The following is a 56797-nucleotide window of genomic DNA, read 5'->3' as shown; positions in this document are numbered from 1 at the left end:
TCCGGGGAGTTGCGCAGCATGATGCCGACGACGTCGCCGTGGCCCACCCCTCGGGCCGCGAGCACCGCGGCGTACCGGTTGACCGTCTCGTTGGCCTGCCGGTAGCTGATCTGCTGATCCTCGAACTTCAGGAAGACCCGGTCCCCGTACTGGGCGGCGCGTTCCTGGAAAACCTTGCCTATCGAGGTCTTGGCACTCGGGCGGGCGCCCACGCCAGTGACCACGCCCCGGACGATGGCCGGGACGTCGAACAGCAGACCTGGGATTTTGCCGGCGATGTCGAGCAGGCCGACGCTGGCGCGGGTGAAGTCCTCACTCATGCTGACCTAGCCTAGTGACTCGGGCCACATGCGCTGAGAGCCGTCTCAACATCGCTGACCAGTACCAACCGCTCCAGGGCCCGTTCGCCGACGTAGCCGGTGTCCACCAGGCTGCGCAACCAGTTCAACAGACCGTCGTAGTGACCGAACGGATCGAGCATGACGATCGGCTTGTCGTGCATCCCGAGGTAACCCGCGGTCCAGGCCTCGAAGAACTCCTCCAGGGTGCCGATGCCGCCGGGCAGCGCGATGAACGCATCGGCGCGCTCCTCCATCACCTGCTTGCGTTCCCGCATGGTGTCGGTGACCACGAGCTCGTCGGCTTCGACGTCGGCCAGTTCGCGGTGCACCAAAGCCTTGGGGATGACGCCGATGGTCCGGCCGTTACGTCGGCGGGCCCCTTCGGCGACCGCGCCCATCGCCGAGACGTTGCCACCGCCGGACACCAGGGTCCAGCCGCGGTCGGCGATGGCCGCGCCGACATCGGCGGCGAGTTGCAGCAATTCGGGGTGGGTCGGACCGGATGCGCAGTACACGCAAACGGCCCACGGGCGGGTTTGGGGCGCTTCGGGCACCGCCCAAACCTACCGTCGGTTTCCCTCTGGTCGCCCGGCCGACCGCCATACACTGCGACGGTGCCCATGCCGCAAAGTCCCGCGGGCGCGGCCGCCGATGCACTCGGTCGCGGGGACCTCGTGGCCGCCGAGGATCTGGCTCGCTCGGCGCTGCGCGAGGGTGAGTCGTTGTCGGCCCGGTTGACGCTGGCCCAGACGCTGGCTTGGCAGGGACGCGGCCGCGACGCCGATGCGGTCCTCGCCGCGGTCGACCCCGACACGCTGTCCGAGACGGATCTGGTCGCGTGGGCGCTGCCGCGGGCGGCAAATCAGTTCTGGATGCTCGACGAGCCGGAGCGGGCCACGGCATTCCTGCGGGCCGTCCGTGCGCGCCTGCGGTCCGCGACGACCGTGGATGCGTTGCTGAGCACCTTCGCGATGAACGCCGGCCAGCCGCGGCAGGCCTTCGAACTCGCCGAGGCGGTGTTGGCCGCACCAGACGCCGAGGACCGCGCCATCGGCTGGGCGGCGTCGGCGGCGGCGTTGTCGGCCGCCCGGATGGGCCGCTTCGCGCCGGTGGACACCCTGGCAACCCGCGCCAGCTCGACCGGGCACCCCGGACTGCTGCGGTTCACCTCCGCATTCGGGCAGACCACCGCGCTGGTGATGCGTGGCGAGTTGGACCGCGCCGAGTCCTTGGCGCGCCAACTCGCGGTGCCGGTCCAGCCCTCGCTGGCTATCGGGCAGGTACTGCTGGGAGAGATCCTGCTGACCCGGGGCGAGCTGGATGAGGCGGTGCCGCTGCTGCAGCAGGCGGCGGCCGCACTGTCGGTCACCGGGTACTCCTGGGGTCCGTTGGCGTGGATGTTGCTGGCTCAGGCACTGGGCAGACAGGGCCGGGCGGTGGACGCGGCCAAGGCGCTGTCCCGGGCCGAATCCCGGCACGGCCTGAAGTCGATGTTGTTCGCGCCCGAACTGGCGCTGGCCCGTGCCTGGACCTGCTCGGCGCGGCGAGACCGGATCGGTGCCATCGCGGCCGCCCGCGACGCGGCGCGCGCGGCGGCACGCGGCGGGCAGTCCGCAGTGGCCGTACGCGCACTGCACGACGCGGCGTGTCTCGGCGACAATCGGGCGGTCCAGAGCATCGCCGCGCTCGAAATCGACTGCGCATTCGCTGGTTTGGTCCTCGAACACGCGCGTGCCCTGGCTGACCGAGATGATGCTCGCATGGAATCCGTTGCCAGAAAACTCGTCGCGTTCGGAATATCGAGAACGACTTCGGACGGCGCGCGACACCCCAGCTAGAACGGCCCGTCGATCCTTGTCCCAACGTGCTGCGAACAACCCGGCAACGCCCTAATGTTGCGTCGTCAATTACGTGGGCACGACGGGGAGCAGCACCATCAACCAACCGGACACGAGCGCGGCCGTTCGGGAGAAGCGCCTCGACATCCAAGGCATGCGCGCCGTCGCGGTCATGCTCGTCGTGTTGTTCCACGCCGAGATCCCCGGGTTCGGTGGCGGCTACGTCGGCGTCGACGTCTTCTTCGTCATCTCCGGCTTCCTCATCAGCACCCATTTGCTGGAGGCGCTGCGGAATCGGGGCGGCGTCGGTTTCGCGGCGTTCTACGCGCGCCGTGCGCGCCGCCTGCTGCCCGCGGCCTTCCTGGTCATCGTGGCCACCGTGCTGGCGGCCCGGCTGCTGGTGTCGCCCATCCAGTTCGAACACGTGCTGAAGGACGCCGTCGCCGCCACCTTCTACGTCCCGAACCTCTGGTTCGCCCACAACGCGACCGACTATCTCGCCGAGAAAACCCCGTCGCTGTTCCTGCACTATTGGTCGCTGGGCGTGGAGGAACAGTTCTACCTGTTGTGGCCGCTGCTGCTCGCCCTGCTCTTCCGGTTCTTCAAGGCGCGCTGGACGATGGCGATCGCGATGTCGGCGATCGTGGTGCTGTCCTTCGCGGTGTGCCTGCATTTCACCAGCACGGCACAGCCGGCCGCGTTCTTCATGCTGCCGGCCCGGGTCTGGGAGTTCGGGCTCGGCGCCCTGGTGGCGCTGGCCCTGCTCGACCGGCGCAGCCTGTTCGCGCCGCGGGTGGCGGCGGTGCTGGGCTGGGTCGGCCTGATCGCGGTCCTCGGGGCCGGAATGCTGTTCAGCGTCAAGACCGTCTATCCGGGTTCGGCGGTGGCCATCCCGGTGCTGGGCGCGGCGCTGTTGATCGCGGCGGGCACCGCACCCGGCGGCCCGGCGGCGGTGCTCAGCGTGCGCCCGGCGACCTGGATCGGCGACATCTCCTACTCGCTGTACCTGGTGCACTGGCCGGTGCTGATGTTGCCCGTCGCGGCCGGCGCGTACATGGAGCAGCTGCCGATGTGGGCGCGCATCGCGCTGGCGCTGGCCTGTCTGCCGCTGGCCTGGCTGCTCTACACCTACGTCGAGGTGCCCGGCCAGCGCCTGGAGTGGCTGCGCGCTGCGCGCCCGCGCCGCACCTTCGGGGTGGCGGCCGGGGCGATGGCGACCATCGTGGCGATCACCGTGGCGGCGGGGCTGCTCCTGCACCCGAAGTTGGACACCGGTAAGCCCGCCCCCGCCATCGCGCTCGCCGCCAGCCCGGTCGGTACCGACTTCGTTCCGAGCAACCTCGTCCCGACGCTCGCCGACGTGGACGAGGACAAACCGGTGCTCTATGACAACGGGTGTCACCGCGAGATGGGCGACGCCAGTCCCGCCGATTGCGTCGTGGGAACGAATCCGGCGGCCCCGCGGGTGGTCCTGTTCGGCGACTCCCACGCCGCACAGTGGTTCCCGGCACTTCAACCACTCGCGCAGCGCGGGGCGGTCCGTCTGGAATCCCACACCAAGAGCGGTTGCCCCGCCGCACCGACGCCCCAGCTGCCCTACGCGAGCTGCCCGGCCTGGGTCGAGGCCGTGGCCGCGAAGCTGTCGGCCGACCCGCCGGCGCTGATCCTGCTCGGCAATTTCGGCAAGCGATACCTCGAAGACGAGCCGAATCCCGCCGAGCTCTGGCAACAGGCCCTGATCGCGACCATCGACCGGCTGCCCGTGCAATCGCGGATCGTGGTGCTCGCCGACACCCCCTCCATCGGGGTCACACCCTCGATTTGCCTGGCCCGCTTCTCCGAGGATGCCGACCACTGTGCCCTGCAACGCGCAACGGCTCTCGACGAGGAACTCCGTACCGTCGAGCGGGCCGTGGCGGCGCGGTTCGACAACGTCTCCTACGTCGACTTCACCGAACTGATCTGTAATGACGCCGAATGCCCCAGCATCATCGGCAACACGCTGGTCTACCGGGATGGCAGCCACATCACCACCGAATTCGCCCGGGTGCTCTCCGGTGCCGTGAGCTCGGCCGTGCAGAGTTATCTGCCCCTGACTGCGGAGCCGAGCGGGCGCCGCGAACCTCCGCAGGACATTCTCACCGTCGTAAAGGTGCCGAGCAGGCGATAGCGGAACTGTCGCGGCCTCAACGCAACTCGACCACCTCCGCGCCGGACGCTTTCAGCCGACCGTGCGGCAGGCCACAGCGCGGCGACAGCTTTCCGCCCTACGGTGACTTGGCAGAAGGAGTCATCGATGAGACGAATCTCCACGGCTGCAGCCGGTTTCGCCATCGCGGCCGGCGCGCTGCTGCACGCCGTACCGGCCCAGGCGGACGAACCCACCCCGGCGACTCCGCCGTCGGTGAGCCCCGACTCCGGACCGGCGCGCCACCCGTTGACGCTGCACTATCTGCACAACGAACCCCACATGGGGCCGCACGGGCTCTCGCACAGTGTCCGCAAAGCCCACCGACCCTCGCCCTAGCGGCGCATCCGAGTTGGCACAGCAAACTCTTTGACGTTTCCGAATTTGACCGATCAATATCGATTGCCGTCGACCATATTCGGACCATCGGCATTGCCATAACAGTACGAATGTTCTATTTATAGAGATAAGTCCGCCTAAGCACCGCTTCTAGCTGTGTGCTTCGAATGCCGAGCCGAGGCGTCGGCGAATTTCAGAATAGCGGCCTACCATGGGCAGCGGCTAATTCTCGAGAATCTCTCCGCAGATGGGGCCATGACATGAAAAACATCATCATCGGCGCTATTGCCGCGGCGATTGCCGCCGGCACACTCATTTCCGCACCGCTCGCCGGGGCCGCACCCACCACCGACCCGACCAGAGACGTCACGGAGGACGGCCCCTTCGCCGGACCGTTCACGTTTCCGGTCGAGTTCCCACGGTTGATGCGTGAGCCGACCTACGGGCCGAGAGGGACGAGCATCGGAGTCCGCTCGGTCCGCACGGTCCACTCGGCCTACTCCATCCCGGCGTCGAACCCGACCGCATAGGGTCGGCGGTTTCGTCCCGGGTGGCGTCGCCACCCGGGTGGCTGGTCGGCGGCCCGGACACCGGAAAACTGCCGCGCGGCCCGCACGCTTCCCCGCCATAGACTTGCCGGGAACGACGGGGGCGCGCACATGACCGATCCATTCTTCGTCCAGCCCGACGGTGTGCTGGACAAGTCCACACTGCATTCCCGCGTGGGCTCCGGGCTGTCCGACGTGACCGATACCCACGGCAACGATGTGCAGCGCAGCCACGGCGCCATCGCTTCGTCGGTCGACTCCGCCCTGCACTCCGCGCTCGCCGCACGCACCGCCACCGTGGGCACGGCGTCGACCTCGGCGTCCACCATCTCGGATCTCCTGCAGAAGGCGGCCAACGCATACGCCGCCGGCGACGAGGAGGGCGCGTCCCGGCTGCGCGCGGCCGCCGCAGTGCTGGAGGGCGGAGGCACGCCGACGGGTTCCGGCGTGAGCGGTGGCGCCGGCGCGTGGACGGCCGACGGTGCGGTCGGCTCCCCCGCCGCCGATGCCGTGGGCCCGCTGGGACAGATCCTGGGTTCGGTCGGTCAGCAGATCGGGCAGTTGACGCAACTGATCACCGCGCCGCTGCAGGGCTTGGCGCAGGGCCTGCAACAGGTGCCCCAGCAGATCATGCAGGCAGCCCAGGCGGCCCAGTCCGCCGGTGGGGACGACGTCGACCTCACCGCGGCAGAGACCACGGCCGAGGAGCGCGAGACCGAAGCCGCGCCCGAGGATCCTGCCGGGCGGCGCGAGCAGGCCGAGACGGCACCGGCGGACGACGCGCGGGCCGGCGGTGAGATTCCGCCGGGGCGTGCCCCCGCGGAGACGGCCGAACCCGTCCAGCCGGCCCCGACGCGTCCGCAGGTCGACTAGGCCGCCAGTAGCGATCCGTCGGCCAGCACCAGCCGGCGGCTCACCCCGATATTGGCCAGGAAGCTCTCGTCGTGACTAACCACCACGAAGGCGCCCCGGTAGGCATTGAGCGCCGCTTCCAGTTGAGCCACGCTGGCCAGGTCGAGATTGTTGGTGGGTTCGTCGAGCAGCAGCAGCTGGGGGGCCGGTTCGGCGAACAACACGCACGCCAGGGTCGCCCGCAACCGTTCACCACCGGACAGCGCCGAGACCGGCAGATCGATCCGGTCACCCCGGAACAGAAACTGCGCCAACAGATGTCGACGTCGGGTCACCGAGAGGGCCGGCGCGAATGCCGCCAGATTGTCGGCCACCGAGGCGCGCTCGTCGAGCAGATCCAGTCGCTGTGACAGGTAGGCGATGCGGCCCTCTCCCCGCTGCACCGTCGCCGGCCCCGGCTCCAGATCTCCGGAGATGATCCGCAACAGGGTGGATTTTCCGGCCCCGTTCCCGCCGGTCAGCGCGATCCGTTCCGGCCCGCGGATATCGAGCTCCACCTCATCGAAAACCGGCGAGCTCAAACCGCTTCCACTGAACACCACCCGACCGGCGGGCACCTCGGTGTCCGGCAGATCCAGGACGATCACCGCATCGTCGCGGACAGCCCGTTCGGCCTCGTCGAGGCGTGCCCGGGCCTCGCCGATACGGCGGGCATGCACGTCGTCGGCTTTGGCGGCCGACACCTGCGCATCCCGTTTCAGCTTTCCGGCAATGATTTTCGGCAGCCCGGCGTCCTTGAGATTGCGGGCGGCGGTCGAGGCCCTGCGGTCGGCACGTTCCCGAGCCTGCTGCATCTGCTGCTTCTGCCGCTTGAGTTGCTGCTCGGCGTTGCGCATCTCACTCTCGGCGAGTTCCTGGGCGGCCCGCACGGCTGTCTGATAGGCACTGAATCCGCCGCCGTAGAACTCGACGTCGCCGGCCCGCAACTCCGCGATCGAATCCATCCGGTCCAGCAGTACCCGATCGTGACTGACCACCACCAGGCAGCCACCGAAATCCTCGAGTGCATCGTAGAGCCGTTGGCGCGCAGCCGCATCGAGATTGTTGGTGGGCTCGTCGAGCAACAGCACATCGGGTCGGCGGAGCAATTGGGCGGTCAGGCCGAGCGACACCACCTGCCCGCCGGACAGCGTCGACAGGCACCGGTCCAGGTCCAGCTCGTCGAGGCCGAGCCGGTCCAGCTGTGCGCGCGAACGCTCCTCGATGTCCCAGTCGTCGCCGATGGCGGTGAAGACCGCCTCACTGGCATCGCCGGCGGCCAGCGCGTCCAGCGCGGCAAGCACCGGAGTCACCCCGAGCACGTCGGCGACGGTGTGCTCGGCCAGGAACGGCAGGTTCTGCGGGAGATAGCCCAGCACACCGTCCACCGATACCGCGCCGGATGTCGGCGTCAGATCACCGGCGATGAGGCGCAGCAGCGTGCTCTTGCCGGCACCGTTGGGCGCCACCAGACCGGTGCGGCGCCGGCCGAAGGAGCAGGACAGGTCCGTGAACACGGGGGTGTCATCGGGCCAACTGAACGAAAGATGGGAACAGACAATGGACATGCGGGAACTCCAGACAGACGGAGAGTGAGTGACGACGTGAGAGATCTCGGGGTGTTACCCGGAGATGTCGTCGATTCCCAGCACGAAATCCATACTACGGACTGCGTCAAGCGGTTAAGTACGCACGCAAGGTCTCGGTGGTCGCGGTGATGGCTGCGGTGTCGACGTTCTCGTCGACCTTGTGCGCCAGGTTGGGATCACCGGGGCCGTAGTTGACCGCGGCGATACCCAGCGCGGCGAACCGGGCGACGTCGGTCCAGCCGTACTTGGCACGCACCTGGCCGCCGGCCGCTGCCACCAGTGCCGCGGCGGCAGGGTTGGCCAGCCCGGGTAGCGCGCCGGCAGCGGCGTCGGTGACCTCACACGACACCTCCAGCCCGGTCAGCACCTCGTGTACGTGGGCGATGGCCTGCTCGACGGTACGGTCGGGCGCGAACCGGAAGTTGACGGTCACCGAGGCGGCATCGGGAATCACGTTGCCCGCGATACCGCCGTCGATCCGCACCGCCGACAGCCCCTCCCGGTAGACACAGCCGTCGATGTCGACGCTGCGTGCCCGGTACCCAGACAGCCGGTCGAGCACCGCACCGAGTTTGTGAATGGCGTTGTCGCCCAACCAGGATCGCGCCGAATGCGCCCGGGTACCGGCCGCGCTGACGACCACTCGGATGGTGCCCTGGCAGCCGGCCTCGATGAACCCGCCGGACGGCTCACCCAGGATCGCGACGTCGGCGGACAGCCAGTCCGGCAGTTCACGTTCGATACGGCCCAGCCCGTTGGCGCTGGACTCGATCTCCTCGCAGTCGTACATCACCAGGGTGAGGTCGTGCGCGGGTTCGGCGATGGTGGCGGCCAGGTGCAGGAACACCGCGTCACCGGATTTCATGTCCGAGGTGCCGCAGCCGTACATCAGGCCCCCCTCGATCCGGCTGGGCAGATTGTCCGCAGCAGGCACCGTATCGGTGTGCCCGGCCAGCAGTACCCGCGACGGACGGCCGAAATGGGTGCGGGCCAGCACGGCATCACCGTTGCGGACGACCTCGAAGTGCGGGGCCTGGGCCCGCAGGGCGTTCTCGATCTCGTCGGCGATGCGTTGTTCGTGCCGGGACTCGCTGGGGATGTCCACCAGTGCGGCGGTCAGTGCGATCGGATCGGCGCGCAGGTCTAGGCCCATGACCCTCGAGGCTAGTCCGGTGGCAACCAACCGCGGAATCAACTCCAGTAACCTAAACCAACGTGACTGCTGCATCTGGTATCGGCCTGGCCACCATCGCCGCCGACGGAACCGTCCTGGACACCTGGTTTCCCGACCCCGAACTCACCGGTGACGGCGTGGCCGGCACCACCCGGTTGTCGGTGGCCGAGGTACCCGAGTCGCTGGCCGTCCTGACCGGACCGGACAGCGACCGTGACGTCGAGGTCGTGGCGGTGCGCACCACCATCGCGTCGCTGGACGACAAGCCGGTCGATACCTACGACGCCTACCTGCGCCTGCATCTGCTGTCGCACCGGCTTACCAAGCCGCACGAGGCCAACCTGGACGGGATCTTCGGGCTGCTGGCCAATGTGGTCTGGACCAGTTTCGGTCCCGCCGCGGTCGAGGGTTTCGAACTGGTGCGCGCAAAGCTGCGCCGCCGCGGCGCGGTCGCGGTGTACGGCATCGACAAGTTCCCCCGGATGGTCGACTACGTGATGCCGGCCGGCGTGCGTATCGCCGACGCCGACCGGGTCCGCCTCGGCGCGCACCTCGCCAGCGGCACCACCGTGATGCACGAGGGCTTCGTCAACTTCAATGCCGGCACCCTGGGCACGTCGATGGTGGAGGGCCGGATCTCTGCCGGCGTGGTGGTCGACGACGGGTCCGACATCGGCGGTGGCGCGTCGATCATGGGCACCCTGTCCGGTGGCGGCAAAGAGGTCATCAAGATCGGCAAGCGCTGCCTGCTGGGCGCGAATGCCGGCGTGGGTATTTCGCTGGGTGACGACTGTGTCGTGGAGGCGGGCCTGTACGTCACCGGCGGCACCAAGCTGAGCACGGCCGACGGTCAGACGGTAAAGGCGGCCGAACTGTCCGGATCGAACAACCTGCTGTTCCGCCGCAATTCGCTCTCGGGCGCGGTCGAGGTCGTCAAGCGCGACGGCACCGGCATCACACTCAACGAGGCCCTGCACGCCAACTAGCGGTCGGCCGCGAAACGCCGCGCGGCGGTGATTCTCGCAATGCGGCCCGGGGCGGCGGATCGCTCTGTGACGTACCCTTCCCGCACTCCTGCGCAGCCCTGGCAAATTGTTTGCCAGGGCTGACGCATTTCCGGGTCCGTCGACCCGGACGCCGTCTGGCCGACGTGCACGCTGCTCGACGTCCGAGGCGACTGCAACCAGGTCCGGTGACCTGGGCCGGCCGGCTCAGTCGGGGGCCAGGACGCAGAACTCGTTGCCCTCGGGATCGGCCAGCACCACCCAGCTCTGCTTCCCCTGGCCGATGTCGACGTGGGTGGCGCCCAGACCGATCAGCCGGGCCACCTCGGCCTGCTGATCGTCCGGGGTGAAGTCCAGGTGCAGCCGGTTCTTGCAGGTCTTGGTGTCCGGCACCGTCATGAACAGCCACGGCGGCCCGTGACCCGACGGCGGGGTCAGCAGCAGGTCCCCGTCCTCGACGATCTCACTGCGCCACCCGAGCGCCTCCGCCCACCAGGTGCCCAACGCCATCGCGTCACCGGCGTCGATGCATATCTCGTTGAGCCTCAGCGTCATAGGTCGACTCCCTCACTCGCGCCCGTCTCCGGCGTCATCGGTCGACTCCCGCACTCGCGCCCGTCTCCGGCGTCATCCGTCCCCCCAGTTCGCCAGCTGTTTCTTGAGCAGCTTGCCCATCGCGTTACGCGGCAGACTGTCCACGATGCGCACCTCACGTGGCCGTTTGTGCGCCGAAAGTTGTTCGGCGACAAAGTCGATGAGCTGCTGCGGCGCCGCATCGCCCACCACGAACGCGACGATCCGCTGCCCCAGGTCCGCATCGGGTGCCCCCACCACCGCGACCTCTTGCACTCCCGGATGGCCGAGCAGCACGGTCTCGATCTCCCCGGCACCGATCCGGTAGCCGCCGGACTTGATCAGATCCACCGACTCCCGGCCGACGATGCGATGCATTCCGTCGGCGTCGATCACCGCGACATCCCCGGTCCGGAACCACCCGTCGGGATCGAACGCCTCGGCGGTGGCGTCCGGCCGGTTCAGGTAGCCGCTGAAGTTGGTCGGGCTCTTGATCTGAAGTTGCCCAATGGATTCCCCATCGTGGGGCACCAGCGCCCCGTCGTCGTCGACCAGCCGGGTCTGCACACCCGACAGCGGCAGACCCACCCAACCCGGGCGGCGTTCCCCGTCGATGCGGGTACTGATGGTGATCAGCGTCTCGGTGCTGCCGTACCGCTCCACCGGTGCGTGCCCGGTCAGCCGGACCAGGTCCTCGAACACCGGTGTCGGCAGCGCCGCGCTTCCCGACACCAGCAGCCGGGCCGAAGACAAGGCGCCCGCCGCTTCGGCGTCCGCGGCGATACGCGACCACACCGTGGGCACACCGAAATACAGCGTGCCGCGGGCCTGCGCGTACGCCTGCGGTGTGGGTTTGCCGGTGTGCACGAACCGGTTTCCGATCCGCAGTGACCCGAGCAGCCCGAGCACCAGGCCGTGCACGTGGAACAGGGGCAGGCCGTGCACCAGGGTGTCGGCGTCGGTCCACTGCCAGGCCTGAGCCAACGCATCGATATCGGCCGCGATCGCGCGACGGCTGATCGTCACGCCCTTGGGTAGGCCGGTGGTTCCCGAGGTGTACATGATCATTGCCGCCGACTCCGGGTTGGGTTCGGCGTACCGATGCCAGGACCGGGCGTGCATCCGCACCGGGATGTGCGGCAGCCCTTCGCTTTCGGCCGGCAACTCGCCCAGCCACGCCTGGGCGCCGGAATCGCTGAGCAGGTGCGCACGTTCGGTCGCGCCGACGTCGGCCGGCACCGGCACGAATGGGACACCGGCGATCAGGCAGCCGGTGACCGCGAGCACCGTCGTCGCGGTGGGAGTGGCCAGGATCGCGACGCGACGCGCCCGCGCGACACGTTCGGCGACCGACGTCCCCGCCCCCACCAGATCGCTTCGGCTCAGCGTCACGCCGTCGATGCGCACCGCGTCGGCCAGGTCGTGGCCGGCGGCCACCGCGGCCGGGTCCAGCGAGGTCAGCAACGCCTTCAACACCCCTGCGAGGCTACTCTTACGCCATGGCCCCGATCGAGCGGATGTCCAGTCGCGAGGTGTACCGCAACAACTGGATGACGGTGCGCGAGGACGCCATCCGCCGCCCCGACGGCAGCCACGGCATCTACGGGGTGATCGACAAACCCACCTACGCACTGGTGATCGCGCGGGACGGGGACCGCTTTCACCTGGTGGAGCAGTATCGGTATCCGATCGGGTTGCGGCGCTGGGAGTTCCCGCAGGGCACCGCGCCGGGCCTGGCAGACATCGATCCGCTCGAGTTGGCCGCCCAGGAACTGCGGGAGGAGACCGGCCTGCGCGCGGAGTCACTGGTGCGGCTCGGGCAGCTCGACGTGGCACCGGGGATGAGCAGTCAGCGTGGCTGGGTGTTCCTGGCGACCGGGTTGACCGAGGGTGAGCACGACCGCGAACTCGAAGAGCAGGACATGCACAGCGCCTGGTTCACCGGATCGCAGATCGAACAGATGATCCGCGAGGGCGCCATCACCGATGCCCAGACGATCGCCGCGTGGGCGATGGTATTGCTCGCCGAACGGGACTGAACCGCCGCCCGCGTCACAATGTGGTCTCTAAGTGACGGAGCTGCCATGACGATCCGGAGTTTTGTCATACTCCGCCGCTACCGTTGTGACAGCTGATCTTGTGACTGAATAGGGAAAGGGATGTTGGTCCGTCGACTGTGTTTTGCGCTGGCAGCCGTCCTGGTCGCCGGTCTCGCTCCCATGCCCACCGCCGCCGCGGTCGGGCAGGTGTGGAACGGCCGCTACCACGTGGTGAGCTACGCATCGCAGAAAAACGGCACCAGTGTGGCCGCCCGCCAGCCCGAGGGTGATCTGAGCGCGGTGTACACCTTCTCCACTGCGTGCGCCGGGAGTAACTGCGTGGCCACCGTCCTCGACGGGCCCGCCCCGTCGAATCCCACCATCCCGCAGCCCCAGCGCTACAAGTGGACCGGCAGCAAGTGGACCTTCGCCTACAACTGGCAGTGGGAGTGCTTCCGCGGCGACGGTGTGCCCCGGGTGTTCAGCCCGGCCGAATCCTGGGTCAGCTACACCCCCCAGCCCGACGGTTCACTGGTGGGCAGCTGGTACACCGATATTCTCAGCGGTCCCTGCCGCGGCAATGTGCTGATGCCGGCCGCGGCGTTCCCGGTGCCGTAACCGTATTCACCCGGTCCGGCCGTCAGCCGAGGACGCGCACCGGAAGATGCAGCCAGCCCGAGACCGTCGGCGTGTCGACGCGCTGAGGCTGATCCCAGAGCACTTCGTAGCGAGGCATGAACTGCACCACGGCCGGGCCTTCCAGGACCAGCATGCCCGCGTCATAACCGGTCAGGCGATTGCGCGGTGGCTCGACCCCCCGAGCGCCCGAAGCTTCTGGCACCGCGCGAGCCTAACAACGCCGGCTCGGCGAACCGGCCAGTCCGACGACGTGCAGCTATCGCACGCATTGCGATGACTTCCGGTGCCGGACCCGGTCCATACCGATGACGAAAGGAGCGCATCGTGAGCGCAGAAGCCGATATCCGCGCCCTCATCACCGGCTGGGTGGACGGCATCAGAACCTGCGACCTCGAATCCGTGACGGCCGCGCACGCCCAGGACATCGTGATGTTCGACGTCCCGCCACCGTATTCGGGTGTCCGCGACATCGCGGCCTATCGCGACAGTTGGCCGCCGTTCTTCGACTTCATCCGCGGCGGTGCGACCTTCGAGCTGGTCGATCTGGACGTGGTGGCCGGTGACGACGTCGCCTTCGCGTATGCGTTGGCCCGGTGTGGCACCGAGCAGGACTTCGCGGACAACCCCGACAACCTGCTGCGGTTGTCGATCGGGTTACGCAAGACCCCCGACGGGTGGCAGGTTGTGCACGAACATCATTCGTTCTGCGACGGCAGCTAGCTCAGTCCAGCAGTGCACGCAGGAAGAACGTCAGGTTGGCCGGGCGTTCGGCGAGCCGGCGTACGAAGTAGCCGTACCACTGCGTGCCGAACGGGACGTACACCCGCACGTGGTTTCCGTCACCGGCCAGCCGCCGCTGCTCGTCGTCGCGGATGCCGTAGAGCATCTGATATTCGAAATCATCGACCCCGCGGCCGAATTCGGCGGCCAGCGCGGGCACCGCGTCGATGATCGCCGGGTCGTGCGACGCGACCATCGGATAGCCCGAGCCACCCATCAGAGTGCCCAGGCAGCGCAGATAGGCTTCGGTCACCTCGTCGGCATCCCGGTAGGCCACCGACGCCGGTTCGTCGTAGGCGCCCTTGCAGAGCCGGATCCGGGCCCCGGCGAACTCCACGCAGTCGGCCGCGGTCCGTTTCAGGTAGGCCTGCAGCACCGTGCCCAGCCAACCGAAGTCCGCGCGCAGGTCCCGCACGATCGACAGCGTCGAATCGGTGGTGGTGTGATCCTCGGCGTCGACGGTCACCCATATCCCGGCCCGCTGGGCCCGCTCGCAGATGGCCCGCGCATTCTCCAGCGCGATCTTCTCCCCGTCCCGGGGAAGCGCCTGTCCGAGCGCGGACAACTTGAGGGACACCTCCAGCGGGTGCACGGCCGTCACCGCCTCGGTGCGCGTGGACAGCGCGTCGAGTAGTCCGAGGTAGGCCTGTACGGTGGCGTCCGCCGCATCCACATCGACGACGTCCTCGCCCAGGTAGTCGATGGATACCAGCCGCCTTGTGTTGCGCAGTTGGACAACCGAATTCATCACATCGGCGGTGCTCTCCCCCGGCACGAAGCGGTGCACCACCTCCCGGGTCAGCGGTAGCCGCTCCGCGGTGCGGCGCAGCCCGTCGCGTTTGGCCGCGGCCAGGATCGCCGGCCGCGCCACCTTCTGGAAGACACCCATCGCTCAGGCCTCCATGTGCGGGTACTCGTGGCTGGTGGGCGGCACGAACGTCTCCTTGATGGAGCGGGCCGAGGTCCAGCGCAGCAGGTTCAGCAGGGAGCCGGCCTTGTCGTTGGTGCCCGAGGCGCGGGAACCGCCGAAGGGCTGTTGCCCGACGACGGCGCCGGTCGGTTTGTCGTTGACGTAGAAGTTGCCTGCGGTGTCACGCAACCGGTGCTGCGCGGTCGCCACCGCGGCCCGGTCGTCGGCGATCACCGCGCCGGTCAGGGCATATGCGGCGGTGCTGTCGACGACGCTGAGAATGTCGTCGAACTGGTCGTCGGGGTAGACGTGCACGGCCAGGATCGGGCCGAAGTACTCGGTCGAGAACGCCTCATCGGTCGGGTCGTCGGACAGCAGGACCGTGGGTCGAACGAAATATCCTTCGCTGTCGTCGTATTCGCCGCCTGCGGCGACCGTGACACCCGCGGCCCCCTTGGCTCTCTCGATCGCCGCGACGTTCTTGGCGAAGGCGCGCTCGTCGATCAGTGCACCGCCGTAGTTGGTCAGGTCGGTGACATCGCCGTAGCGCAGCGCCGCGGTCTCCGACAGGAAGTCATCACCCATCCGCTGCCAGACCGACCGCGGGATGTAGGCGCGTGAAGCCGCCGAACATTTCTGGCCCTGATAGTCGAAGGCGCCGCGGATCATGGCCGTGCGCAAGACATCCGGGTGGGCCGAGGGGTGCGCGAGGATGAAGTCCTTGCCACCGGTCTCACCCACCAGACGCGGGTAGGTGTGGTACCGGTCGATGTGGTTTCCGACCTCCCGCCACAAATGCTGGAAGGTGGCCGTCGATCCGGTGAAATGGATGCCGGCCAGCCGAGGATCGGCCAGGGCCACTTCCGAGACGGCCCGCCCGTCCCCGGTGAGCAGGTTGATCACCCCGGGCGGGAGCCCGGCCTCCTCGAGCAGGGCCATGGTGAGGTGGGCGGCGAAAGTCTGGGTGGGCGAGGGTTTCCACACCACCGTGTTGCCCATCAGCGCGGGCGCAGTGGGCAGGTTCCCGGCGATGGCGGTGAAGTTGAACGGGGTGATGGCATAGACGAAGCCCTCCAGGGGGCGGTAATCGGTGCGGTTCCATACGCCGGGGCTGCTCACCGGCTGCTGGGCCAGGATCTGCCGGGCGAACGCGACGTTGAACCGCCAGAAGTCGATGAGTTCGCAGGGGGCATCGATCTCGGCCTGATAGGCGGACTTGGATTGGCCGAGCATGGTGGCGGCGGCGATCTTCTCCCGCCACGGCCCGGCCAGCAGATCGGCGGCGCGCAGGAACACCGCGGCCCGTTCGTCGAAGGGCAGCGCCGCCCAGTCATTCTTCGCCCGCAGGGCAGCCTCGATGGCGGCGGTGGCTTCGGGCTGCTCGGCGTTGGTCAGCGTGCCCAGCACCTGGCCGTGCCGGTGCGGCGCAACGACGTCGATGCGTTCCCCGGCGCCCATCCGGTGGACCCCGCCGATGACGTGGGGCAACTCGACGGTGTCGGCGGACAGCGCGTCGAGGGCGTCGCGCAGGCGGGTGCGTTCGGCGGAACCGGGGCGGTAGTCGTGGACGGGCTCGTTGTGCGGCAACGGCACCTGGGTGATTCCGGTCAGGGCATCCATGATTGAAGGGTCCCTGTTCACGGCCCGCCAAGGATTGGCCGATCAGACAGACATCACCACACCGCTTAGTAGAATCAGCCAACATGGCGGGTGTCGGGCTGGGCCGGCTGCTCCTGGCGCTGGACGCGACGATGGTGCGGCTGATCGAGGCGCCGCGCGGCCTCGACCTGCCGGTGGCCTCGGCCGCCCTGATCGACGCCGACGACGCCCGTCTGGGGCTGGCAATCAGCGCCGGGGCCGCCGACATCTTCTTCCTGCTCGGCATCCCCGACCCCGATGCGCTGCACTGGTTCGACGGGCAGGTGCGCACCCGCGCACCCGCGGCGATCTTCGTCAAGGAACCGTCCGCGACGGTGATCGACCGCGCCACCGAGGCCGGCACCGCCGTCGTCGCGGTGGAACCGGCAGCCCGCTGGGAGCGGGTGTACCGCCTGGTCAACTACGTTCTGGAACATCACGGGGATCGCGCCGACCCACTGCACGACCCGAGCACCGACCTGTTCGGGCTGGCGCAGTCCATCGCCGACCGCACCCGCGGCATGGTGAGCATCGAGGACGCCGAATCACATGTGCTGGCGTATTCGGCGTCCAGCGATGAGGCCGACGAGCTGCGCCGGCTGTCGATCCTGGGCCGGGCCGGGCCACCCGAACACCTGCAGTGGCTGTCCCGGTGGGGCATCTTCGATGCATTGCGCGCCGGCCCGGCGGTGGTGCGGGTCGCCGAGCGCCCGGAACTCGGATTGCGGCCGCGGCTCGCGGCAGGGATCCATCGCGACGGTCAGGACCGGCACTCCCCCGGATTCGCCGGCACCATCTGGTTACAGCAGGGCTCCCAGCCGCTGGCCGACGACGCCGAGGAGGTGTTGCGGGGCGGGGCGGTGCTGGCGGCGCGCATCCTGGCCCGGTTGGCCGCGATCCCGTCGGCGCATGCCGTACTGGTCGCCGAGGCTCTCGGTCTGAGCGACGGTGCCCGGGACGTCGGCGAGCTCGCCCGCGAACTCGGGGTTCCCGTCGACGGCAAACCCACGGTCATCGGGTTCACCGGTGACTATCCCGACCCTGCGCACCTGGCCGACGTTCTGGCGTTGAGCGCCACCGCGTTTCGCTCCGACGCCCAGGTGATCGCGCACGGCTCACGGGTGTACGTGCTGTTCGCCCGGCCGGGACGCGCATCGGTGCCGTCCTGGGTGCGCGGGACCATCGCCGCCTTGCGGACCCAGCTGGGCGTCGACCTGCAAGCGGTCATCGCCTCGGCCCCGGGCGGAATGACCGCGGCCGCCGAGGCCCGCGCGGAGGTGGACCGGGTACTCGACAGCGCGGGCCGCCACCCCGGGACGCTCGCCGCAGTGACCTCGCTGGCCGAGGCCCGCACCACGGTGCTGCTCGATGAGATCCTCACCGGGATCGGCGCCGATGACCGGTTGATCGATCCCCGGGTGCGGACGCTGCGCGCCGAGGAACCGGCTCTGGCCCATACGCTGAGCGTCTTCCTGGACCGGTTCGGCGACGTCACCGCCACCGCCGAAGATCTGCATGTCCACCCCAACACGGTGCGTTACCGGGTGCGCCGCGCCGAGGCGGTGCTGGAGATCTCGTTGAGCGATCCCGACGCGCGACTGCTGCTGGCGCTCAGCCTGCGCGCCACGGCCTGAGCCGTCCACCATTCGGTTGACCCCGGAATCGACCGAGCAGTCGTCGCGCCCGGACCCCCAACGCCCGCACCATCAAGTACATGAACCAGCCCGCCGTGACCGAGCCCGCCGTCTCCGCAGCACCGCTGAGGCCGTCGTCCAACCCGTTCCTGGCCGGCAACTACGCGCCGGTACACGAGGAACTCACCGTCGCCGACCTGGACGTCACCGGGACCATCCCCGACTATCTCGACGGCCGCTATCTGCGCGTCGGGCCCAACCCGCTCAACGATCCGGACCCGGCCACGCATCACTGGTTCCTCGGGGACGGGATGGCGCACGGCCTGCGGCTGGCCGACGGCACCGCGTACTGGTACCGCAATCGCTGGGTGCGATCGGCCGTGGTGGCCCGCGCCCTCGGCGAGACCTGGAAGCCCGGCGCCCGCGGCGCGGGACTCGATTTCGCCGGTAACACCAACATCATCGGGCACGCCGGGCGGACCCTGGTGCTCACCGAAGCGGGCGCACGCCCCTACGAACTGACCGAGGACCTCGAGACTGTGGGCGGCTCGGACTTCTGCGGCACCCTCGTCGACGGCTACAGCGCGCACCCCAAGCACGACCCGGACACCGGTGAGTTGCATGCGGTGTCCTATCACCCCTTGCGCGGCAACAAGGTTCGCTATACCGTCACCGGCGTGGACGGTCGGGTCCGCCGGACCGTCGACATCGAACTCGCCGAGCAGACCATGATGCACGACTTCTCGCTGACCGAGCACTACGTGGTGCTCTACGACATGCCGGTCGTGCTGGATTTCGGCGCCGGCGCCCTCAGGCGGGCCGTGAGCCGTTTCGTCGCAACGCATTCGGCGCCCGACGCGGTGGTGCGGGCGGTGATGCGGGGATCGGAACGCACTCGGGGTGGCCTCAACGGCATGCCGTACCGGTGGGCCCCCGACAAGCAGGCGCGCGTCGGGGTCCTCCCCCGCGAGGGGCAGGCCGGCGACATCCGATGGTTCGAGGTGCCGCAGTGCTATGTGTTCCATCCACTCAACGCCTACGAGGAGGGAACGCGATTGGTGCTCGACGTCGTCACGCACCCGTCGGTGTTCACCGTCGGCACCAAGTTGTTCGACCCACCGGCGCTGGACCGCTGGACCGTCGATCTGGCCACCGGCGCTGTGTCGTCGACCCGCCTCGACGATGCCCCCCAGGAATTTCCGCGCGTCGATGAGCGCCGCGTCGGCAAGCCGCACCGCTACGGCTACACCCAGGGCAGCGTGCTGACCGCCGACGGTTCCACCCCGCGTACGCTGCTGCGCCACGACCTGCACACCGGGCAGACCCGTCGGGTGACGTTCGACCAGGACGGTGAGCCGGGCGAGTTCGTCTTCGTCCCCGCCTCGGCCGACGCCGCCGAGGACGACGGCGTGGTCATGGGATTCGTCTATCGCCGCGGCACCGACCGCAGCGATCTGGTGCTCCTCGACGCGCAGACGCTGGAAACCACGGCCGTGGTGCACCTGCCGTGCCGGGTGCCGCACGGATTTCACGGCAACTGGGTTCCCCGCACCGGTTAGCATCGGCCGATGGACAGCCGCGGGCCCGAGAACCCGACCTGGCACTGGCTGTGGGATCTGTACATCACCGCGATGTGCGGTGTCGCTGTCGCCGGTGTGCTGCTGCTCGACCATTCGGTGCCGGGCCGGTCCCCTGCCGGCGCGGTGGCCGCGCTGGCCGCGATGCTGGTGTGGCTGACCGTGGCCGGCCGGCGGGTGCCGCGACTGGGCGCGCTCGGTTGGCGCCCGCTGGGCTACGTCATCGTCGCCGTGGCGCTGTGGTGTGTGGCCATGTGGTGCGCCCCGGCGGCGGTGGCCGCGATCCCCGCGCTTTTCCCGGTGGTGTTCTCCACGCTGCCGCTGGGCACCGCGATCGGTGCGGCGGTGGCGATCGCGGTGCTTCCGCTGGTTCTGGTGCTCACGGACTCGGGGGCGGCGGCGCGGTACGTCACGGTCGCGCTGGCGGTGGCGCTGATGGGGCTGGTCACCGGACCCATCCTGGGCATCTTCATCGTCAGCTCGGTGCGGCAACGGATGGCGCTCGCCCGGCTGGTCAACGAGCTGCGCGACAGTCGGGCCGAAACCTCAAGATTGTCAAGAGAAGCCGGTGTCGCGGCCGAACGGGAGCGGCTGGCCCGGGAAATCCATGACACTTTGGCGCAGGGCTTCACCAGCATCGTCGCGTTGGCCCAGGCGATCGAGGCCGAGATCGGCACCGACCCACAGGCCGCCGCCCGGCATCTGGCGCTCGTCGAGTCGACCGCCCGGGACAATCTCGCCGAGGCGAGAACGATGGTGACCAGGCTGACGCCCACCGCACTGGACGGTGCGACGCTGCCCGCCGCGATCCGCCGGCTGTGTCTCGCATTCGAGGCCGAGACCGGAGTCTCGGTGCGCGACCGCATCGCCGAGGACACACCTTCGACAGGGATGGCCGGCGATGTGGTGCTGTTGCGCGCCGCCCAGGAGGCATTGGCCAACATCCGTCAGCACTCCGGGGCCGACGCGGTGGCCGTCACTCTGGGCAGCGACACCGACGCGGTACGACTCACGGTGTCCGACAACGGGATCGGCCTGACCGATCAACACACCGACGGTTTCGGGTTGCGCGGCATGCGATCCCGGGTGACCCAGGTCGGCGGCACGGTCACGCTGTCCGCCGGGCCCGCCGACCGCGGCCTGCGACTCGACATCGAGGTGCCGGCATGACCGCTCGGCGCGACGGGACGGTGAGCGTGCTGCTCGTCGACGATCACCCGGTGGTGCGGGAAGGGCTGCGCGGCATGATCGATGCCGAGGACGACCTGATCGTCGTCGGTGAGGCGGCCTCGGGCGCCGAGGCACAGACCTTGGCGGCCGCGCTGCGGCCCGACGTCATCCTGATGGATCTGCGGATGCCCGACGGCGACGGGGTCACCACCACCGAACGCGTCTTGGCCGATCTGCCGCAGACCCGGATCGTGGTGGTCACCACCTACGAATCCGACGCCGACATCCTGCGCGCGGTGGAGGCGGGCGCGGCGGGCTACCTGCTCAAGGACGCCTCCCGCGCCGAACTCGCGGCGGCGGTGCGGGATGCGGCCGCGGGCAAGACGGTGCTGGCGCCCTCGGTGGCCGGCCGGTTGATGGGCCTGATGCGCGAACCCGCACCGGCCGCGCTGACCGCCCGCGAGATCGAGGTGCTCACCCTGGTGGCCCGGGGTCACACCAACGCCGAGATCGGGCGCGAGCTGCACATCAGCGAGGCGACGGTGAAGACCCATCTGCTGCGGACGTTCGCCAAGCTGGAGGTGTCCGACCGCACCGCGGCGGTCACCACCGCGATGGCGCTCGGGTTACTGGGCTGACCACTGCGCCGCAGCTTCAGTTCAATCGCTGCGCCGCAGCTTCAGTTCAATCGCTGCGCCGCAGCGGCGATGCGCTCGTCGGTGGCCGTCAGCGCCACCCGCACATGCTGGGCGCCGGCCGGCCCGTAGAACTCACCGGGCGCCACCAGGATTCCGCGCTGGGCCAGCCACGCCAGGGTGTCCCGGCACGGCTCGCCGCGGGTGGCCCACAGGTACAACCCGGCTTCGGAGTGATCGATGGTGAACCCGGCCGCCTGTAGCGCCGGCAGCAGGATCGCGCGCCGCTTGGCGTAGCGCTCGCGTTGCACCGCGACGTGCTCATCGTCCTCGAGACCGGCGACCATCGCCGCCTGGACGGGTCCGGGCACCATCATCCCGGCGTGCTTGCGCACCGCCAGCAGCTCGGCCACCACGCCCGGGTCGCCCGCGACGAAGCCGGCCCGGTAGCCGGCCAGCGAGGACGTCTTGGACAACGAGTGGATGGCCAGCAGGCCGGTGTGGTCACCGTCGCAGACCGACGGGTGCAGCACCGACAGCGGTTCGGCGTCCCACGCCAACCCGAGGTAGCACTCGTCGGAGGCGACCAGCACGCCGCGTTCACGGGCCCAGCCGACCACCTTGCGCAGGTGGTCGAGACCGAGCACCTTGCCGGTCGGGTTGCTCGGCGAGTTCAGGTAGATCAGCGCGGGTGTCTGCGGCCCGATCTGGGTCAGCGAGTCCGCCGCGAGCACCGAGGCACCGGCCAGCCGGGCGCCGACGTCATACGTCGGGTACGCCAGCTCCGGGATCACCACGGTGTCACCGGCGCCCAGCCCGAGCAGGGTGGGCAGCCAGGCGATGAGTTCCTTGGTGCCGATCACCGGCAGCACCGCCGCGGGCGCCACGTCGGTGATGCCGAACCGGCGGGCCAACGCGGCGTGGATGGCGGCCCGGAGTTCGGGGGTGCCCGCGGTGGTGGGGTATCCCGGGGTGGCGCTGGCCTCGGCCAGCGCCTCCCGGATCACCGGGGCGACATCATCGACCGGTGTACCGACCGACAGGTCGACGATGCCGTCCGGATGTGCACGTGCGGTAGCGGTGACGTCTGCCAGGGTGTCCCAGGGGAACACCGGCAGCGATGCAGACTTGTGTGAGCTCACTCGCCCTTGGGCTCGAGATCCTTGATGGCCTGCGGATCGTTGTCGGTCTGGCCGACCTTCGACGCACCGCCGGGCGAACCCAGTTCGCTGAAGAAGTCCGCGTTGCTCTGGGTGTAGCTGCTCCACTGGTCCGGCACGTCATCTTCGTAGTAGATGGCCTCGACCGGGCACACCGGTTCGCAGGCGCCGCAGTCGACGCACTCATCCGGGTGGATGTACAGCATCCGGCCACCCTCGTAGATGCAATCGACCGGGCACTCTTCGATACATGCCTTGTCTTTGACGTCGACGCAGGGTTCGGCAATGACGTACGTCACTGGTGTCTCTCCTGTCCAGGGGGCTGCTGGTCGGGTTTCGTTCTGGGTCGGGACGCCTGACTGAGCATCCGCACGGGCCAGTATGAATGGCCCGAAACTGGAAGCCTGTCTAAGTGTGCCCTAACTTCACGCTCCGTCGGATCCGTCGGCGATGCGTGGTTACTGATACTAAACGTCGCAGATACATCTCGCCTAGTAGCCGGGCCCTCGTGTTTTTGTGCAACTCGTTGCATAGGACCAGCGGTACCGCCTAGGCTGCCGCCATGGCCCTTCAGCACGCCATCCTGGTGTCGCTCTGCGAGCAGCCGAGTTCGGGCTACGAACTGACCCGACGGTTCGACCGGTCGATCGGCTACTTCTGGTCGGCCACCCACCAGCAGATCTATCGCACGTTGCGGCTGATGGAGAACGACACCTGGGTGCGGGCGGAGTTGGTCGAGCAGCGCGGCCGGCCGGACAAGAAGGTCTACTCGGTGACAGCGACCGGGCATGCCGAGCTGGCCCACTGGATCGCCGAGCCGCTGGCGAGCAGAGCGAGCACCGGCTCAGGCCTTCTCGCGGACAACCGCACCCGCGACCTGGCGGTCAAGGTCCGCGCCGCCGCCCACGGCGACATCGCCGCCATCCGGGAGCAGGCCGCCGCACTACGGGCCGAACGCGCCGCCCTGCTGGACACCTACCGCGGATTCGAGAAACAGCAGTTCCCCGACCCGGCCGCCCTGACCGGGTCCGATCTGCACCAGTACCTGGTGCTGCGCGGTGGAATTCGCGCCGAAGAAGGCGCGATCGACTGGCTTTCTGAACTGTTGGAGGTGCTGTGAGCTATCCGAATCTGTTGTCCCCGTTGGATCTCGGGTTCACCACGCTGCGCAACCGGGTGATCATGGGATCGATGCACACCGGGCTGGAGGACCGGGCCCGCGACACCGGCAAGCTGGCCGCCTATTTCGCCGAACGGGCCCGCGGCGGGGTCGGCCTGATCATCACCGGCGGCTACGCGCCCAACCGGACCGGCTGGCTGTTGCCGCTCGCCGCGGAGATGCTTTCGGCGGCCGATGCGCGACGGCACCGCCGGATCACCACGGCCGTGCACGACGAGGGCGGCAAGATCGCGCTGCAGATCCTGCATGCCGGGCGCTACGCGTATCACCCGTTGTCGGTGAGCGCGTCCTCGATCAAGGCGCCCATCAACCCGTTTCGGCCGCGCGCCCTGCGTGATGTGTCCGGGACGATCTCCGACTTTGTCCGGGCGGCACTGCTGGCCCGCGACGCCGGGTACGACGGCGTGGAGATCATGGGCAGCGAGGGCTACCTGCTCAACCAGTTCCTGGCACCGCGGACCAACAAGCGTCGTGACGAGTGGGGCGGGACCCCGGAGAAGCGCCGCCGTTTCCCGGTCGAGATCGTGCGCCGGGTTCGCGAGGCGGTGGGTCCCGACTTCATCCTCGTCTACCGGATTTCGGTGGCCGACTACGTCGAGGACGGCCAGACCTGGGACGAGATCGTCGCCCTGGCAACCGAGATCGAGGCAGCCGGGGCCACGATTCTCAATACCGGGATCGGCTGGCACGAGGCGCGGGTGCCCACCATCGTCACCTCGGTACCCGGCGGTGCGTTCGTCGGCACCAGCAGCGCGCTCGCCGAGCACGTCGGGATCCCGGTGGTCGCCTCCAACCGGATCAGCATGCCCGAGGCGGCCGAGCAGATCCTCGCCGAGACGCACGTGCAACTGATCTCGATGGCCCGGCCGTTGCTGAGCGACCCCGACTGGGTGCGCAAGGCCGCCGCGGACACCGCCGATCAGATCAACACCTGCATCGCCTGCAATCAGGCCTGCCTGGATCACGCGTTCGTACACAAGACGGTGTCGTGTCTGCTCAACCCGCGGGCGGGGCACGAGACCACGCTGGTGCTCGGGCCCACACGACGGGCCCGATCGGTGGCCGTGGTCGGTGCCGGGCCGGCCGGACTCGCGGCGGCGGTGTCGGCGGCTCAGCGCGGGCACCGGGTCACGCTGTTCGAGGCCGGTTCCACGATCGGCGGGCAATTCGACTTGGCCAGAAGGGTTCCCGGTAAAGAGGAGTTCAACGAGACGGTGCGGTACTACACCCGCATGCTGGAGGTACACGCCGTCGAGGTGCGGTTGGGGGTTCGGGCGTCGGCGGATTCACTGGCGGGTTTCGACGAGGTGGTGCTGGCCACCGGTGTGAAGCCGCGCATCCCGGACATCCCCGGTGTCGACCATCCGATGGTGCTGTCGTATGCCGAGGTGCTGGCCGGCGTCCCGGTCGGTGACTCGGTGGCGGTGATCGGCGCGGGTGGCATCGGGTTCGACGTGAGCGAGTTCCTGGTGACCGACACCTCCCCCACTCTGAATCGCAAGGAGTGGCAGGCCGAATGGGGTGCCCTGGATCCTCAGCACGCGCCGTCGGTGCGCGGCGCGCTGACCACTCCCCTGCCGCTACCGCCCGCGCGGGAGGTGTTCCTGTTGCAGCGGTCCAAGGGGCCGCAGGGCCGCGGGCTGGGTAAGACCTCCGGCTGGGTGCACCGTGCGTCACTGAAAGCCAAAGGCGTGCAGCAACTGTCCGGGGTGAACTACGAGCGCGTCGACGACGACGGGCTGCACATCAGCTTCGGCGCCGACCATTCCGGGGCGCGGGTGCTGGCGGTCGACAACGTCGTGGTGTGCGCCGGCCAGGAATCCGTGCGCGATCTGGAGGACGCGCTGCTGGCTCGCGGCGTGCAGCCGCATGTGATCGGTGGCGCCTTGGTGGCCGCCGAACTGGATGCCAAGCGGGCTATCCGGCAGGGCACCGAGCTGGCCGCTCGGCTGTAGCCCCTTTCCCCGCGAACCCCTTTCCCCGCGAGCGTGCGTGTCTGCGGGCAACACACCGGGCGGCGGGCGAAGTTCGCGCACGCTCGCGGGCCGAGTTCGGCCCGTTTGAGCGCCTCGAAGGCCGTCGTGACGAGCACCCTGCGGGGTCGAGGTGCGTCGTTCGGAGGACGCCGGTCGTAGTACGAGAGTCTGCACTTTCAGCAAAATGCCACTTCTGCGCCTTCGGGAACCTCACGCGGCCGAACCTTCTGCTAATTTCAGCGCGCTACCAGCTTCGATAGCCCTGTCGCCCAACCGGATCGCTCCCCTACAGCCGAAGGAGTCGGTGTGTCAGCTCCCAGTCCCCGCAAAGATCGCCGCACCGGCGGTAAACATCGCAGACAGACTGCCGCGACGGGAGAGGTCGCCGGGCGCTGGTTGCGGATGGGAGCGGCCACCGTCGGGATCGGCGCAGCGATGACGTTCGTGCCCGGTATGGCGCTTGCCGATACTCCGGACGGGGGAACCGACACGAACAGTTCGGCCGGCGAAGAGGATTCCGGCTCGGCCAGTTCGCCCGCTGCCGACTCCTCGGCGTCAAAGTCCGACGCCGATACCGAATCGGCAGAATCTGCGACGTCGATCGAACGTGCCACTCCCACGCGGAACATTCCCGAGCGCTCGCGACACCGTGACCATAGCTCGACCCGCGTGCTCGATTCCTCACCCGATCTCGGCGAGAGCTTCGGAAAGCGTTCGGCACAGCGGGGTTTCACCGAACAGGACGACGGAACGTCTGATACGTCTGCGGGGACGGAGTCTGCGCCCAGCACTCAGGCACCGACCTCGGCGTCGTCACCGATCGATCTCCCGGAGACTGTTCCGTCGACACCCACGGTCCAGCCTTCTCCGCTTGCAAACCCGTTGCTTGCCGCCCCCGCCGATCCGCAGGACTCCGACGCCGATGGGCCCGCCGCTCCGGCGGCCGCGATCGCGGTGCTCGGGCTCGCGAGTGTGAGCAGACGATCAGACCTCGCCGAGGACGAGATCGCACCGTCAGAGGTCGCGTCGATATTGGCTGTCCCGTCGATGTCCGACGACGCCGCGGAATTCACGCCGGTACCGACCGCCGCTCGGGCAGCGTTCAGCGCGTCGGCAGTTGCGGCCGCCGCGACCGCCGATCCCACTGTCATCGCTACGGTCCCCGTCGGTTCGAGCCCGATCGGCATCGCTATCAACCCCGGTGGTACCCGCGTGTACGTCACCAACATCTCTGAGAACACGGTGTCGGTCATCGATACCGCCACCAACACGGTCATCGCCACGATCCCGGTGGGGAGCTTCGCCTACGACAGCGTCCCGGTCGTCAGCCCCAACGGGAAACGGCTGTACGTCAGCGGATCCAACACTGTGACGGTGATCGATACCGCCACCAACACGATCGTCGGGGAACCGATTCCGGTCGGCAACAGTGCCAACGGGTTGGCCGTCAGCCCCGACGGCACACGCGTCTATGTCACCAATTCCGGAGACAGCACCGTGTCGGTGATCAATACCGCCACCAACACCGTCGTCGCCACCATCCCCGTGGGCTCGTCCCCGATCAGGGTCGCAGTGAGCCCGGACGGAACCCGCGCGTATGTCACCAACGCCGGCGCAGGCTCGGTGTCGGTGATCGACACGGCGACCAACACCGTGGTGAACTCGATCGGCGTCGGCGGCATGCCACTCTGGCTGGCGGTGAGCCCCGACGGTTCACGGGTCTACGTCGGCAATGCGGCTAGCAACACGCTCGGCGTTATCGACACCGCCCAATCAACCCTTGTGGCCACGATCCCCGTCGGCAACTTCCCGGACGGCGTGGCGGTCAGCCCGGACGGGGCGGTTGTCTACCTCACCAACGCGAGCGACAACACCGTCCAGATGATCGATGCGGCCACCTACAACGTCGTGGCGACCATCCCCGTCGGCGGCTGGCCAGATGGGCTGGTGCTCAGCCCCGACGGGACGCGGTTCTACGTTGCCAACAACAGCACTCACACGGTCACAGTGGTCCACACCGGCAGGGCGCCTTACACCGCGCCAGGAAGTGGCGGACCTGTTACGTCACCATGGAACCAATTCTGGAGTGGTGTGGGACAGGCCGTAAAGGCGATACCCGACGCCATTGCCCGCGGCTTCAAGGAAGCTCAGCGGGACATCGAAAGAAGGGTCGAGAACCTCAAGCAGATCGCGAAGGTTGCCGGAGGCGGGTTGGCCAAGGCCGCCGACAACGCGATCAAGGCCGTCGGGCCCGTCCTGGGCAAGGTGAAGATCGCCGCCAAGGCGCTACCCGTCGTCGGTTGGGCGATCACCTTCTGGGAACAGTTTGTCGACCCGCCCAAGGCCGGTTAGACGCAGACCCGCAACCGCGGCGTCAGTCCCGAGTGCCCGGGTTCGCCCGGCACTCGGGACGTTCGCCGAGGGACAATCACGCCTGCTTGAGCGCCTCGATCTCCAACGTGACGGTGACCTTGTCGCCGACCACGGCGCCACCGGTCTCCAGCGGCGCGTCGAAGCTGATGCCGAAGTCCTTGCGGTTCAACACGACCGAGGCCTCGAAGCCGGCGACCTCACCATGGCCCATGCCCGGGTTCACACCGTTGAACTCGAGCTTCAGGGAGACGGGCTTGGTGACGCCCTTGAGGGTGAAGTCGCCGTCGAGTACGTAGTCGTCGCCGTCGGCGCGTACCGCGGTGGAGACGAAGGAGGCGCTCGGGTACTGCTCGGCGTCGAAGAAGTCGGCGGCCTTGAGGTGCGCGTCGCGCTGCTCGTTGCGGGTGTTGATCGAGTTGATGTCGATGGTCGCGTTCACCGACGGCGTGCCGTCCTCCGCGACGGTGATGGCGCCTTCGAAGGAGTCGAAGGTACCGCGGACCTTGCTCACCACCAGGTGCCGGACCGAGAAGTTGACCGAGGAATGGACCGGGTCGATGGCCCAGGTGCCGGCGGTCAGGTCGGTGGCTACTGCTGCGGTCATGATGTCTCCTCGTGGTACGGGCCGGCCTGTCCGGCACCCTCACAAGGTTCAAACGGACTGCAGTCCGATTCCATTCCCCGCCCGCCCGTCCCGAACGTGAATCCTCTGCGACAAATCCGAACGGACGCCGCAGAGGATTCACGTTCGGGACATCAGGCCCGCGCCACCCACCCCGGTGAGCGTGCGAAAACTCGGCAGAAAGACGGCGCGTCCGCCGCAGACACGCACGCTCGAGGGAAAGGGGAAAGGGGAAAGGTCAGGCGGCCAGCGGGGTGTAGGTGGTGGTCCGCTGCCGCGCGGGCCGACCGATGCCCTCGGCGATCTCCACCAGTTCCTGGACGGACTTCGACGAGCCGTTCTCCGAGCCCGCCATCCGGGAGATGGTCTCCTCCATCAGTGTGCCACCGAGATCGTTGGCGCCGCCCTGCAACATCACCCGGGTGCGTTCCACGCCCAGCTTCACCCAGGACGTCTGGATGCTGGGGATCCGGCCGTGCAGCATGATCCGCGCCAGCGCGTGTACCGCGCGATTGTCCCGGTGGGTCGGGCCCGGCCGGGCACCGCCGGCCAGGTACAGCGGCGAGGACTGGTGCACGAACGGCAGCGGCACGAATTCGGTGAAACCGCCGGTGCGGTCCTGGATCCCGCGCAACACGTTGAGGTGGCCGACCCAGTGCTTCGGGGTGTCGACGTGCCCGTACATCATCGTCGACGAGGAGCGCAGCCCGACCTCGTGCGCGGTGGTGATCACGTCGATCCACTCCGAGGTGGGCAGCTTGCCCTTGGTCAGCACCCAGCGCACCTCGTCATCGAGGATCTCCGCGGCGGTACCGGGAATGGAGCCGAGCCCGGCCTCCCGCAGCGCCGTCAACCATTCCCGCACCGAGATGCCGCTGCGGGTCACACCGTTGGCGATCTCCATCGGCGAGAACGCGTGCACATGCATCGAGGGCACCCGGGCCTTCACCGCGCGCACCAGGTCCGCATAGCCGGTGACCGGCAGTTCCGGGTCGATACCGCCCTGCATGCAGACTTCGGTGGCGCCGGCGACGTGCGCCTCCCACGCCCGGTCGGCGACCTCGTCCACCGACAGCGAGTAGGCATCGGCGTCGCCCTTGCGCTGCGCGAACGCGCAGAACCGGCAGCCGGTGTAGCAGATGTTGGTGAAGTTGATGTTGCGGTTGACGACGTAGGTGACATCGTCACCGATCGCCTCGCGACGCAGCGAATCCGCCAGCGCGGCAACAGCATCCAAGGCCGGCCCGTCGGCGGTGGCCAACGCCAGGTACTCATCGTCGCTGCAGCCACCCGGGTCGCGCTCGGCGGCGCGCAGCGCGGCCAGCACATCGGTGTCGATACGTTCGGGTGCGCGGGCGGCGAGCTCGGACACCTTCTCCCGGATGGATTCCCAGTCCCCGAATGCGCTGTCCAGGTCGCTACGGGTCTCGGTGCGCCGGCCCTCGGAGTCGATCGCGGAGTGCAGATCGGTGCGCCCCAACGACTCCGACGCCTCGTCGGGTTCCTGCCACGGCCGGCCCACCGGGTTCACATCCAAGGCCAGGCCGGTCTCGGGGTCGGCCAGCGCGTCGACGTGCCCGCGCACCCGCGGGTCTATCCACGCCGCACCGGCCTGCACATACTGCGGTTGTGCGGTCAACCGCTGCACCAGGTCATAGCCGGCGTCGGCGGTGATGGAGGCCAGGTCGTCCAGGTTGGGCCACGGCCGCTCCGGGTTGACGTGATCGGGCGTCAGCGGCGACACCCCACCCCAGTCGTCCACCCCGGCCCCGATCAGAGCCAGGCACTCCGCCCGGGACACCAGGTTCGGCGGCGCCTGGATGCGCATCTTCGGGCCCAGCACCAGCCGGGTCACCGCGATGGTGGCCAGGAAGTCGTCGATGCCGGCGTCGGGCACCGCCGCCATCGCGGTGTTGTCCTTGGCCCGGAAGTTCTGCACGATGACTTCCTGCACGTGCCCGAATGCCTTGTGGGATTTGCGGATCGCGTGCATGGTCTCGGCCCGCTCGGTCAGCGTCTCGCCGATGCCCACCAGCAGACCGGTGGTGAAGGGGACCGAGAGTCTGCCGGCGTCATCGAGTGTGCGCAGCCGGACCGCCGGATCCTTGTCCGGGCTGCCGTAGTGCGCCAGACCGCGGGTCTCGAACAACCGCCGCGAGGTCGTCTCCAGCATCATGCCCATCGACGGCGCAACTGGTTTCAGCCGGGACAGCTCGGTCCAGCTCATCACCCCGGGGTTGAGGTGCGGCAGCAGACCGGTCTCCTCGAGCACCCGGATGGCCATCGCCCGGACGTAGTCCAGGGTGGAGTCGTAGCCCCGTTCGTCGAGCCACTGCTTGGCTTCGTCCCAGCGTGCCTCCGGGCGGTCACCGAGGGTGAAAAGCGCTTCCTTGCATCCAAGCTCAGCGCCCCGGCGGGCCACGTCGAGGATCTCGTCGGGCTCCATGAACATGCCCCTGCCCTCGGCGCGCAACTTGCCCGGCACCGTCACGAAGGTGCAGTAGTGGCATTTGTCGCGGCACAGGTGCGTCACCGGGATGAAGACCTTGCGCGAATAGCTGATCGGCAACCGGCCGGTGGCGCCACGACGGCCGGCGGACTCCAGGCCCGCATCGCGCACCCGGGCCGCACTGGCACACAGGTCGGCCAGGTCCTCGCCGCGGGCGGTCATCGCGATCGCCGCTTCGTCGACGTTCAAGGCCACCCCGTCGCGGGCACGACGCAGTACGCGCCGCAGCGCGGATGGGCTGGACTTCGGCGGGACCACCGGGCTGGGCAGATCGGAGCCGTGCTGAGGGTTCAGAGCCACTCCCCTGTAACCGCGGCATCGACGCGGATCATCCGCGCGTCTCACTATCTGAAACAGATGCGCCTGGCATAGGGGCCACATTAGTCGCCGAGGGGCGACACCTGTGCGAGCCGCCCGCAGAATGCCGTCTGCAGCGGAAATGCTCGCGTAAATTCATCTGCCGTCGGGGTCGAGCGGACAGGAGCGAACATGCGGTTGAGCATGCGTCCATATCTGATGGCCGGTGTCGGCATCGTCGCTGCGGGCAGCATCGCCATCCCGCCCTCGGTGGCTGCGCCTGCGCACCCGGTGCGCCACGACAGCGTCGCCCTGGCGGCGTACATCCCGCCGGCGAATCCGCTCGTGGCGCAGGTGCCCGAATATGCGACGGCGCAGGCCGCCGCGGCACTGCTGCCACCCGAGGCGCTGACCTCCACCGCGGCGCTGACCGAAACCTTGGACGCCGCATCAGCACAGGTCAGCGCCCTGGCGTTGCCGGGCCTGGGCAACGCGATCATCGGTGCCTACGACGTGATCATGCCGTGGGTCGACTGGGCGGTGAACCTCGGCATCTATGCCACCGAGTGGATTCCCGTCGTCAACTGGTTCACCCCGCAGATCAGCATCGTCTATTACTCGCTGATCGAACCGATCATCACCAGCGGAGTGTTCAACTTCGCCTACTGGGTGGGCGGGGCCGAAAGCATCGTCGGAGCACTGACCAACTTCTTCAACGACACCGTCAACGCGGGCATCGGGTTCGTCAACGCCGAGATCGACTGGTTCCTGAGCTTCCTGCCGCCGCTGCCGCCGTTCATCCCACTCGCCGCTCAAGCCACCATGGACGTCGTGGGTGCGCGAACCGCGATGCAGGTTGCCGCCCCGACCGCGGCCGGCGAGACCGAAGCGGAGACCGAGTCCGGCGCGAGCACCGACGTGGCCGAGTCCGGCGAGCAGACCGCACCGCTGCCCGCGGAGTCCGAGGAACCCGAGCCCCAGGCCGAACCGACCGACGAGGTCGAACCGACCGACGAGTCGACCGAGCCCGAGGCGCCTGTCGACTCCGAGCCGCAGGACGAGGACACCTCCGACCTCGCCCCGACGGATGAACTCGACGAGGTCGACGACAACCTCGCAGATACGGCCGAGGACATCGATGCCGAGGTCGACGGCGAGCAGGACTCCGCCGAGGACCTCACCGACCCGGCGCAGGACGCCGAAGACGACATCAAGGACGGGGCCGACAAGGCCTCGGACCGCAAGTCCGACAACGGACCCGACACCGCACCGGATACGAAGTCCGATGCCGGTTCCGACAACAAGACCGACACCACATCGGAGACCAAAGCCGGCGCCGGTTCAGAGGACTGAGCCCCGGATGAAAATGCCCTCGGCCGGCAGGGTCGGCGCGTAAACTTCTGCGGGTCTTACGCCTCGATGTGAGAGGGGTAGCGCGCCATGAGTCGTCTACTGCGCCCATTGGTTTCGCTGAGTGTCGCGGCAACGACCGCGGCGGCCGTCGCTCTGGCACCCCCGGCACCGGATCACGCGGCACCGCCCGGGCGGGTTGCGTCGTCCCAGTCGGTATGGCTAACCGCCGCGGTCCAGCCGCAGGCCACCGCCACCGCACTGCCTGATCTGCTCGTCGACTTCGTGAACGACATCGTCATCCCGCCGAGCTCCCGTGCGGCGTTCCCGACACCGCAGTTCCCACCGACGGTGGTCGGCAACTCGATTGGCACCGCCATCGAGAACACCTACAACGCCATCGAACCGTGGGTGCAGTGGGGTTTCGAAGTCGCCGCCTACGCCGTGGGATGGATTCCCTGGGTCGGTTGGCTCTCCCCGCAGATCATGTACTTCTACCACCTCGGCGAGCGGATCGTCCGGAGCATCACCTTCAACATCGCCGACTGGATCGACGGTCAGGTGACGTTCCTGCAGGGCGTACGCAACGTCATCGTGGACAGCATCAACTCGTTCATCTACTTCGTCAATGACGAGATCGCCTTCTGGTTGCCGCCTCTGCCGCCCATCCCACCGATCGGCGGATCGCTGTCGACCGTGGCCGCCGCCGAGGAGACAAACCTGCCCCTCGCCGCAGCCGGCATCGCCGCGCGGGGCACCGACCCCGAGACCGCGGACCAACACGAGCCCTCCGTCGATACGGACCCCGTGTCCGGCGATGAAACCCTCACGTCGCCCGAGGGCACCGAAACCGGCAATGACATCGTTGCCACCGGCGAAGAAACCGGCGAGCCCGAACAGGTCGACGTGTCGGAGCAGATCTCGGAGCAGATCGAGGACACCGGGCCCGATGTCGGGGAGGAACTGCCCGCCGAGTTCGAGCCGGAAACCGAGCAGGCCACGCCCGAGGACCCGGACGTTGCCGAAGACCTCGACACGGTGGACGAGACCAAAGATCTCGGCGCACTCGACGACCCGAAGGATGACAACGGCAACCGCTCCGACCTGAAAGCAGACACCACACCGGACACCAAGGCCGACGCGGGACCCGACACCAAACCCGATACCAAGCCGGACACCAAGCCCGGCGTCGGCTCAGACGACTGAGCGCTGCGCGCGACGCAGCAGTGCGGCCGCCGGTAGCGCGCCCACCGCGATGAACGGAAGCGCCGCGTAACCCATCACGCCGACGCCACCGAACACCAGGTCGTTGCCCGGCCCGCCGAAGGTCAGGGCCAGCACGGTTGCCAGCCACGTCCACAACGGCAACGCGGCCACCCGCACCGACGTCGTCCAATGCAGCGCGGCCCACACCAGGGCGGCGTTCACCGCGGCGGTGACCAGCATGCTGATGGGAAACGGCACCGGGCCCAGCCGGAGCGGTAGCAGGAACGCCGCCGCCAGGGCGGACAGCACGCCGTCGACGGCGAGCAACGCCAGAACGACGGGCGACAACCAGGCCGGCCCGTCCGCAGGTTCGGCTGTCAGGTCGGGATGCTGTCGAGCAAGGCGGCCAGGGAGCCGACGACCCACTGGAAGTTGTCGGCGCGGTCCTGCCAGTGCTGCAGGTTGGGATCCAATTCCGGGTCCATGCGGGGAGCCTACCGCGTCCCTACCCGAGATCGAGCCCCGCCAGCAGATCTTTCTCCACTCCGTCGGCTCCACGCCGGCCGGCGGCCAGCACATAGTGCTCGATACCCCACAGCGGTAACGCGATCTTGTTCGACAACGCCATGGACCGGCCGTCCGGCGCGACCATCACCTGGGTGGCATGGGCCCGCAACGCCGCCGCCTTGGCCGGAAGCTGGGCCGACGCGTCGATCACCGCGTCCACCTGGTCGTCGGGGTAACCGAAGGTGATGTCCTCGGCCTTGATCACGACCCAGTCCTCGGGCGGGTCACCGATGTTGCGGAACCCCTCCACGAATCCCGACACCGCCATCACCGTCCAATAGAACTTCGGCACCGCCCAGCCGTGCTGGGCCGACGCGGCCACCGCCGCGGTGGTGACCTCGTGGACCCGGATGTGGTCGGGATGCCCGTAGCCGCCGTTCGGGTCGTAGCCGACGACCACGTGCGGCCGGAAGTCAGCAATGACGGAGACCAGTTCGGCCACGGGTTCCTCCAGCGGCGCGTCGACGAAACGTGGCCGGTGCCGCGCGGGTGTTCCCGGCATCCCGGAGTCGCGCCAGCGCCCCGCACCTCCCAGATAGTGCGGCTGCCCGGCGCCGAGCGCAGCGAGCGCCCCGGTGAGCTCGATGACGCGGTATCCGCCCAGTTGGTCGGCTTCGTCGACCGCGAGACCGGCCCAGCGGTCGCCGATGACCTCGCCTTCTTCCCCCATCGTGCAGGTGATCACCCGCACATCGGCGCCCATGGCCGCGTAGTGCGCGATGGTCGCGCCCGTGGTCAGGGATTCGTCATCGGGATGGGCATGCACAAAGAGAAGCCGCGGCGTTTCCACTCCCCTAGGTTTACCGTGTGCCGCCACCTGACGCGAGACGCCGAGCGCTCGAGTTCGGCTGCGCGGTCCTCGTGATCGGATTACTGGCCGGATTGGCCGGTATCGCAACCACCCTGCTGCTGCACGGTATCGAGCACCTGACCTACCACTACAGCTTCGGCAGCCTGCTCGACGGCGTCGACGCCAGCGGACATGTACGCCGCGCGCTCGGCCCGATGATCGGTGGAGCGTTGGCCGGGCTGGGCTGGTGGCTGCTGCGCCGCCGCAACCAGGTACCCAAGCTGTCGGCCACCATCGCCGCACACCAACCACTTCCGCGGGTTCCGATGGCGCTGGACGCCGTACTGCAGGTGCTCGTGGTCGGCGCCGGCGCGTCGCTGGGACGCGAGGGCGCGCCGCGTCAACTGGCTGCCGTCTTCGGCGACGCCGCCACCTCGCGGTGGGCCCTGACCGCACGGGACCGGGAAATCCTGCTCTCGTGCGCGGCCGGCGCCGGACTGGGCGCGGTATACGGCGTGCCCCTGGGCGGTGCCCTGTTCACCATCAGCATCCTGCTGCGCAGCTGGCATCCGCGGGTGGTCGGAACCGCGCTGATCACATCGAGCCTGGGGGTCGCGGTCGCCGCCCCCGTCACACACCTGAAGCATCCGATCGATTGGCCCGACGCCGACCTGTCCTATCTGTTCGTACTGCTGGCCCTGCTCATCGCTCCGTTGGCAGTCGGTGTCGGCGTTGCGTTCACCCGGGTCACCGCGACGACGAAGGCGCCCTCGGCGTCCTGGGTGCTCGTGCCCGGAGTCGCCGCCGCCGGCCTGCTGACCGGAATCTGCTCCATCTGGTGGCCCGAACTGCCGGGCAACGGCAAGAGCATCCTGGTGGTCAGCGTCGACAGCGATCTGACCATCACCTCTGCCTTGGCGATCCTGGCACTCAAACCCGTTCTGACCGCATTGTTTCTGCGGGCCGGCGCGGTCGGAGGTCTGCTCACACCGGCATTGGCGACCGGAGCCGCGGCGGGATCGGCCGTCGCGTTGGCGCTCAATCAGTACACCGACCTGCACGTCAGCACCGCCGCGGTGGCGCTCACCTGCGCAGCGGGGGTCCTCGCCATCACGCAGCGCGCCCCGGCCTTTGCGGCGCTGTTCGTGTGGGAACTCGCGCACCCACCGTTCTGGCTGCTGGCGGTGTTCGCGATCGCGGCGTACACCGCGCACGAAATCTGGCGCCGAACCGTCAGGGCTGCTTGACCCATTTTCCGGCGTCGCCGACGATGCCGACCGGCACCGCGCCGGTCAAGCTCACCCCGGCCACCCGCGGGGCGGCCGCGACGATGGTGGTGTCCTGCAGGATCGGCAGCACCGTCGACAGTTCCCACAGCCGGGGTTCCACGACGTCGATCACCTCGCCGATCTCCTCGGTGCCGCGCAGCGCCGCGTCGATGCGGGGCTGGATGCTGCGGTCACAGATCCCGGTGAGGTTACTGGGCGCCTGCACCAATTCGCCTGAGTTTTCCGGTGGTTCGGGCGCGGCGGTGCCGGTGGTGGTCGGCGTCGGTGCCGGCGGTGCGGAGGTGGCGGTGCTCGACGTCCTGGGTGCGGTGGTGGTGGCGGTGACGCTCGGGGCGGGGGTAACGGTCGAGACCGGGGTCGCCTCCAGCGCCGGGCAGCCGTAGCGCGAGGCCAGCGCGGTCGCCAGATCGCCACCGGCGGCGTGCCATCCGACCACCGCGTCCACCGAGTTGTTGACCATCGCCTCGCTGTAGAGGGTGACCGGATCCAGCGCCGACACCGACGCCGCGATGCCGACGTTGCGCAACTGGTCGGCCGCGGTGTTGGCCACCGCGATCGAGGTCGGGTCGTTGGCGGCCACCCCCAGCACCATCGTGAGCGGCTGGCCGTCCTTGGTGATCTGCCCGCGGGCCTCGTCCGGTCCCGGGGTGCCCGGAGTCGTGGTCCGCGTTGTCTCCACCGGTTGCACCTGGTATCCGGCATCGGCCAACAGCCGCAGCGCGGCCTCTTTGGTGATGGCCGGCGGGGCGGTCGGCACGTAACCGGGATCCGACGGTGAGCGCACCTGCGCCTGCGCGAGGGTCACCGTGTTGTCGGATCCGGCGCCGACAGCGGCCAGCAGGTCGACATCGAGCAGACCGAACAGCGCCTTGCGCACGCGCAGATCGGTGAGCGCGGGCTGTTGCGCGCGCAATGTCACCTGCAGCACGCGCGGGGTGACGATGCGTGCGGTGCGCACGTCCGGGATCGCCGAAAGCTGGGCGAACGCCGCCTGCCCGCCGTGCACCTGGGCCACTTGGGTGTCCCCGTTGCGGATCGAATCCGCAAGGGCGGCAGTGGATCCAGCGCGGCGGAACAGGATCTGGTCTGGGTTGGCGGGCTCGCCCCAGTAGCGGTCGTTGCGGGCCAGCAGGATTTCGTCGCGCTGCGGATCGATGTTGTCCACCCGGAACTGGCCGCCGGTGACCGGCAGCGCCCGGGCCAGCCCGGCGCCGAAACCGCCGGGCACATCCTTGACGATGTGGGCGGGCAGGATGTCGTTGAACAGTTCCCGCCACGCCGGGTAGTGCTGGGCGAAGGTGACGACGGCGGTCTTGCCGCCCTCCACCGATTGCACGCCGGTGATCAGGTCATAGCCGGCCGGGTCGACGACGCCGGGGTGGCTGACCATCTGCCGCCACAGATACCAGTAGTCGTCGGCGCCGATCGGGGCGTTGTCGGTCCACGCCGCCTCCGGCCGGATCTTGTAGGTGACGGTGAACGGTTCCTCGCTGGTCACCTCCGCCGAGACCAGCAGCGTGGGGTCCATCTCCCAGCGCGAGCCGGTCGGGGTGGTGGCGTCGGCGATCGGGCGGAACGAGCTGGGCAGCACCAGCGACGAGATCGCGGAGTTGACCGAGGACTGGTCGGAGAGCAGGTGCGGGTTGAACCCGGCGCCGATCGCGTCGATGGCCATGATGACCTGCATCGCCTTCATCGGCGGCGGGGGCGCGGTTTGCGTGGTCTCGGTGCTCTGCGGGGCGGGCGGCGGGCTGACGGTGCAGCCGGCGAGCACCGTCACCAGCGCGGATATCGCGGCGATGCTGCGTACGGGTCCGGGCACGCTGTTCAGGGTATCGGCAGCGTCATGGCGCCCTCACCCGGCGCATTTTGGGGCCGCCCTGCCACGTGTTTCACGTGCGTCACAGCCGGGTGCGAAACTGGGTCATTGCAAACGCGCCACACGGGGGAACGAGGTGAGATGCCGAAGACATACGGGGTCAAGGACAAGGATCAAGTTGTCGAACACATCATCAACCTGATCCTGCGCGGCGAACTGCGCACCGGTGACCGGATCGATCGCAACCAGCTCACCGAGGAGCTGGGCCTGAGCCGCATCCCCGTTCAAGAGGCGATCCTGCAGCTCGAGCACGAAGGCATCCTGGCGACGCGCTATCACCGCGGCGCCTTCGTCGAACGGTTCGACGAAGCGGTGATCATGGAGCATCACGAGTTGTACGGGATGCTCAACGGCGTCGCGGCGGCGCGAGCGGCGATCAATCCCACGCCGCGGATCATCGGGCATCTCGACACATCGTTGCGGGCGTTGCGAACGGCCAAGACTGCCAACGGTTTTCAGGAAGCCTGCTGGGCTTACCGGGTGCCGATCATCGAGGAATACGCGGGACCGCGGTTACAGGCGGCGATCCGCGCGGCCCAGAGCTTCGTTCCGGTCGATTTCTGGAACTACCCCGGCAGCAGAAGCGACTTCCTGCCGAGCTACGAAGAGGAGATCGCGGCGATCCGTCGGCGCGACCCCGAGGGCGCCCGGGCCGCGTGCCTGCAACGCTCCGAACTGATGGCGAAGACGATGCTCGCCGAGTTGACGCTACGCGGAGTGCTCAGCGACGCCGCCCCGGCCTGATGCGATAGCCCCCTGCGGCCTTCGTTCGTCAGTTTGCATTCAATTTGAGATGCTCCGTGGCGGCCAACGGAGGCGCGGGAGCGATACCAACCGCGAGACGCCCTGACCGCGCAAGCAAACGTCTACAACCGGCTCCAGGCGCCGCTATCAGCGCAAAATGCGTGGATTTGCTGATAGCAGCGCTATCTAGCAACTCTAATTAACCGACCGGATGGTGGATGGCAAGCGTTCCCCGACCGCTTACCTCGATGCTCGCATCAATTTTCTAGAACTTGTTCTACAAAATTGCATTCATTACTGCCCGCACTGGGTTACCGTCTGCCGGTCAGCGATGCCCATCGGTGACGCCACCCCACGAGAGAAGAGGGAACGCCGGTGAAACCCGCACCACGGCCACATGTGAGCGCTGTACCGGCCTGGCGGACAGCAGCAAGCACGTCCTCGCACCTGCGTTCCAGAACCAATGAAGGGAATTCGATGCACACAGCACTGCGGCCGTTCTCCACGGCCGCCATAACCCTGGTAGGAGCGGGCGCTATTGCTATAGCGCCCGTCGCCCCGCCCCTGCCCGATATTCAACCGCGGACAGTCTCATCGGTTGAGGTTCAGCTCGCCGCCAGCAGCTTCGTCAACCCGATCGCATATTGGGGCGAGGTACTCACGACGACGCAAACCAGTTTGGACAGGCTGCTGACCGAAGCGGGTACCGATCCATTCCCGGTCGTGCGGCAGATCATCGCCAATCAGACGGGGTATGCGGACATGATCGGCACTGCGCTGTCGTCCACCGCCGAAGGTCTCGTCCAGTGGACCGTCGAGACCATCCAGCGGCGAGTGCCGGAAATCATGACCGCTCTTGGTCAAGGTGACCTGGTAGGCGCGGCGCAGGTGATGAAGTTCGCCGTGACGGCCTTGGGGATCGCCGGATTTGGCATGGTTCCGCTTCTGTCCCTGCCCTACCGGATTGCCCAGAACCTGGCGAACGTGTTCGAAACGATGGTCGCGGTGGGCGCCAATACCGGAATCATCGGTAAGCCTGCGTTCGGGTTGCTCAACGTTCTAAACACGATGATTGGTGCGGTCGCCGCGGTCGGACAAGAGTTCCTCGACGCCGCGAAGGCCGGCGCCCCTGTCTCGGCGCTGAGCACGATCATCAACGCCCCGGCATTCCTCACCGACGCGTTGCTCAACGGGCAGAAGGTTGTGCTGCCCAACGGGGTTATACGTAGGACTACCGGGCTCCTCAGTTTCAGTGCTGTGACGAACACCGCATGGAGCCTCGGCAGTGCGCTGCTCATCCACATCCCACGGGCCATCGCGGCGGCGCTAGCCCCGCCCGCACCCGCCAGCACAGCGCTCGTCAACGACGTCGCCGCGCTGCCATCGGCCAACGCACAGCTGGTCTTGCTGGACGCCGGACCGACGACCGAACACGCGGCGGGTCAAGCGACGGCAGAGGAGACTTCGGCCGAAACAACCGAGCCCCCCACCGGCGGCGAAACCGGCACGGTCACCGAGGAAGCACCGGAAGCCGAGACACCTGTTTCCGACGAAACCGAGGAGACCACGGTCACCGAAGAACTCGCGGACACCGAAACTGCCGAGGGTACAGAGGATTCCGAGGAAACCGGTGAAGATTCCACCGGATCCGAGGACTCGGACATTTCGGAAACACCGGACGATGCCACCGATCTCAGCGGCGGCGATACGGAAGAACCCGACAACACCAGCTCGGGCAACACCACCGGAAACGGCTCGGGCCTGAACGCCGGCGCCGATGATGATGATTCGGACAGCCCAGCGGCCGGCAATTCCGGCGCAGGTTCCGGTAACAACTCCTCCGGCAATGACGCCGGAGGCTCAAATGGTGACTCCGACAGCGGCAGCGACAGCTGACGCGTTTCTGAGTGCCGACGAGAACCAAGGGAATCGGCCTTCCTACTCCCACCTCCCCCTAGTGGAGGCCGATTCCCTTGGCCTGTCAACGAAAGAGGCGCCACGGATGGATGTCGTGTGGTGGCTGATGGTGGCTGTCACCGCGATTTGGCATCTGCGCCAAGGCATCCGGCGGTGCCGGTCTCTGTCCCAGCGCATCGACGCCGACATCGCCGCCTTTAACCGCGCGCACCCACCGCGCCGACGCCCTACCGCTTGCGCTGGCGGCGAATTCGCACTCAGGCCGTGACGTTTTTGGCTAGCGCGCTCCCGGACTCCGTGAGTCCAAGCGTCCCTTCAATGCCGATCCACATAAGTCTGGTCAGGTCTAGTCGGGCGTCCTAGGCTGTCGTCATGGGCCCTGACATGGTCAATGCCTACGACGCCAAGTCGCATTTCTTGCGCCTACTCGCCCGCGTAGAGCATGGCGACGAGGTGGTGATCAGCCGGAACGGCCGACCGGTGGCGCGTTTGGTCCCGTACCGGCCCACTCAGGTCGCGCGCCGGCCGGGCATGTGGAAGGGCCGGGTGACCATGCCGGCCGACTTCGACGACTTCTCTACTCGCGAGGAACGCGACTGGTACGGATGATCACCGACCCCGGCAACGATCCCGAAATCTGCGGGACCGTCACCGAGCGTCTCGATCTCGTCACCAGCGACGCGCGGCTGCGCGACTATCCGGTGCGCTGCGCCTGAACGCCTACCCCCGCGCCTTGGCCCGCGCCTTGGCTCGGGCCCGCAGGCTGGCGGTCAGCTCGACCTTGCGCACCCGGACGATCTCGGGGGTGACCTCGACACACTCGTCCTCGGCGCAGAACTCCATGGCCTTCTCCAGGTCGAGTTCCAGTGGCCGGGCCAGCGTCTCCATCACGTCGGCGGTCGAGCTGCGCATGTTGGTCAGCTTCTTCTCGCGGGTGATATTGATGTCGAGATCCTCGGCGCGCGGGTTGATCCCGACGACCTGGCCCTCGTAGGTCTCCTCGCCCGGCTCGACGAAGAACTGCCCGCGGTCGGCGAGCTGGATCATCGCGAACGGGGTGATCTGGCCGCTGCGATCGGAGACCAGCGAGCCGGTGTGCCGGGCGCGGATCTCACCGGCCCACGGGCGGTAGCCGTCGAACACGGCGTTGGCAATGCCGGTGCCGCGGGTCAGGGTCAGGAAGTCGGTGCGGAAGCCGATCAGGCCGCGGCTGGGCACGATGAAGTCCATCCGGACCCACCCGGCGGCGTGGTTGGCCATCTGCTCCATGCGGCCCTTGCGGGCGGCCATCAGCTGGGTGATGGCGCCGAGGAACTCCTCCGGACAGTCGATGGTCAGCGCCTCGAACGGCTCGTGCAGCTTGCCGTCGATGGTCTGGGTGACCACCTGCGGTTTGCCGACGGTCAGCTCGAACCCCTCACGGCGCATCTGCTCGACGAGGATGGCCAGCGCCAGCTCCCCGCGGCCCTGCACCTCCCAGGCGTCGGGACGACCGATGTCGACGACCTTGAGCGAGACGTTGCCGACCAGTTCGGCGTCCAGCCGGTTCTTGACCATGCGCGCGGTCAGCTTGTGCCCGGACACCTTGCCGGCCAGCGGCGAGGTGTTGGTGCCGACGGTGACCGAGATGGCCGGCTCGTCGACGGTGATGCGCGGCAGCGCGTGTGCATGGTCGGGGTCGGCCAGGGTGTCGCCGATCATGATCTCCGGCATGCCGGCGACGGCGACGATGTCACCGGCCACGGCCTCTTCGGTCGGGGTGCGCTCGACGCCGACGGTCACCAGTAGTTCGGTGATCTTGGCGTTGGTGATGACGGGGTGCCCGTCGACCTCACGCATCCAGGCAACCTGCTGGCCCTTGCGGAGCTTGCCCTTGTAGATGCGGACCAGCGCGAGGCGGCCCAGGAACGCCGAGGCGTCGAGGTTGGTCACCAGCGCCTGCAACGGCGCCTCCGGATCGCCCTTGGGCGGCGGGATGTGCTCCATCAGCACGTCGAACAGCGGGTCGAGGTTCTCCCCGTCCGGGTTCTGGCCGTTCTCGGGTGCGGTGGTGCTGGCGATGCCGGCCCGGCCGGAGGCGTACAGGGTGGGCAGGTCCAGCGCCTTCTCGGCGGCGGCCTGGGCCTCCTCGTCGAGATCGGAGGCGACATCGAGCAGCAGGTCGTGGCTCTCCTCGACGACCTCTGCGATGCGCGCGTCGGGCCGGTCGGTCTTGTTGACCACCACGATCACCGGCAGGTGCGCGGCCAGCGCCTTGCGCAGCACGAAGCGGGTCTGGGGCAGCGGCCCTTCGGAGGCGTCCACCAACAGCACCACGCCGTCGACCATCGACAGGCCGCGTTCGACCTCGCCACCGAAGTCGGCGTGTCCGGGGGTGTCGATCACGTTGATGACGGTCACCGTGCCGTCCGGGTTGTGCCGGTGCACCGCGGTGTTCTTGGCCAGGATGGTGATGCCTTTTTCCTTCTCAAGGTCACCGGAGTCCATGATGCGTTCGGTGGCATCATCACCGCGGTGCGACAACGCACCGGACTGCCGCAGCATGGCGTCGACCAGCGTTGTCTTACCGTGGTCGACGTGCGCGACGATGGCTACGTTGCGAAAATTGGGGCGAGATTCCACAACCGCCATTGTCGCAGTGCAGGTACCCGATCACGAAAACGACCGAGTCAACACCGAAACGACCGAGTCCAGCGGAAGGCGGGCGTGAAGAAACTGCTCTCGGCCAAGCCGAAGAAAAAGTGCTGTCGCAGTAAGCCGCGGTGCAAGAAGTGCCCACTGGTACTGCACAAGGTGCACAAGGCCGCCCATCACGGCATCAAGGGCAAGGAATTGGAGGAGGTCTACAGGCGCGCCCGAAAGGCGTGATGAGCAGGATCGATACCTGTCGTTGACGGGCTTTGCGGCGTACCGTGGAGGCACCCGCCAGACGGTGGTTGGAGGTATCGATCATGACCGTTTACGAGGCCCTCACGGTGGCGCTGATCGTGGTGCTGGCGCTGGCGACGACGCTCGCGATCTACGTCGGTCTGTTCAACTGGTTCGGCGCCGTGCACGTCGTTCGGTGTGCCGCATGTCACCATCTGACGGTGTCCTCGGCCAGGGCCGCGCAGACCTCCTGCCCGCAATGCCGGCACCAGGCCCTGCTGCACCCGATCTACAACGCCCGCCATCCCGACCACCCCGTGCGGGTGGTCGGCGACCGTCTCCGGTACTGACCCAGCGCTGAGACGCCCGGCGGCCCACCCGGCCGCCGACCAGTGCTCCATTCCTTGCGATCGCAAGGAAAATCTGTGGATTTCCCTTAATTCCCGGCAATTTACCTGGTCGTCAATGAGACGGCTGAGGATTCCTCAGCGGGCGGCCGAGCATACCCCACCACCGCCGGAACAGTTGGTAACCTTCCCCGGCAAGCGGCCAGAGCGGGTCGCTGCGACGAAGGGGTAGGACCATATGCCGATGAGCGCCCGCAGCCTTGCACGTTCCGCCACCAAGCTGACCGTCCTGGGCATCGGATCGGCCGCCATCGCCGCCGCGTTCGTCACTGTCAGTTCCGCCACCGCCAGCGCCGACGTCGTCGAGGTCAAGCCGCGCCCGAACGTCACCAGCCGCCAGGCCGTGCTCGTCGACAAGAACGCACTGCGCCGCACCGGCCAGGGCGTGGCGCGCGGGGCCACCGGCGAGAACCGCCGCCCGGACAGTGGCGGCGTGATGGCACAGGGCATCGTCCGCGAGGGCATCATCGCGGTCCCGGGCACCTCGTCGGCTCCGTTCGGTGTCCGCGCCAACGGCGAGTTCCGCCAGGGCGCACCCATCGGCAGCTGGTGATCTGACGCCCCACCGGGCACCTACGAAGCCCGAAGGGCGGCAACCAGATCCGGCACCCAACCGCGGTCGGCAGGCACCCAGGCCAGAGCGTCCAGTTCCTCGGCCCGCACCCAGCGCAGCGCGCGGTGATCGTGCGGATGCGGGCTGCCCACACCGGCGGTCACCAGGTAGGCGCGCAGCGTCACGGTGGGGCTGAGCGCCACGTCCGCACCGATCCGGGCGCCGACGGTGACGGTGATCCCGAGTTCCTCGTGCAACTCACGGACCAGCGCGTCGGCGTCGCTCTCCCCCGCCGCAGCCTTGCCACCGGGCAGCTCCCACAGACCGGCCAGTTCCGGCGGCCGTTCACGCTGGGCGACAAGCAACGCACCCTGTGAAACAAGTGCTCCCGCAACGACGATCTGCCCATTCATCGCGGTTGACGGTATACCGTCGAAACCATGGCTGTGTTAACGAACGACCAAGTCGACGCCGCACTGCCCGACCTCAACGGCTGGGAACGGTCCGACGGGGCGCTGCGCCGGTCGGTGAAGTTCCCGGCGTTCCTCGACGGTATCGACGCCGTCCGCCGCGTCGCCGAGGTGGCCGAGCAGAAGGATCATCACCCCGACATCGACATCCGTTGGCGGACAATTACTTTCGCACTGGTGACGCATTCCGCCGGCGGTATCACCGACCAGGATCTGGAGATGGCGAAAGCGATCGATCAGCTGCTCGGATAGTGGCCGATCTGCCGGCGGTGGCGATCCAGCCCAGGGTGGCGAGCGTGGCCACCGGGTAGACCAGGCCCGCCCACGCCAGATGCCAGGGCCGTCCGATCTCCCAGATGGTCGGCTGCGCGAAGCTCAGCAGCCACGGCACCCCGATCAGGGCCAACGCCAGCCATCCCCAGCCCAGCACGCGGGCACCGATCCGTTCCCGCAGCGGTCCGTGCAGCAGCCAGATCATCAGCGGGATCAGCCACACCCAGTGATGGGTCCACGAGATCGGCGAGAGCACCAGCCCGAACAGTTGCACCGTGACGATGCCGCCGAGCCGGTCGTCGGTGCCGATGGCCCGCCACGCCAACAGCGCCAGCACCGCGGTCAGCAGGAGCGCCGCGATCACGATCGGTCCGTATCCGGCGTCGTGCCCGAGGATCCGCGAGATCGCGCCCCGCCAGGACTGGTTGAACGAGGTACCGATCGGCCCGACCCGGCGGGCGTCGCCCAGCAGGTCGGTGAAGTAGTAGCGCGCCTGCTCGCCAACCACCAGCGCCGACACGCCGACGGTGCCGAGGAAGACCACCGCGGAGAACACCGCCACCCCCCAGCGGCGCACGCCGACGAAATACAGTCCGGCGATGGCCGGGGTGAGCTTGACCCCGGCGGCCAATCCGACCAGCAGGCCCGAGAGCCACCATCTGCTGCTCTGCACCGCCCACAGCACCGCGAGCACCAACAGGACGTTGATCTGGCCGTAGTCGAATGTGCTGCGCAGCGGCTCGGTCCAGATACCGGCCGCGGTCCACAGCAGCGCCGGCCGCATATCGGTACGGTCGAGCAGGCGCAGGCTGATCCGCACCACCCCGTAGAGCGCGGCGAAGATGCCGAGTTGCCAGAGCAGGGCCACCACGCCGAACGGCAGCAGGCTGAGCGGATAGAACACCACCGCCGCGAACGGCGGATAGGTGAACGGCAGCGGGAAGTCCGGGGTCTGCTCGGCGTAGACGTAGTCGTAGAGCGCGCCGGGATGTTCCAGGGTGTCGGCCCCGCCGACGTAGACGTGCAGATCGACGAAGTTGGCGCCGTTGGGCACCAGGTAGGTCCAGGCTAGCCGGGCGGCGATGCTGACCAATGACAGCAGCGGCGCCCAGCGATAGAGCTGCGCCGTCGGACCGGTGTTGTGTTTGGTGTCTACCGGCCCGACTCTATCGACCCCGCACCGTCGACCCGCGCTGCCGGGCGGGCGGTCACCATCGACGCACACCTCTGTAACGGTTGAATAAACGCCACTCTTGTCACTTGAGTAACACCAGTAACTCCGTACCGTCGGATTCAGACGTGCCGTCAACGAAATGGGGAGTCCCGTGTCACCAACCAGAAAAGCGTTTGCCGCCAGCATGATTGCCGGAGCAGGCGCCGTCGCCACCGCCCTGATGCTCAGCCCCGCCGCCGCGGCCGAGCCGATCCCGGCGCCACCCGCGCCGGTGCCGGCACCCGCCGCGCCGAACCTGCCGTTCGTGAACCAGCTGGCCAGTCTGCCGGCCGCCGCGCCGCAGCTCATCCAGGGCCTCGCGTCGGCGTTCACCGGTGGCGGCACCGCTGCGTCCACCCTGCCGGTCGACCCGATCACCCCGGCGCCGACCGCCACCGCATCGCTCAACCTGCCGCAGGCACCGGGCGCAGCCGCCGCGCTGCCCGCCGCCGCGGCTGCCGCTCCCGCGATGGCCGGGGTGCAGAACCTGATGCCCGCCAGTCTGGCGTCGCTGATGCCGGCGGGCACCCCGCTCGCCGGTCTGCTGCCACAGGCCCCGGCGGCCACCGCCCCGGCCGCACCCGGGGCACCGGGCGCGGCTCCGGTGTCGTCGCCGGCCGATGCTGCCGCCCAGTCGCTGGTGCCGATGTTCCTGCCGGTCTCCGGTCTGCCCTGATCGTCAGTAACCGCCCGTCACCGAAAAAACCACCAGGGGGAGTCATGCCATCGATCCGGACAATGCTGACCAGCACCACTGCCTGCGCACTGGTGCTGGGCGGCGGCGTCGCGGTCCCAGCCCACGCCGACCCGGCCGCGCCCATGCCGCTGCCGATCAACGGTCTACAGGCTCCGGGACTTCCGGCGATGGAAATGCTCAGCCCGGCGATCCAGCAGGCGGCTGCCAATCCGGGCGATGCCGCGTCGATGCTGATGGCCGCCGCCGCCGCGTTCGCCGGAAACGCGGCGGCCCCCAGTGATTCGTTGAATGTCGCGTCCGCGGTGAGCCAGTTCGCGTCCGAGCCGCAGGCCCACGTGCCTGCGGCCGGCGCGGGCGCCCAGGCGCATCTGCCCGCCGGCGTCGATCCGGCGTATTCGGTGGGTCCGGTCCCGATGGCCGTGCCCAAGGATGTGCCGGCACCCGCGGCCGCCGCGCCGGTCGTCGATGTCCCCGTCCCGGCCCCGGCGCCCGAACCTGCGCCCGCCCCCGCGCCGCCGGCCGAACCGCTGGCCGCGCCCGCACCGGCCCCGGCGCCCCCCGCCGGAGCGACACCGTCGTTCGGTCCCGACGCGCCGACGACGCAGGACTTCATGTATCCGTCGATCAGCAACGGCTGCCTCGCCGACGGCGGCAACGTGCTGGCCACCGCCATCTCGGTGGCCGGTCCGGCCACCATTCCCGCCCCCGGCCCGGCCGCGGGCCAGACCGCCTACGTCTTCACCGCCATCGGCACGCCCGGCCCCGCGGCCGAGCAGAAGCTGCCGCTGAACGTCACGTGGGTGAATCTGAGCACCGGCAAGTCCGGGACCGCGACGCTCAAGCCGCAGGCCAACATCAACCCGGAGGGCCCGACCACGCTGACCGCCATCGCCGACACCGGCTCCGGCAGCATCATGTCGACGATCTTCGGTCAGGTCACCACGACCGAGAAGCAGTGCCAGTTCATGCCCACCATCGGCTCCACGGTGGTCCCGTAACACGTTCCCGCAAAGCAGCATTCCCGGTCGTCAACGCGTGTGCGTGACGGCCGGGAATACTCTTTTTCGGGGCTGCCTCAGTAGGCCATGAACAGGATCATCTCCCGGTCGTATTCACGGCCGGGATGCGACTCCGCGAGGTGCTTCTGCGCCTTTTCCACCAGATCGTCCTCATCGGAGCCCTGGATCGCCTCGCCGCACGGGCAGTTCAGATGTGTCTTCGCCATATGCCTACCTTCGCATACGCATGATGGTGGGCATGGATATCTACGACGTTATGCGCACAACCGGGGCGGTCCGGGCGTTCACCGGCGATCCGCTGCCCGACGAAACGCTGGCCCGGATCCTGGACAACGCCCGGTTCGCGCCCAGCGGCGGCAACCGTCAGGGCACCCGGGTGGTGGTGATCCGCGACCAGGCGACCAAGGAAGCGCTCTCCGACCTCGGCGCCACCGGATCGCGACGCTACGTCGCCCAGCAGCGCAACGGAGAGAACCCGTGGAACCCGCTGCACCCCATGGGCGTGTCGGCCGAGGACCTCGCCGCGGTGCGGGTGCGGCGGCAAGCGCACTTGATCGACGCCGAGGTGGTCCTGGTGGTCTGCGTGGACCTGGGTGTGGTCGCCGCGTTCGATCAGGACCTGGACCGGGTCGGGGTGGTGGCCGGTGCGTCGGTGTACCCGCTGGTGTGGAACATCCTGCTCGCCGCCCGCAACGAGGGCTTCGGTGGCGTGCTCACCACCATGGTGGTGCCCGAAGAGGCCGCGGTGAAGGAGTTGTTGGGCATCCCCGACGAGTTCGCCGTCGCGGCGGTGGTGCCGTTGGGCAAGCCGGTCAAGCAGCTGACCAAGCTGACGCGTCGCCCGGTGTCGGAGTTCGTCACCCGGGAGCGGTTCGACGGCCCCGCGTTCTCGGGTTGACTCTGCGGTGAGGGCGGGCGCCACTCGCACTTTCCCGCCCTGAGCGCAGAGTCAACGCCTCGGATCAGGCCTTCGCAGCCTTCGCGGCGGCCTTCATCTTCTTCTTGTACGCCCGGACCTCCTGCAGCGAGCCGGCGTCCACCACATCGGCCACCGACATGTGCGTGCCCGCCTTGCCGTAATCCCCCGCCGCGGCGCGCCACCCGTCCGGGGTCACCCCGTACTGCTTGCCCAGCAGGGCGAGGAAGATGCGGGCCTTCTGGTCACCGAAGCCGGGCAGCAGCTTGAGCCGGCGCAGCACCTCGGCCCCATCCGGGTCGCCGGCGGTCCACAGCGCAGTGACGTCACCGTCGTACTCGTCGACGACGGCCTGCGCCAACGCCTGCACCCGCTTGGACATCGACCCGGGGAAGCGGTGGATCGCAGGGGTTTCCGAGCACAGCGCGACGAACTCGTCCGGGTTGTAGTCCGCGATCTGGCGGGCGTCCACCGCGCCGATGCGGTCGGCGATCTTCTTCGGCCCGGCGAACGCCGTCTCCATCGGGATCTGCTGGTCCAGCAGCATGCCGACCAACAACGCGAACGGGTTGGACTCGAGTAACGCGTCAGACGCTGGATCTTGGGTCAGGCACAGATTCCCGGACATGTCGGCAAGCCTACGACGTCGAGTTTCAACAGAAGCGCTCGCCGCGAGGTGACTCCTGCCAGACTGGCGAGCATGAGCGCGGCCACCGCAGTGCTGCAACGGCTCCCCGACATCAGGTCCTGGCAGGAGGACCTTTATCGGGATCTGCACCAGCACCCCGAGCTGTCGCATCAGGAACACCGCACGGCGCAGCTGGTCGTCGACCGGTTGCGCGCCGCCGGCTACGAGGTGCACGACGGGATCGGCGGCACCGGTGTCGTCGGCATCCTGCGCAACGGCAGCGGCGGGTCGGTGTTGCTGCGCGCCGATATGGACGCGCTGCCCGTCCAGGAGGCCACTGGCCTGCCCTACGCGAGCACCGTGCGCCGCGACGATGTGCCCGTCATGCATGCCTGCGGTCACGACGTGCACGTCGCCTGCCTGCTCGGTGCCGCAACGCTGCTCGCCGCAGGCACCGAGCATTGGTCGGGGACCGCGATCGTCGTCTTCCAACCCGCCGAGGAGGTCGGCGACGGTGCCCGCGGCATGGTCGACGACGGTCTGGCCGAGCTCCTCCCGCCGGTGGATGTCGCGCTGGCCCAACATGTCTTCCCGATACCGGCGGGCCGGGTGGCCACCCACCGCGGCCCGATGCTGACGGCCGCCGACAGCCTCCGGATCACGGTCTACGGCCGGGGCACCCACGGTTCGATGCCGCAGGCGGGTGTCGATCCGGTGGTGCTCGCGGCCATGATCGTGCTGCGACTGCAGACCATCGTCTCCCGGGAAGTCGCCCCCACCGAGACCGTGGTGTTGACCGTCGGCAGCATTCATGCGGGCAGCAAGAGCAACGTGATCTCCGATCGCGCGGTCCTGGAAGTCAATCTGCGCACCTACGACGAAGCCGTCCGCGACGCGGTACTGGCAGCAATCCGGCGCGTCGTCGCCGCCGAATGCCAGGCATCGAATTCCCCGAAGGAGCCCGAATTCGAGCTCTACGACCGGTTCCCGCCGACGATCAACGACGAGGCTGTCACCGACCGGGTGAGCGAGGCGTTCGCCGGATACTTCGGCGAACGATCCATCCAGATCGGTCCCGGAACCGCCAGCGAGGACTTCAGCGAGCTGCCCCGGGCCCTGGGCGCGCCGTACACCTTCTGGGGCGTCGGAGGCGCCGACGAACAGCTCTACCGCACGGCCGTCGAATCCGGCCGTGTCGGCCAGGACATCCCGGTCAACCACTCCCCGACCTTCGCCCCCGTCATCCAGCCCACTTTGGACACCGGAACCCAGGCCCTCGTGGTCGCCGCGCTGGCCTGGCTGGCGGCCTGAAACTGCCCGCCGAGGAGGGGCGCGCTCTCCAGAAGTACGACGAATCCGGGGGCCGGTGTCGGTGCGGTGTGCGAACGTAAACTCCTGACCAGCCGAACGGGCCCAAAAGGAGACAGACATGAGACGCGTGATCGCACCTGTCGTTGCGGCCGTGGCCGCCTCCATCGCCCTGGCTGGCACCGCGCACGCCATCCCCGAGCAGGGCACCCCCGCCTTCGACGAGTACCTGGGCGGTCTGCAGCGCAACGGCTACAACCTGAATCCCGACACCGCCTGGCGCGCCATGCACCAGGCCTGCGTGGGCGGTCTGCCCGGCTACATCGGTCTGGAGTTGGCGGCCCAGGGGGTCATCGGGCCCGGCGCGCAGGAGCGGGTGTTCGACGTGGCCAGGAAGTACGCCTGCCCGGTCCAGTAGTCGATGTCGGGTCAGATTGCGCTGACGCTGGCGGTCGCGCTGCTGTTGGCGGCGGTGGCCGCCGTCCTGGTGGTGCGCACCCGCCGCGTCGTGGCCACCCCCACCGAGCGGGCCGTGCACGCCGCGCTGCACACCGCCTCGGAGGCTGCGCGCGCGTTGCGCCGGGGGCTGGACGCCGAATCCGCCGCCACCGCAGCGCCGTTCCTGCGCGAGCTCACCGGCACCAATGGCGTCGCCCTGTTCGACGGCCACGGCGAACTGCTCGCCGCCGACCCGGCCGATGAACAGATCTGGCAGCCCGACATCACCGAAACCTGCGCGGCGACCGCCGCCGAGTCGATCGCCGGGGAACGCCGGGTCCTCAACGGGGCCCGCACCTCGACCGTGGTGGCCCAGCCGCTGATGACCGAGGCCGGTGACGTGCTCGGCGCGCTCGTCGTCGTCACCATCGGCACCCCCGGCCCCGGCATGCTCGGCGCCGTCGGCGAGGTCGCCCGCTATGCCGCCAGCCAGATCGAACTCGCCGAACTCGATGCCTCCCGCGCCCGGCTGGACAAGGCCGAGGTGCTCGCGCTGCGCGCGCAGATCAGCCCGCACTTCATCTACAACGCGCTCAACACCATCGCCTCGTTCGTGCGCACCGACCCCACCCGGGCCCGCGAACTCATCCTGGAGTTCGCCGATTTCACCCGGTATTCGTTCCGGGCCGCCGGGCAGTACACCACCCTGGCCGAGGAACTGCGCAACATCGACCGCTACCTCACCCTGGAGCGGGCCCGGTTCGGTGCCGCGCTCAAGGTGCGCCTGCAGGTCGCCCCCGAGGTGCTCAACGTGGTGGTGCCGTTCCTGGCGCTACAACCGTTGGTGGAGAACGCGGTACGGCACGGCCTGGCGGGACAGGGCGGCGGATCGGTAGAGATCGTCGCCACCGACGCCGGATCGGACTGCGTCATCACCGTCGAGGACGACGGCTCCGGGATGGACCCCGATGCGCTGCGCGCCGGTCCCGGCGACGCCCTGGCCGAACGGCCTGAGTCCGCGCATGTCGGCCTGACCAATGTCGACCATCGGCTGCGCGCCGCCTTCGGCAACGACTACGGTCTGGTGGTCGAAACAGCTATCGGAGCGGGTACCAAGGTCATCATGCGAGTTCCCAAGTTCCGCTCGGGCGTGCGCGCCGGCGGGGGTGGGTACCCGTGACCGCCCATTTGACCGTGCTCGCCGTCGACGACGAGGCCCCCGCCCTCGACGAATTGGCCTACCTGCTGGGTGACCATCCCGATATCGGCACCGTGCACACCGCCGGCGATGCTACCTCGGCGCTGCGAGAACTCAACCAGCACAACATCGACGCGGTGTTCCTGGACATCAACATGCCCGGCCTGTCCGGAATCGAACTCGCCGGGGTACTGCGCAACTTCGCCAGCCGGCCCGCCGTGGTGTTCGTGACCGCGCACGACGACAAGGCGGTCGCGGCGTTCGACGTCGGCGCCGTCGACTATCTGCTCAAGCCGATCCGGCAGAACCGGCTCGACGAGGCCGTGCGCCGCGTCGTGCAGGCCCGCACCAACGAACCCGAACCGGCCGACGATGCCGACGCCGCCGACTCCGACGTCATCCCCGCCGAGCTTGGTGGCATCACCCACCTGGTCCCCCGGGAGAGCATCGGTTGGGTGGAGGCCGAGGGCGACTACGCCCGGCTGCATTCGGCCACCGGTTCGCACCTGGTGCGAATCCCGGTGAGCGTCTTGGAAACCCGCTGGCGCGACCGCGGCTTCCAACGGATCCACCGGTCCTATCTGGTCTCGCTGCGGCTGGTGACCGGACTGCGCACCGCCGAGGGCGCGATGCTGGTACGCCTGCGCGCCAACGGGGACTCGCCAGCAGTGGAGCTCCCGGTCAGCCGGCGCCAGGCCCGCGAACTGCGCGACCGACTGGTCCGCGACCCGATGCGCAGCCTCAAACCGGGCGGCACCGATGAGTGAGCGGCCGCAACGGCAACGCGTGGTCCTCGCGCACCGTCGGGGAGCGCGGATGGTGCGCACCCGGGTGGAGGTCCAGGAACAGACCCACGTGGGTGACGCCCTGGTCCGTGGACTGGTGCGCGCCCAACTCGGGCTGGCGTTGCGCCTGACCGCGGTGGTCGCGTTGGCGGTCGCCGGGATCCTGGTGCTCAGCGCCGCCGCGCCGGATCTCACCCTGTTCGGGATGCGGCTGAACTGGCTACTGCTGGCCGTGTTGCCCTACCCGCTGCTCTACGGCGTGGGCCGACTGTATGTGCGGCTGGCCGAACAGGGCGAGAAGGACTTCGTCCGGGTCGTCGACAGCGAACCGTGACCGGCTCCCCGCTGACCGCAGCCGCGCTGCTGCTGGCCGCCGTCGCGACGGTGGTGATCGGCAGCTGGGGAGTTCGGCTGTCGCGCACCACCTCTGACTTCCTGGTGGCCTCCCGCAGCGTCGGGCCCCGCTGGAACGCTGCGGCCATCTCCGGGGAATACCTTTCGGCCGCATCGTTTCTCGGGGTCGCCGGCCTGATCGCGAAATACGGTGCGGACGCGCTGTGGTATCCGGTCGGCTTCACCGCCGGCTACCTCGGTCTGCTGCTGTTCGTCGCCGCCCCGCTGCGGCGCTCCGGCGCGTACACGGTGCCCGACTTCGCCGAGTTCCGGCTCGGCTCGGCGCGGCTGCGCAGGGTGGCCATGCTCGTCGTCGTGATGATCTGCCTGTTCTATCTGGCACCGCAGTACCAGGGCGCCGGCTTGGCCCTGAAAACCCTTCTCGGCATGCCGGTCTGGATCGGTCCGGTGTTGGTCGGCGCCATCGTCATCACCAACGTGGTGGGCGGCGGGATGCGGTCGATCACCTTCGTGCAGGCCTTCCAGTACTGGCTGAAACTCACGGCCGTCGCCATACCGGCGCTGGCGCTGCTCGGCTTGTTCGTCTCCGACCGCGGGGACCTCGGCGGCCCTCTGCCGCCGACCGTGGACCGGGCCACCACGGTGCAGATCGAGACCGATGTCGTGGTCCAGGTCGTCGACCCGGCCGGGATCCGGGTCTCCGGGCTGCTGGACGGAAAACCGGTGCGCGACGCCACCTTCGGCGCGGCCGGTGAGCACACCGTCGGCGCCGGATCCCAGCTGACCCTGGAGGCCGGTGCCGCCACCCCGGCGGTGGCCGGGACGCCGAGCACGGGTTCGGAGTGGATCGCCTCCGGCGGTGGCCTGGGCGGCGGGCACCCGCTGTATCAGGTGCTGTCGATCATCGTCGCGACCTTTCTGGGCACCATGGGTCTGCCGCATGTGCTGGTGCGCTTCTACACCAACCGCGACGGCCGGGCCGCCCGGCGCACCGCTCTGGCCGTGATCGCGCTGCTGTCGTTGTTCTATGTGTTCCCCATCCTGCTCGGGGTCTTCTCCCGGCTGTATGTGCCGCAACTGCTGATCACCGGAACCGCCGATGCCGCAGTGCTCTTGGCGCCCGGCTCGGCGATCGGCGGGGCGTTCGGGCAGTTGTTGGCCGCGCTGGTCGCAGCGGGTGCCATCGCGGCGTTCCTGGCGACGTCGTCGGGGTTGCTGGTCAGTATCGCCGGGGCACTGGCCACCGATGTGTTGCGCGGACGGGTCCGGGATTTCCGGGTGGCCGCGGTGATCGGCGGGCTGATCCCGATCCCGCTGTCACTGCTGGTGTCCGACCTGGAGCTGTCGCGCACCGTCGGCCTGGCGTTCGCGGTCGCGGCGTCCACGCTGTGCCCACTGTTGGTGCTCGGCATCTGGTGGCGCGGGCTGACCGCGGCCGGGGCGGCCTGCGGACTGATCGTCGGCGGGCTGGTGTGCGGCGGGGCGGTGCTGGTGGCCATCACCGGCGGTGTCGACGAGACGGTGCTGGGCGGCTGGCCGGCGGTGGTGGTCGGCTATCCCGCCGCGGTGAGCGTGCCGGTGGCGTTCGCGACCATGATCGTGGTCAGCGCGTTCACCACGGCCACCCCGAATGTCGCACAGATCTTCGCCCGGATGCACGTGCCGGAGCGCCTCGGCATGGGCATCGAGCGGCTTCCCCGGGGCTAGACCCGGCGCCGTTCATCGTCGACGACTGACCGTTCACCGCACCTCGTCCCCGTTTCACCCGGTTCACCTGGGGGAACACTTCCGGTTGTGACTTGAGTCTCAATACGCTTCGGAGTCAGTTGCGGTTCACACTCGAACAGTCAGGAGCACGCGGTGCCCACCACCCAGAATCGGCCGGCCCCCACCGGCCAAGAGTTCATCGCCATGCAGGCGAGCCCCGAATTCCAGGAGCTTCGAAGCAGACTGCGGCGCTTCGTGTTCCCGATGACGGCGTTTTTCCTGGTCTGGTACGGCCTCTATGTGCTGCTCGGCGCGTTCGCGCACGACTTCATGGCCACCCCGGTGTTCGGCGTCGTCAACGTCGGGCTGATCATCGGCCTCGGCCAGTTCTTGACGACCTTCATCATCACCGGTCTCTACGTCCGGTTCGCCAACCGTGAGTTGGATCCGCGCGCCGCCGCGATCCGCGAAGAGCTGGAAGGACCGGCCCAGTGAACTACCTGGCAGCAACCGAGGCGGTCGGCAACCCGGTCGCCAACATGGCCATCTTCGGCCTGTTCGTCATCGTGACCATGGTCGTGGTGATCCGGGCCAGCA

56 protein-coding genes and 1 pseudogene (2 of these 57 cut by a window edge) are annotated in these 56797 nt (G+C 68.6%); 36 read left to right on the top strand and 21 right to left on the bottom strand.

All coding sequences use genetic code 11. The annotated features are described in order from the left end of the window. Nucleotides 1–320, bottom strand: partial view of a long-chain-acyl-CoA synthetase FadD6 gene (gene fadD6, locus V4U86_RS06450; protein WP_395310455.1) — the beginning only. The gene continues 1453 nt to the left of window position 1, outside the view; 320 of the gene's 1773 nt are visible here — the first part of the coding sequence; its start codon is at nt 318–320; the stop codon falls past the left edge of the window. An 11-nt stretch (nt 321–331) separates the two neighbouring features. Then, nucleotides 332–895, bottom strand: coding sequence for a TIGR00730 family Rossman fold protein (locus V4U86_RS06445; protein ID WP_395310454.1), 564 nt, complete (start codon nt 893–895; stop codon nt 332–334). An 87-nt stretch (nt 896–982) separates the two neighbouring features. Between V4U86_RS06445 and V4U86_RS06440 the strand changes: the two are divergent. The 5 genes and pseudogenes from V4U86_RS06440 to V4U86_RS06420 form a co-directional block, all read left to right on the top strand. Next, nucleotides 983–2179: pseudogene (locus V4U86_RS06440) on the top strand (AAA family ATPase); the annotation flags it as partial. A 73-nt stretch (nt 2180–2252) separates the two neighbouring features. Then, the gene (locus V4U86_RS06435) at nt 2253–4349 is read left to right on the top strand and encodes an acyltransferase family protein (protein ID WP_395310453.1); all 2097 of its coding nucleotides are present in this window, start codon (nt 2253–2255) and stop codon (nt 4347–4349) included. Nucleotides 4350–4475: 126 nt separating this feature from the next. Then, nucleotides 4476–4706 (top strand): hypothetical protein, encoded by a 231-nt coding sequence (locus V4U86_RS06430; protein ID WP_395310452.1) that lies wholly within the window; start codon nt 4476–4478, stop codon nt 4704–4706. Between the two features lie 260 nt (nt 4707–4966). After that, a complete protein-coding gene (locus V4U86_RS06425) occupies nt 4967–5236 on the top strand; it encodes a hypothetical protein (RefSeq protein WP_395310451.1) in 270 nt (89 codons plus the stop codon). Nucleotides 5237–5365: 129 nt separating this feature from the next. Further along, nucleotides 5366–6127, top strand: a complete 762-nt coding sequence (locus V4U86_RS06420) for a type VII secretion target (protein ID WP_395310450.1) — start codon at nt 5366–5368, stop codon at nt 6125–6127. Here the strand turns inward: V4U86_RS06420 and V4U86_RS06415 are convergent. After that, on the bottom strand, nt 6124–7713 hold the full coding sequence (locus V4U86_RS06415; RefSeq protein ID WP_395310449.1) for an ABC-F family ATP-binding cassette domain-containing protein: 1590 nt from the start codon (nt 7711–7713) through the stop codon (nt 6124–6126). The genes V4U86_RS06420 and V4U86_RS06415 overlap by 4 nt on opposite strands. 106 nt (nt 7714–7819) lie before the next feature. Beyond that, on the bottom strand, nt 7820–8887 hold the full coding sequence (gene dapE, locus V4U86_RS06410; RefSeq protein ID WP_395310448.1) for a succinyl-diaminopimelate desuccinylase: 1068 nt from the start codon (nt 8885–8887) through the stop codon (nt 7820–7822). Nucleotides 8888–8949: 62 nt separating this feature from the next. Between dapE and dapD the strand changes: the two genes are divergently transcribed. Then, the gene (gene dapD, locus V4U86_RS06405; protein ID WP_395310447.1) at nt 8950–9894 is read left to right on the top strand and encodes a 2,3,4,5-tetrahydropyridine-2,6-dicarboxylate N-succinyltransferase; all 945 of its coding nucleotides are present in this window, start codon (nt 8950–8952) and stop codon (nt 9892–9894) included. Between the two features lie 225 nt (nt 9895–10119). On the opposite strand, the gene V4U86_RS06400 is transcribed toward dapD, so the two are convergent. Next, a complete protein-coding gene (locus V4U86_RS06400; protein ID WP_395310446.1) occupies nt 10120–10467 on the bottom strand; it encodes a VOC family protein in 348 nt (115 codons plus the stop codon). A 72-nt stretch (nt 10468–10539) separates the two neighbouring features. Beyond that, nucleotides 10540–11949, bottom strand: a complete 1410-nt coding sequence (locus tag V4U86_RS06395) for an acyl-CoA synthetase (protein ID WP_395311929.1) — start codon at nt 11947–11949, stop codon at nt 10540–10542. A gap of 35 nt (nt 11950–11984) precedes the next feature. Between V4U86_RS06395 and V4U86_RS06390 the strand changes: the two genes are divergently transcribed. Together V4U86_RS06390 and V4U86_RS06385 are read left to right on the top strand one after the other, a co-directional pair. Next, on the top strand, nt 11985–12524 hold the full coding sequence (locus tag V4U86_RS06390; protein WP_395310445.1) for an NUDIX domain-containing protein: 540 nt from the start codon (nt 11985–11987) through the stop codon (nt 12522–12524). A gap of 120 nt (nt 12525–12644) precedes the next feature. Next, nucleotides 12645–13142: a hypothetical protein gene (locus V4U86_RS06385; RefSeq protein ID WP_395310444.1), complete on the top strand. Its 498-nt coding sequence runs from the start codon at nt 12645–12647 to the stop codon at nt 13140–13142. Between the two features lie 22 nt (nt 13143–13164). On the opposite strand, the gene V4U86_RS06380 is transcribed toward V4U86_RS06385, so the two are convergent. After that, the gene (locus V4U86_RS06380) at nt 13165–13365 is read right to left on the bottom strand and encodes a hypothetical protein (RefSeq protein ID WP_395310443.1); all 201 of its coding nucleotides are present in this window, start codon (nt 13363–13365) and stop codon (nt 13165–13167) included. Nucleotides 13366–13484: 119 nt separating this feature from the next. Here V4U86_RS06380 and V4U86_RS06375 point away from each other — a divergent pair, with 119 nt between their 5' ends. Further along, nucleotides 13485–13883 (top strand): YybH family protein, encoded by a 399-nt coding sequence (locus V4U86_RS06375; RefSeq protein WP_395311928.1) that lies wholly within the window; start codon nt 13485–13487, stop codon nt 13881–13883. A gap of 1 nt (nt 13884) precedes the next feature. Here V4U86_RS06375 and V4U86_RS06370 read toward each other — a convergent pair whose 3' ends face one another. Together V4U86_RS06370 and pruA are read right to left on the bottom strand one after the other, a co-directional pair. Further along, nucleotides 13885–14832 carry a proline dehydrogenase family protein gene (locus V4U86_RS06370; protein ID WP_395310442.1) on the bottom strand — a complete coding sequence of 316 codons (948 nt, stop codon included), beginning with the start codon at nt 14830–14832 and terminating at the stop codon, nt 13885–13887. A 3-nt stretch (nt 14833–14835) separates the two neighbouring features. After that, complete coding sequence (gene pruA / locus V4U86_RS06365) at nt 14836–16464, bottom strand: L-glutamate gamma-semialdehyde dehydrogenase (RefSeq protein ID WP_395311927.1); 1629 nt, start codon at nt 16462–16464, stop codon at nt 14836–14838. Between the two features lie 92 nt (nt 16465–16556). On the opposite strand from pruA, the gene V4U86_RS06360 reads away from it, so the two are divergent. The 4 genes from V4U86_RS06360 (at nt 16557) to V4U86_RS06345 (ending at nt 21510) form a co-directional block, all read left to right on the top strand. Beyond that, nucleotides 16557–18125: a PucR family transcriptional regulator gene (locus V4U86_RS06360; RefSeq protein ID WP_395310441.1), complete on the top strand. Its 1569-nt coding sequence runs from the start codon at nt 16557–16559 to the stop codon at nt 18123–18125. An 80-nt stretch (nt 18126–18205) separates the two neighbouring features. Next, the gene (locus V4U86_RS06355) at nt 18206–19684 is read left to right on the top strand and encodes a carotenoid oxygenase family protein (RefSeq protein ID WP_395310440.1); all 1479 of its coding nucleotides are present in this window, start codon (nt 18206–18208) and stop codon (nt 19682–19684) included. Nucleotides 19685–19693: 9 nt separating this feature from the next. Then, nucleotides 19694–20872, top strand: a complete 1179-nt coding sequence (locus V4U86_RS06350) for a sensor histidine kinase (protein WP_395310439.1) — start codon at nt 19694–19696, stop codon at nt 20870–20872. Next, nucleotides 20869–21510 (top strand): response regulator, encoded by a 642-nt coding sequence (locus V4U86_RS06345; RefSeq protein ID WP_395310438.1) that lies wholly within the window; start codon nt 20869–20871, stop codon nt 21508–21510. The genes V4U86_RS06350 and V4U86_RS06345 overlap by 4 nt, the downstream gene beginning before the upstream one ends. 41 nt (nt 21511–21551) lie before the next feature. On the opposite strand, the gene dapC is transcribed toward V4U86_RS06345, so the two are convergent. Then, the gene (gene dapC, locus V4U86_RS06340) at nt 21552–22649 is read right to left on the bottom strand and encodes a succinyldiaminopimelate transaminase (protein ID WP_395310437.1); all 1098 of its coding nucleotides are present in this window, start codon (nt 22647–22649) and stop codon (nt 21552–21554) included. Further along, nucleotides 22646–22966 carry a ferredoxin gene (fdxA, locus tag V4U86_RS06335; RefSeq protein WP_019510504.1) on the bottom strand — a complete coding sequence of 107 codons (321 nt, stop codon included), beginning with the start codon at nt 22964–22966 and terminating at the stop codon, nt 22646–22648. Before fdxA ends, dapC begins: the two co-directional genes overlap by 4 nt. Nucleotides 22967–23229: 263 nt before the next feature. On the opposite strand from fdxA, the gene V4U86_RS06330 reads away from it, so the two are divergent. The 3 genes from V4U86_RS06330 to V4U86_RS06320 all read left to right on the top strand — a co-directional run bounded on the left by V4U86_RS06330 (nt 23230) and on the right by V4U86_RS06320 (nt 28175). Continuing rightward, entirely contained in the window at nt 23230–23787 is a 558-nt protein-coding gene (locus tag V4U86_RS06330; RefSeq protein WP_395310436.1) for a PadR family transcriptional regulator, read from the top strand. Next, nucleotides 23784–25802, top strand: coding sequence for an FAD-dependent oxidoreductase (locus V4U86_RS06325; RefSeq protein ID WP_395310435.1), 2019 nt, complete (start codon nt 23784–23786; stop codon nt 25800–25802). The genes V4U86_RS06330 and V4U86_RS06325 overlap by 4 nt, the downstream gene beginning before the upstream one ends. Before the next feature lie 327 nt (nt 25803–26129). Then, nucleotides 26130–28175: a hypothetical protein gene (locus tag V4U86_RS06320; protein ID WP_395310434.1), complete on the top strand. Its 2046-nt coding sequence runs from the start codon at nt 26130–26132 to the stop codon at nt 28173–28175. 76 nt (nt 28176–28251) lie between these two features. Here V4U86_RS06320 and V4U86_RS06315 read toward each other — a convergent pair whose 3' ends face one another. Then, entirely contained in the window at nt 28252–28800 is a 549-nt protein-coding gene (locus V4U86_RS06315; RefSeq protein ID WP_395310433.1) for a YceI family protein, read from the bottom strand. A 256-nt stretch (nt 28801–29056) separates the two neighbouring features. Beyond that, the gene (locus tag V4U86_RS06310) at nt 29057–31627 is read right to left on the bottom strand and encodes a bifunctional FO biosynthesis protein CofGH (RefSeq protein WP_395310432.1); all 2571 of its coding nucleotides are present in this window, start codon (nt 31625–31627) and stop codon (nt 29057–29059) included. A 189-nt stretch (nt 31628–31816) separates the two neighbouring features. Here V4U86_RS06310 and V4U86_RS06305 point away from each other — a divergent pair, with 189 nt between their 5' ends. Together V4U86_RS06305 and V4U86_RS06300 are read left to right on the top strand one after the other, a co-directional pair. Continuing rightward, nucleotides 31817–32977, top strand: coding sequence for a hypothetical protein (locus tag V4U86_RS06305; RefSeq protein WP_395310431.1), 1161 nt, complete (start codon nt 31817–31819; stop codon nt 32975–32977). 87 nt (nt 32978–33064) lie between these two features. Beyond that, the gene (locus V4U86_RS06300) at nt 33065–34180 is read left to right on the top strand and encodes a hypothetical protein (RefSeq protein ID WP_395310430.1); all 1116 of its coding nucleotides are present in this window, start codon (nt 33065–33067) and stop codon (nt 34178–34180) included. Here the strand turns inward: V4U86_RS06300 and V4U86_RS06295 are convergent. Then, nucleotides 34169–34606: a hypothetical protein gene (locus V4U86_RS06295; protein ID WP_395310429.1), complete on the bottom strand. Its 438-nt coding sequence runs from the start codon at nt 34604–34606 to the stop codon at nt 34169–34171. The two genes, V4U86_RS06300 and V4U86_RS06295, sit on opposite strands and share 12 nt — an antisense overlap. 79 nt (nt 34607–34685) lie before the next feature. Then, nucleotides 34686–35537 (bottom strand): N-acetyl-1-D-myo-inositol-2-amino-2-deoxy-alpha-D-glucopyranoside deacetylase, encoded by an 852-nt coding sequence (mshB, locus tag V4U86_RS06290; protein WP_395310428.1) that lies wholly within the window; start codon nt 35535–35537, stop codon nt 34686–34688. 17 nt (nt 35538–35554) lie between these two features. Between mshB and V4U86_RS06285 the strand changes: the two genes are divergently transcribed. Beyond that, complete coding sequence (locus V4U86_RS06285) at nt 35555–36784, top strand: chloride channel protein (protein WP_395310427.1); 1230 nt, start codon at nt 35555–35557, stop codon at nt 36782–36784. On the opposite strand, the gene V4U86_RS06280 is transcribed toward V4U86_RS06285, so the two are convergent. Further along, nucleotides 36771–38648, bottom strand: a complete 1878-nt coding sequence (locus V4U86_RS06280; protein WP_395310426.1) for an ABC transporter family substrate-binding protein — start codon at nt 38646–38648, stop codon at nt 36771–36773. The two genes, V4U86_RS06285 and V4U86_RS06280, sit on opposite strands and share 14 nt — an antisense overlap. Nucleotides 38649–38786: 138 nt before the next feature. Here V4U86_RS06280 and V4U86_RS06275 point away from each other — a divergent pair, with 138 nt between their 5' ends. The 3 genes from V4U86_RS06275 to V4U86_RS06265 all read left to right on the top strand — a co-directional run bounded on the left by V4U86_RS06275 (nt 38787) and on the right by V4U86_RS06265 (nt 41975). Beyond that, complete coding sequence (locus V4U86_RS06275; protein ID WP_395310425.1) at nt 38787–39449, top strand: GntR family transcriptional regulator; 663 nt, start codon at nt 38787–38789, stop codon at nt 39447–39449. A 477-nt stretch (nt 39450–39926) separates the two neighbouring features. Beyond that, nucleotides 39927–41345, top strand: a complete 1419-nt coding sequence (locus V4U86_RS06270; protein WP_395310424.1) for a hypothetical protein — start codon at nt 39927–39929, stop codon at nt 41343–41345. A gap of 393 nt (nt 41346–41738) precedes the next feature. Continuing rightward, entirely contained in the window at nt 41739–41975 is a 237-nt protein-coding gene (locus tag V4U86_RS06265; protein ID WP_395310423.1) for a type II toxin-antitoxin system Phd/YefM family antitoxin, read from the top strand. Between the two features lie 111 nt (nt 41976–42086). On the opposite strand, the gene typA is transcribed toward V4U86_RS06265, so the two are convergent. After that, nucleotides 42087–43997, bottom strand: coding sequence for a translational GTPase TypA (gene typA, locus V4U86_RS06260; protein WP_395310422.1), 1911 nt, complete (start codon nt 43995–43997; stop codon nt 42087–42089). A 320-nt stretch (nt 43998–44317) separates the two neighbouring features. Here typA and V4U86_RS06255 point away from each other — a divergent pair, with 320 nt between their 5' ends. Further along, on the top strand, nt 44318–44584 hold the full coding sequence (locus V4U86_RS06255; protein WP_395310421.1) for a hypothetical protein: 267 nt from the start codon (nt 44318–44320) through the stop codon (nt 44582–44584). A 241-nt stretch (nt 44585–44825) separates the two neighbouring features. After that, a complete protein-coding gene (locus tag V4U86_RS06250; RefSeq protein WP_395310420.1) occupies nt 44826–45194 on the top strand; it encodes a hypothetical protein in 369 nt (122 codons plus the stop codon). A gap of 20 nt (nt 45195–45214) precedes the next feature. On the opposite strand, the gene V4U86_RS06245 is transcribed toward V4U86_RS06250, so the two are convergent. Further along, nucleotides 45215–45607 carry a (deoxy)nucleoside triphosphate pyrophosphohydrolase gene (locus V4U86_RS06245; RefSeq protein WP_395310419.1) on the bottom strand — a complete coding sequence of 131 codons (393 nt, stop codon included), beginning with the start codon at nt 45605–45607 and terminating at the stop codon, nt 45215–45217. A gap of 27 nt (nt 45608–45634) precedes the next feature. Here V4U86_RS06245 and V4U86_RS06240 point away from each other — a divergent pair, with 27 nt between their 5' ends. Then, on the top strand, nt 45635–45916 hold the full coding sequence (locus V4U86_RS06240) for a 4a-hydroxytetrahydrobiopterin dehydratase (RefSeq protein ID WP_395310418.1): 282 nt from the start codon (nt 45635–45637) through the stop codon (nt 45914–45916). On the opposite strand, the gene V4U86_RS06235 is transcribed toward V4U86_RS06240, so the two are convergent. Then, nucleotides 45864–47162: a mannosyltransferase gene (locus V4U86_RS06235; RefSeq protein WP_395310417.1), complete on the bottom strand. Its 1299-nt coding sequence runs from the start codon at nt 47160–47162 to the stop codon at nt 45864–45866. The two genes, V4U86_RS06240 and V4U86_RS06235, sit on opposite strands and share 53 nt — an antisense overlap. A 133-nt stretch (nt 47163–47295) precedes the next feature. Here V4U86_RS06235 and V4U86_RS06230 point away from each other — a divergent pair, with 133 nt between their 5' ends. Then, nucleotides 47296–47826, top strand: coding sequence for a hypothetical protein (locus V4U86_RS06230; protein ID WP_395310416.1), 531 nt, complete (start codon nt 47296–47298; stop codon nt 47824–47826). A 44-nt stretch (nt 47827–47870) separates the two neighbouring features. Next, on the top strand, nt 47871–48845 hold the full coding sequence (locus tag V4U86_RS06225) for a hypothetical protein (RefSeq protein ID WP_395310415.1): 975 nt from the start codon (nt 47871–47873) through the stop codon (nt 48843–48845). Between the two features lie 77 nt (nt 48846–48922). On the opposite strand, the gene V4U86_RS06220 is transcribed toward V4U86_RS06225, so the two are convergent. Next, the gene (locus V4U86_RS06220) at nt 48923–49072 is read right to left on the bottom strand and encodes a DUF1059 domain-containing protein (protein WP_395310414.1); all 150 of its coding nucleotides are present in this window, start codon (nt 49070–49072) and stop codon (nt 48923–48925) included. 32 nt (nt 49073–49104) lie between these two features. On the opposite strand from V4U86_RS06220, the gene V4U86_RS06215 reads away from it, so the two are divergent. After that, on the top strand, nt 49105–49764 hold the full coding sequence (locus V4U86_RS06215) for a nitroreductase family protein (protein ID WP_395310413.1): 660 nt from the start codon (nt 49105–49107) through the stop codon (nt 49762–49764). A gap of 64 nt (nt 49765–49828) precedes the next feature. Here the strand turns inward: V4U86_RS06215 and V4U86_RS06210 are convergent, their stop codons facing one another. Next, on the bottom strand, nt 49829–50410 hold the full coding sequence (locus V4U86_RS06210; RefSeq protein WP_395310412.1) for an HhH-GPD-type base excision DNA repair protein: 582 nt from the start codon (nt 50408–50410) through the stop codon (nt 49829–49831). A 72-nt stretch (nt 50411–50482) separates the two neighbouring features. Here V4U86_RS06210 and V4U86_RS06205 point away from each other — a divergent pair, with 72 nt between their 5' ends. The 8 genes from V4U86_RS06205 to V4U86_RS06170 all read left to right on the top strand — a co-directional run. Continuing rightward, nucleotides 50483–51721, top strand: a complete 1239-nt coding sequence (locus V4U86_RS06205) for an amidohydrolase (RefSeq protein WP_395310411.1) — start codon at nt 50483–50485, stop codon at nt 51719–51721. 118 nt (nt 51722–51839) lie between these two features. Continuing rightward, a complete protein-coding gene (locus V4U86_RS06200) occupies nt 51840–52136 on the top strand; it encodes a DUF732 domain-containing protein (RefSeq protein WP_395310410.1) in 297 nt (98 codons plus the stop codon). Between the two features lie 3 nt (nt 52137–52139). Then, complete coding sequence (locus V4U86_RS06195) at nt 52140–53336, top strand: sensor histidine kinase (RefSeq protein ID WP_395310409.1); 1197 nt, start codon at nt 52140–52142, stop codon at nt 53334–53336. Beyond that, nucleotides 53333–54121 (top strand): LytR/AlgR family response regulator transcription factor, encoded by a 789-nt coding sequence (locus V4U86_RS06190; RefSeq protein ID WP_395310408.1) that lies wholly within the window; start codon nt 53333–53335, stop codon nt 54119–54121. The genes V4U86_RS06195 and V4U86_RS06190 overlap by 4 nt, the downstream gene beginning before the upstream one ends. Next, nucleotides 54114–54473: a hypothetical protein gene (locus V4U86_RS06185; protein ID WP_395310407.1), complete on the top strand. Its 360-nt coding sequence runs from the start codon at nt 54114–54116 to the stop codon at nt 54471–54473. The genes V4U86_RS06190 and V4U86_RS06185 overlap by 8 nt, the downstream gene beginning before the upstream one ends. After that, the gene (locus V4U86_RS06180; protein WP_395310406.1) at nt 54470–56200 is read left to right on the top strand and encodes a cation acetate symporter; all 1731 of its coding nucleotides are present in this window, start codon (nt 54470–54472) and stop codon (nt 56198–56200) included. The genes V4U86_RS06185 and V4U86_RS06180 overlap by 4 nt, the downstream gene beginning before the upstream one ends. A gap of 204 nt (nt 56201–56404) precedes the next feature. Further along, the gene (locus V4U86_RS06175) at nt 56405–56695 is read left to right on the top strand and encodes a DUF485 domain-containing protein (protein WP_395311926.1); all 291 of its coding nucleotides are present in this window, start codon (nt 56405–56407) and stop codon (nt 56693–56695) included. 44 nt (nt 56696–56739) lie between these two features. Next, a protein-coding gene (locus tag V4U86_RS06170; protein WP_395311925.1) for a solute symporter family protein crosses the window boundary here: on the top strand, nt 56740–56797 show its 5' portion. 1523 nt of this gene lie beyond the right edge of the window; the window shows 58 of its 1581 coding nt (coding positions 1–58); it begins with the start codon at nt 56740–56742; its stop codon lies beyond the right edge, outside the window.

This window comes from Mycobacterium sp. AMU20-3851 (genome assembly GCF_043974665.1).
Classification (GTDB): domain Bacteria; phylum Actinomycetota; class Actinomycetes; order Mycobacteriales; family Mycobacteriaceae; genus Mycobacterium.
This window is presented reverse-complemented; position numbering and strand designations above follow the sequence as displayed.

Coding starts and splice junctions, on each gene's coding strand:
- V4U86_RS06370 (WP_395310442.1), bottom strand. CDS start 14,832: ATGGGTGTCTTCCAGAAGGTGGCGCGGCCGGCGATCCTGGCCGCGGCC.
- V4U86_RS06240 (WP_395310418.1), top strand. CDS start 45,635: ATGGCTGTGTTAACGAACGACCAAGTCGACGCCGCACTGCCCGACCTC.
- V4U86_RS06185 (WP_395310407.1), top strand. CDS start 54,114: ATGAGTGAGCGGCCGCAACGGCAACGCGTGGTCCTCGCGCACCGTCGG.
- dapE (WP_395310448.1), bottom strand. CDS start 8,887: ATGGGCCTAGACCTGCGCGCCGATCCGATCGCACTGACCGCCGCACTG.
- V4U86_RS06305 (WP_395310431.1), top strand. CDS start 31,817: ATGCGGTTGAGCATGCGTCCATATCTGATGGCCGGTGTCGGCATCGTC.
- V4U86_RS06245 (WP_395310419.1), bottom strand. CDS start 45,607: ATGAATGGGCAGATCGTCGTTGCGGGAGCACTTGTTTCACAGGGTGCG.
- V4U86_RS06250 (WP_395310420.1), top strand. CDS start 44,826: ATGAGCGCCCGCAGCCTTGCACGTTCCGCCACCAAGCTGACCGTCCTG.
- V4U86_RS06390 (WP_395310445.1), top strand. CDS start 11,985: ATGGCCCCGATCGAGCGGATGTCCAGTCGCGAGGTGTACCGCAACAAC.
- V4U86_RS06350 (WP_395310439.1), top strand. CDS start 19,694: ATGGACAGCCGCGGGCCCGAGAACCCGACCTGGCACTGGCTGTGGGAT.
- V4U86_RS06385 (WP_395310444.1), top strand. CDS start 12,645: ATGTTGGTCCGTCGACTGTGTTTTGCGCTGGCAGCCGTCCTGGTCGCC.
- V4U86_RS06430 (WP_395310452.1), top strand. CDS start 4,476: ATGAGACGAATCTCCACGGCTGCAGCCGGTTTCGCCATCGCGGCCGGC.
- V4U86_RS06270 (WP_395310424.1), top strand. CDS start 39,927: ATGCACACAGCACTGCGGCCGTTCTCCACGGCCGCCATAACCCTGGTA.
- typA (WP_395310422.1), bottom strand. CDS start 43,997: ATGGCGGTTGTGGAATCTCGCCCCAATTTTCGCAACGTAGCCATCGTC.
- V4U86_RS06415 (WP_395310449.1), bottom strand. CDS start 7,713: ATGTCCATTGTCTGTTCCCATCTTTCGTTCAGTTGGCCCGATGACACC.
- V4U86_RS06210 (WP_395310412.1), bottom strand. CDS start 50,410: ATGTCCGGGAATCTGTGCCTGACCCAAGATCCAGCGTCTGACGCGTTA.
- V4U86_RS06345 (WP_395310438.1), top strand. CDS start 20,869: ATGACCGCTCGGCGCGACGGGACGGTGAGCGTGCTGCTCGTCGACGAT.
- V4U86_RS06175 (WP_395311926.1), top strand. CDS start 56,405: ATGCAGGCGAGCCCCGAATTCCAGGAGCTTCGAAGCAGACTGCGGCGC.
- V4U86_RS06230 (WP_395310416.1), top strand. CDS start 47,296: ATGATTGCCGGAGCAGGCGCCGTCGCCACCGCCCTGATGCTCAGCCCC.
- V4U86_RS06330 (WP_395310436.1), top strand. CDS start 23,230: ATGGCCCTTCAGCACGCCATCCTGGTGTCGCTCTGCGAGCAGCCGAGT.
- V4U86_RS06315 (WP_395310433.1), bottom strand. CDS start 28,800: ATGACCGCAGCAGTAGCCACCGACCTGACCGCCGGCACCTGGGCCATC.
- V4U86_RS06425 (WP_395310451.1), top strand. CDS start 4,967: ATGAAAAACATCATCATCGGCGCTATTGCCGCGGCGATTGCCGCCGGC.
- V4U86_RS06215 (WP_395310413.1), top strand. CDS start 49,105: ATGGATATCTACGACGTTATGCGCACAACCGGGGCGGTCCGGGCGTTC.
- V4U86_RS06195 (WP_395310409.1), top strand. CDS start 52,140: ATGTCGGGTCAGATTGCGCTGACGCTGGCGGTCGCGCTGCTGTTGGCG.
- V4U86_RS06265 (WP_395310423.1), top strand. CDS start 41,739: ATGGGCCCTGACATGGTCAATGCCTACGACGCCAAGTCGCATTTCTTG.
- V4U86_RS06300 (WP_395310430.1), top strand. CDS start 33,065: ATGAGTCGTCTACTGCGCCCATTGGTTTCGCTGAGTGTCGCGGCAACG.
- V4U86_RS06420 (WP_395310450.1), top strand. CDS start 5,366: ATGACCGATCCATTCTTCGTCCAGCCCGACGGTGTGCTGGACAAGTCC.
- V4U86_RS06275 (WP_395310425.1), top strand. CDS start 38,787: ATGCCGAAGACATACGGGGTCAAGGACAAGGATCAAGTTGTCGAACAC.
- V4U86_RS06225 (WP_395310415.1), top strand. CDS start 47,871: ATGCCATCGATCCGGACAATGCTGACCAGCACCACTGCCTGCGCACTG.
- V4U86_RS06400 (WP_395310446.1), bottom strand. CDS start 10,467: ATGACGCTGAGGCTCAACGAGATATGCATCGACGCCGGTGACGCGATG.
- V4U86_RS06200 (WP_395310410.1), top strand. CDS start 51,840: ATGAGACGCGTGATCGCACCTGTCGTTGCGGCCGTGGCCGCCTCCATC.
- V4U86_RS06220 (WP_395310414.1), bottom strand. CDS start 49,072: ATGGCGAAGACACATCTGAACTGCCCGTGCGGCGAGGCGATCCAGGGC.
- V4U86_RS06205 (WP_395310411.1), top strand. CDS start 50,483: ATGAGCGCGGCCACCGCAGTGCTGCAACGGCTCCCCGACATCAGGTCC.
- V4U86_RS06360 (WP_395310441.1), top strand. CDS start 16,557: ATGGCGGGTGTCGGGCTGGGCCGGCTGCTCCTGGCGCTGGACGCGACG.
- V4U86_RS06355 (WP_395310440.1), top strand. CDS start 18,206: ATGAACCAGCCCGCCGTGACCGAGCCCGCCGTCTCCGCAGCACCGCTG.
- V4U86_RS06255 (WP_395310421.1), top strand. CDS start 44,318: ATGACCGTTTACGAGGCCCTCACGGTGGCGCTGATCGTGGTGCTGGCG.